Below are 57,089 nucleotides of genomic sequence, written 5' to 3' on the forward strand. Positions count from 1 at the left end.
ATCCATAATAATTAACTTCGGTCTATGAGCGATTGCACAAGCGATATTCAGCCTTCTTTTCATCCCGCCAGAAAAGTTTTTCGGATAGCTTTTATGTTTATCACTAAGCCCCACAAATTGAAGTGCTTCCTCTACTCTCGCTTTTAGTTCAGCTCCTCTTAGTCCGTACAATCCGGCAAAGAATTTCACATTTTCATAGGCGGTTAGCTCTTCATATATTGCTATATCTTGTGGAACGATACCGATGTTCATTTTCGCAAATCGATTATTTTTCTTTATATTTTTTCCTAGTATGCTAATTTCACCTTCATTACTTCTTAACAAGCCAGCAATCATATTTATCGTTGTACTCTTACCAGCACCATTCGATCCTAAAAATCCAAATATTTCTCCTTCTTTAATAGATAAAGACATATTATCTACCGCGATGAAATCACCAAATTTTTTCGTTAAATTTTTAATTTCCAATGTATTCATCATTTCACCCCTATTTCGGTTTCTCTGCTTTTAGTATAAACAAAAAGAATGAACCTGCTCAGTGCAGAAGTTCATTCTTTTCACATGAGATTATTCACTTTTTTCATATGAGATGATTCATCCTCGTCCTATTCCCTTATATCGGCAACAACATTGTTACTGAAAAACCACTTGTCCCATCTACAATAATTTTACCGTTTACAGACGCTGTTCGCTCCTCCATCCCCATAATACCAAGGCCTTTTTTAACAAGAGTTGCCCCCTTACCATTATCCTTCACTTGTACTTTAACCACCTTGTTAAGTACATGAATATCTATTGAAATGACTGTCGCGTCAGCATATTTCATCGTATTTGTTAATGCCTCCGTAACATTTTCACCGATAATCTTCCACTGAATTGGAGAAATCATATCTAAGTTTCCTTTATATACGAAAGGAATGTTTACATCATGCTTACCGGCAAATTCCTCTATGAATAATTTCATACGATGAATTCCAATTTGTTCAATTGGCGGCTTCATATTTTTCAATGTAATCCGAATGCTTTCAATGCCGTCTTTCGAAATATGAATTGCATTTTGTAATAACTCAGCAGATTTCACTTTATCTATTTCCATTAATCTCTTCGCTGCTTCCATTTGAATGAGTGCACCCGTCATCGAGTGACCAATTTTATCATGAATTTCTTGAGATAATCGATTTCTCTCCTCTAACTTAAATGTGTATTCTGATTGCCTTATGTAATCTTTATTTTCATTTAAGTTTTTCGTAAGTCTTTGTATGTCTTTTCTCATTTTATCATTTTGCATTTCGAGTTTTAATAATCGTACTATATAGCGGTGGGCTATCGTTAAGGAAAAAAAACAAAATACACTAATAAGTCCATACGTCATTTGAATACCTTCACCTATAAAAATAATAGGAAGGATCATAATGAAAAAGATTAACCATTTCTTTTCTATACAATAATTTGCAATTTCATATAAGTTCAAAGGTAAAAACAAAATAAAAAACGGATGAACCCTCCACGTAAATAACATAACTACGCCAACTGATACGCAAATTAAAATCTTATTGTACGTATCTTTTTTCAATATGGAAATCATCACATTTATAGAAAGATATATAAGCAAAGTAAGTATAATCCACGGTAGGTTCGTAACATTTAAATGAATGTAGCTAAACACTATATATAAAAAGACAATAAGTTTACTTACAGTTAGCCAAAATTCCATATCATTAATCTACTTTCCCTGTTAAGTAATAAATCGCAATTTGTGTGCGATGTTCAAGTCCAGTTTTCCCTAAAACTGATGTAATATAATTCGCAATTGTTCCCTCAGATATAAAAAGTTGCTTCGAAATCTCTTTATTAGAGAAGCCTTTTGCAATTAATGCGATAATACTAAGCTCCCTTTCTGTAAAAAGGCTCTTATCTATTTTAGATTCCGCTTCTTTATTTTCTAGTAAATTACTCTTAATTTTATCAAGAACAACATCTTGCATAACAGTTTGTCCGTTATATACTCCTTTTATCGCATCACGAATACGCTCCGGATCGTTATTTTTTAATAAATAACCTTTCGCTCCGTTTTTCACTGCATCCAAAATATATTCATCATCATCAAACGTCGTTAAAATAAGCGGTTTCGTTTTTGTCTCTTCACAGATTAACTTCGTCGCCTCTACCCCGTTCATATTTGGCATACGAACATCTAAAAGTGCAATATCCACTTCATGTTTTTTACAATACGCTACAGCTTCTTTTCCATCATTTACAGTTTCTAATACTTCGAATTCTTCGTATGTATTTAAAATAATTTTCATGCCTTCTCTAATAAAAGAATTATCATCTGCTATTAATATTTTAATTTTCATGTTTGTTAGTATGGACCTTCCCCTACTAACATTCACATCCTTTCTCCGTGTAACATTTCCCACTTGCTCATTATATACTTCGCCTTACCATTTTTTCACACCTTTTTCATATAGCCCTCCTGCTAAAAATATATTATTCTTTTTTTACAACATGTGTAGGGTGACTTATCATTCTTTACGTCTATATAATAGAATGCGTCAAAAAGGAGGGAGAGACCGATTGAGGAAAAACAATTAATTGAAAAAGCACAGCAAGGAAGCGAGCATGCTTTTCGTATCCTTGTACAAACATATCGTCATTATATTTTTCAAGTTATCTTTTCTATTTTAAGACATGAAGAAGATGCTAAAGATGTTACACAAGAAGTATTCGTAAAAATTCACACCTCTCTCCCAAATTATCAATTTCGCGGATTAAAAACGTGGATGGCACGTATTGCCACCAATCACGCTATTGATTATAAGAGAAAGAAAGCTAGAGAAAACGAAGAACTCTCCTTATGTAAAGAAACAGAGGAAAATATAAAATCCTCTCATAACATTGAAGCTTTACTATTGACGAAAGAGCAAAAATTACTCATTGCTCAAAAACTAAGAGAACTTCCCGACAATTACCGTGACGTCGTTCTCGCGCATTACTTAGAGGAAAAAAGTTATCAAGAAATTGCTTTCCAAGAAAACATCGAAGTGAAAACGGTCGAAATGAAACTGTATCGGGCAAGAAAATGGATTAAAAAACATTGGAAGGAGGAAGAGTTTCTATGATGCATTATTCAAAAGAAGATTGGCACAAGTATACATTAGATGTTATAGCAAGCAATGAACGTGAATCTATGGAAGAGCACCTTTATGAATGTGATCATTGTTTAGCACTTTATATGGAAAATATTGATGAACAACATGAAAACCTTCCAATGATAAATGATTATTCATTTACGAACGAAGTTATATCGCAAATTAATTTCGAAACGTTACAGCCTAATGAAAATATGAAATCAAACCAGCTAAAGCGTACGATTATTCACTACATAATTGCGACGGCGGCTACAATTATTTTTATGGTAAGTGGTTTATTCCATTATATTTTCACAGCGACATCAAATTTCGAAAAATCTTCGAAACACAATGAGACTTCTATCTCACAGCAAATTGTAAACAAATCGGTAGACACACCAAAAAAGAACGGAGGTTCAAAGCATGAATAAAAATCCCTTTTTAGCACTTGTATTAGGGCTAATTCCTGGGCTTGGACATTTATATTTAAAGAAATTTGGACGTTTTATTCTATATAGCGGAGGAGCTTTATTTCTATTTATCGCTACAGCAGGTATTACAGTTCTCTACGGAGATCATAGAATTATTTTTCTCCTTCTATTTTTATTTACAGCTTTATGGACAATCAATTTAATTGACTTAGTCATTACTCTTATAAATCAATCACGAAAGCAAGATGCAGAACAAAATCCAGAAACCACTAAAGAAAGCGAACGATTTTACATCATTCTTTTATCAATTATTCCTGGACTTGGACATTTTCAATTAGGACTTATGCAGCGTGGTCTTACATTTTTAGTTGCATGCACAGGCTTAGGTAGCATGATTGTATTTGTTACATTACTAACTCATCAAGGAAGTTTCCTTATCTTTCTTATTACGCTACCTGTTTTATGGATTTATAATTTCTTCGATGTCGTTCAGCAACTACAGAAAAAAGAACGTGGCGAGCAACTAGATGATCGCACTATTTTCGAAGATTTTGAAGAACATCGAGAACAAGGAAAGAAAAGTAAAACATTTGCTTCTATTTTAGCAATGTTCCCTGGAGCAGGACATATGTATTTAGGTTTACAACGTCGTGGTCTTCAGCTTATGGCAGCCTTTTTACTATCTATTTATTTACTCGATTTATTACGACTCTCTGCATTTTTATTTTTAGTACCAATCATTTGGTTCTATAGCTTTTTTGATGCGTTACAGCAAACAGCAAAATACGGAAAAGAACGAGTACAAGACGAACCAATTATCGATTATTTTATAAATCATCAAAGATGGATTGGTATCGGATTAATCGCATTAGGTGTTTATTATTTATTAGATCAAACAGTCCTTCCTATTTTGAATGATTATTTTGTAACTATATTTAATATTCATCTTAGTGAACTATATTATCGCTATTTCCAAACATCTATCGTTGCGCTCCTTTTAATTGGCGGCGGCTTTAAATTGTTACTTGGAAATAAAGAAAACAAAGGTGGGACAAGCGAATGAGGACTTGGCGTGTTGGAACATTCTCAATGGGGCTTTCTATTATATCGTTAGGATGCTTTTTACTATTTTCAGTCGTAAAAGGAATTCAAGTATTAGATACACTAACTGCATGGTGGCCAGTTTTACTTATCATACTTGGAGCTGAAGTTTTACTATACCTTTTATTTTCTAAGAAGGAACAATCATTTATTAAATATGATATTTTTAGCATTTTCTTTATCGGCGTTTTAGGAAGCGTCGGAATTGCTTTTTACTGTTTATTATCAACTGGAGTACTAGAAGAAGTTCGTCACTCTATTAACACAACGAGACAAACGAGTAATATTCCAGACGGACAATTTGATATACCTGAATCTATCAAAAAAATCGTAGTAGATGCAGGACATCAACCTCTAACGATAGAGGGAAATAATACAAATCAAATTCATCTTTTGGGAACTTATGAAATAACGACGAAAGCAAATGAAAAACTCAATTTAAAACGAGATGATTTCCTTTCAGTTCAAACGGCTGGAGAAACGATGTATATCACTTTAAAATCATTACCTGTTCAGCATACGTTATTTAATTCAGCACCACAGGTGAAACCAACGCTTGTTCTTCCGCAAAATAAAAATGTGGAAATCCGTGCTTCAAATAACGAACTATCTCTTTATCCAGGTCAATTACAAAATAATTGGTTTGTACAGGAAAGCTCAAGAGTGTCTATCCATCTTGCAAAAGAGAGTGATGTATCTTTAACAGCAGTAACGAATCAAAAAGAAACACATGGAAGTACACCTTGGGAACAAGTAGAAGATTTAACGAAAAAAGAAAATAATTCTTCAGAAGAACATCCAGAATTAAACAACCAAGAACATTGGTATAAAAATTCAATTAAAACTGGAAATGGCACGTACAAGTTAAATATTGAGAAAGCTTATAATTTAAATATGAGCGTTATTGAAAAATAAGAAAAACCTTCCGCAATTGCGGAAGGTTTTTCTCATATAATCGCTTTAATTCCTTCTAACACTAATCCAATCATAAATCCGCAAACCGCCCCGTTCACTCGGATCCACTGCAAATCTTTACCGACATTATTTTCAATCATTTCGATTAATGTTTTATCATCTAACTTATCAAGGTTTTCTTGCACAAGCTTTCCAATTTTCGAATGATTTTTTTCAACAATATTAACCACTTGTTTTTGTAACCAATCTTCTATTTTTTGAACAGTCAGTTCATCTTCTTTTATTTTATTCATTTGTGTTTGTAAGAATGGAACAACATATTTATCGGCAAATTCTTCATTTTTCACAAAGGTAACTGCCCTACTCTGTACTTGCTCTAGCATCTCTTTTATTTTGTCAGTAGCATCCCAATTTGCAATCCATTTTTCTTTCCAATTCTCTAATTCCTGCAGTAAAGATTCATTTTCTTTTACATTTATAATTTCTTGACGAATTTTCGCTAATATAAGTTGTCTTGTGCTATTATCCGCATCTTGTAAGCTGTTAATATTGCTAATAATAAACTTCTGCAAAATGCCGCCAATTTTATCTTCATCTACAATATTCATAAACGATTTCAAAGTAAACTGTAAGAATCCATCTACTTTTATGTTTTCCATCGCCTTCATGCCTAAGCTTCCGAGCTGGTAACGCGCTTCATCTTGCGCCGTCCAATCTTTCACTTTTACTAATATGTAATCAAGTGTCTTTTCATCATATTCTTGCACAACTAATTGATCCACAAGAACTTGTAATATGTTACTTGTGTTAATTGTATGCAAATATGTTTTTAATTCTTTTTCAATAATAACTGCTAATTTTTCCGTATCTATTTGAAGAATCGCTTTCTCAGCAATTGTTACAATCCCTTTTTTCACAGCATCAGACTGTAACTCTTTCTCAGCAATTTGCAGTACCATTTGCGCTAGCTGCATTTCTTTTACTTTACTTGTAATACTTTCTTTCGTCAGCCATTCATTTTCTAACGTAGAAACGAGTCCCTTTGTTACCCGCTTCCGATTTTTAGGTAATAATGCTGTATGTGGAATTGGAATTCCCAACGGATGACGGAATAAAGCTGTAACCGCAAACCAATCCGCAAGTCCACCAACTAACCCAGCTTCAAATCCACCTTGAATAATCTCCCCAGCTATCGTTCCTTGAAAAGGGATAGAAGCCGCAAAGCCTACTCCCATAACCCCAAGCGAAATACCCGCTATATATTTTGTCTGTAATGACATCGTATACACACATCCTCTTATTATGTAAAATAAAGCTCTTTTGTTATATTTATTCGATATTAGTTATCCTTTATATCTATACTATAAAGAACTAATGTGAAAATAACAAAGATTTTTATGTACATGAAAAAATGAGGCTTTAGATCGCCTCATTTTTCGTTACTCTGCTATTGTTAATTCCGAACCTTTCTTATAATACCCATTCATCACATCTTTCGGAACCATGCTCCCACCAGTTCCCCACACAATATGAGTACCTTTCTTCACCTTCTCTGTTAACTGTTGCTTTTGTAAATACTCATTTTCAGCTTTACATACATTCAACGGACCTACCATACCCGCTAATGCAGAAGGTTCTAAATAAACGTTTTCCGTATCAGCCAGTTCTTTTAATAATCTATATAACTCTTCGTCACTTACTGTATAATTTCCACTTAAAAATGGTTCCATCGTTTTCCCAACAAATCCAGACGGTCTTCCTACTGCCAGTCCGTCCGCGTCTGTTACATTATCAATTCCGATATCTTGAACAGCAATTTTATCATGAAGTCCTGTCATTAACCCGAGTAACATACATGGAGAATGTGTCGGCTCTGCAAAGAAACAATGGACGTTGTCTTTATACAACAACTTTAAACCAAATGCTACTCCGCCCGGTCCGCCGCCGACACCACAAGGTAAGTAAACGAATAAAGGATGTTCTTCGTCTACTACAATCTTTAACTCTTCTAATTGATTTTGTAAACGTGATGCCGCTACTGCGTATCCTAAAAATAAATCATGTGAGTTTTCATCATCTACAAAATAACAGCTAGGGTCAGCATCAGCTTGTCTTCGTCCTTCTTCTACTGCTTTACTATAATCAGCCTCATATTCAATAACGTTCACACCTTTACTTCTTAATAAATCTTTTTTCCATTGTTTCGCGTCTGCTGACATATGAACAGTCACATTAAAACCTAGTTTCGCACTCATAATCCCGATGCTTAGTCCTAAGTTCCCTGTCGAACCTACCGCAATAGAATATGTTGCAAAAAACTCTCTACATGTATCGCTATCTAAAATGGAGTAATCGTCTTCCTCCGTTAACATTCCATGCTGAAGTGCCAATTGTTCAGCATGTTTCAACACTTCATAAATGCCTCCCCTAGCTTTTATTGAACCTGATATCGGAAGTTGACTATCACACTTTAATAATAGTTCTCCCAATATTGGCTGCCCGTAATTTTTCTCTAAAGACTGTTTCATAGAAGGTATTTTCACTAAAGGTGATTCTATAATGCCGCCCGTTTCTTGTGTTTCCGGAAAAACTTTCGCAATATATGGTGCGAAGCGCTTTAATCTCTCTTCCGCATCTTTTACATTTTCTTCATTAAGCGGCGAACCTTTTATTGCCGTTTCATACTTTTCTGTATTCGGATTTATCCAAAATACTTCTTCCGTTGCAATAAGGTTATTTAATAGTGGGTATCGCTCTTTTAATGCCTCTATCCCCTTCATTTCTCTTCCTCCTCATATTCTTGTAGCTAGCCATATAATAAATTATAATTAAATTAATTTTAATACAGTTTAACATACATTTTAGTTTAAGTTAATTATAATTTAATTTATTTAAATATAATTTAATAATCATTAAGGAGAATGCTCTATGGAAAATATAGATATTGGTAAAAAAATTGAAAAACAAAGAAAAGAAAAGGGTTTAACTAGTAAAGAACTAGCAAAGATGGCTGAAATTACACCATCTATGTTAAGTCAAATTGAACGTGGTTCTGCTAACCCTTCCATTCAAACATTAAAAGTACTCGCAAAAGCACTTGATGTTCCAACGTTTAGCTTTTTACTTGAAGAAACTAATACAGATGATTTAATCGTACGCTCTCATAAACGTAAGAAAATGATTATCGATAATTTATCATATGAAATGCTATCACCTGATTTCACAGGAAATTTAGCAACAGCAATTATGACCGTTCCGCCGAATACTGCTTCATCAGAAAATGTGCTAGAACATAAAGGTGAAGAATTAGCATTTGTATTAGACGGGAAGATTACATTATATTTAAACGAAGAAGATTACATATTAGAAACTGGCGATAGCGTAAAAATACCCGCTTATTTAAAACATAAATGGGTGAATCAATTCGAGAAAAATGCGATTGTTTTATTTTCTGTTACTCCGCCGATTTTTTAATTCATATGATGATACAAAAATATCCATGCATGGATGCTCTCCGCACATGGATATTTTTTATTTTTTTGGTACGAACAAAATCCCTAAACTAATAACACAAAAACTGAGTATTTGCTGTATTGAAAGACCAAATAGAACTAAATTTTGTTCACTAATAAGTGAAATAATGATATGAGCAATTCCCTCACAAATTAGAAAAAAGCTTATATTTTTTCCATTCCCTAATCTTTCATTTTTAATCCATAACGAGCAAATTATACCGAGTGCTAGTATAATCTCATACATGAAAATAGGATGATACAAAAATTTAGATTCATATACTTTCATCCCCCACGGCAGTGTCGTTTGTCCACCTATTTCTTGATGGAATAGAAAATAAAAGATAATACTCACGCACAATCCAAAAGGTAATGTATCAAGTAAAATCCGAAGGGAAAATTGCTCTTTTTTACTTTTCCAAACAATATATATACTCGCAATTACGCATCCTACTATAATATGTTTCATACTTCCTACAGCTAATAATGCTTGCAACGGCGATCCAAAAGCCCATACTGGATTTAATATTGCCGGTGCAAATTTCCATATGAATACAATGATGAGAAAGCCATTCGTTACTGCATCCATCATTTTTTCATATTGAATATTTTGCTTTTTCATCCTTAGTTTCATTAGAGTAAATCCAAATAGACTTCCTATTATAAGAGAAACGGGTTGTAACCTCACCATCCACTCCATCACTATGAAATCCCCTCTTAATTCTCAATTATTTTCTTAAACTTCTCTTCTAATTGATCTGGAGGTAATACACCTCGTGCATGATCTACAATAATTCCATCTTTATTAACGAAAAATGTCGTTGGTAAAGAAAATACTTTATAATCTATTCCAGCTACTCCATCCATATCTAATAGAACAGGAAATTTAAATCCATGGCGATCTGCAAATGCACTCGCTTCTTGTACTGGATCCCCGATTGTTGCATTTACCGCAAAGATTTCAACATCCCTTTTATATTTATCATACAAACGAACTAAGTCAGGAGCCTCTATTTCACATGGTCCACACCATGATGCCCAAAAATTAATAACATATGGTTTTCCCTTTGCATCATTTAACGAATACAGCTTCCCATCTAATCCTTTTAATGTTATGTTTGGGGCTTTGAACCCTACTTGTGGTAATACTTCTTTCTCTTGTAACTCCGCTTGTTTCGCTTTTCTTTCTTTTTCTTCTTTCTTTGTATTATAAAAGTTAACCCCTGCCCAAATTAGTGCCCCGGCCAGTATAATAGCAATTAGTTTCTTCACTTTTTTTCCTCCTCATTTCTAAAATCCGGTAAATCCACCAAATATACGAATAAAAAATGCTGTAATTTTCGTCATTTGATTTGTATATAATAAAACTCCTGTTACAATCATAATTCCACCGCCCATTTTCATCATGACATTGGCATATGTAACAATCCATTTTACCTTTCCAATAAAAAATGCCATCACGAAAAACGGAACCGCAAATCCAAGGGTGTAAGCTGTAATATACAGAAGCGCACTTTCAGGATTGGTCGCACCGAGCATAAGCACTGCAGAAAATATTGGTCCAACACACGGTGTCCATCCTGCTGCGTATGTCATGCCGACCAAAACTGAGCGAATATAGCCTGTCGATTTTCTTCTATATTGTACTTTTTTCTCTGCCATAAGCCACTTAGGCTGAATCAATCCAATCATAAATAGCCCCATCAAAATAATAAATATCCCACCAATTTGCTGAATCAACCTTTGATTAGATGAAAAAGTGATCCCAATCCAGCTTACCGATAAACCTAACGCATAAAAAATAACCGAGAAACCGATCATAAAAAATACTGTATGTATAATCGCTGACTTTTGCATAATTCCACGATTTTCTTTTAAATCTTGAATAGAAACACCTGTAATATATGATAAATAAGATGGATATAGCGGTAAAGAACATGGTGATATAAATGAAAGTATCCCCGCCCCTACTACTAGCCAAATTGTTAAATCCGCCGCATTCATTTTATCCCTCCTAAACGCACTACAATATGTAGTGTTAATTATTAAAAAAAGAGGCTATATGCACTCTCCGACAATAAGTACAATCGACATACAAAATAGCCCTAACGTTACATATACTGAATTTGTATGTAATGGCATATTCAGCTTAACAACTTTCTCATTCAACACTTGCTCAATTCGTAAATTAATTGCGGTTTTCGCAAACGACGCTGTAATACATTGATTTTCTATCGTCTTTATTTTAATTAACTTTAATAATGCACTACCTAGCTCAAATGAAGATTTCATTTTTTGCATCGCATATTTATCTGCTGATAGCTCTTGATATACATGATAACGCTGCAGCATCCCTTTTAATATAGGAATATACATCATCCCCTCAGCTAACAAGGTAAAGAAAAATAACTTTAATGGATCTCGACTTTTTTGATGATATTCCTCATGTAATACAATCGCATCAATTTCTTCCTCAGAAAATGCCTGAAACATTCCTTTTGAAATGACAATTTTCGGTCGAAATAATCCAATTGTAAATGCCGTAATCTGTAACGTTGATAATACGTACACTTGCTTTCCTTTTCTAGTAATAGATACGAGATTTCTTTTCAATCTTTTACTATAAAAAAATTGCTTCCAAATTCTTTTACTCATAATGATTACAGTAAATAACAGTAATCCGGCTATCATTATACGAAGTATTGATAGCTCCCTCATATGTTTTTGTAATTCAAATAAACAAAGTTGCGACAGGAAAAATGCTTTATTTTGAAAAAGAAATGGGTATGTAACGTAGTATACTAACATGCTTAAAAAAAGCACACTAATAGTCACTGCTAACAAAACGATTTTACGCATTTGCCACTTCATTTTATCAGTCCTCTTTTTTTAGCTGACTTAATTTCTCTTCTAATTTTTTTATTAAAGATGGATCAGCTTGTTCTAACTCATCTATCATGTGGTTCACAACAAGATCTCCAAATTCACCCATTAATTCCTGTGTCATTTTCTTCGTTTGATTAGATAAAAATTCTTCCTTCGTTTGTGTAGTACGATACATACCACTTCTTTTCACAATATGCTTTTCTAAATGTGCTTTCTCTACTAATCTGTTCATAACTGTCATTACAGTATTAAAATTCACTGGGGATTCTTCACTTAATTTCTGTTGCACATCTTTAATGGTAATACCTTGAGTAGCCCAAACAATTTCCATTATTTTCGCTTCAAGCGGTCCGAAAAAGTGATTTAACCCTTGCTCATTTAACTTGTAGTTTTGAGTAAACATCGTATGGCCCCTTTCACACTACAGATTGTAGTATAAAATATATAGAAGGTCAAACATAAATGATATTAACTGATACTTAAATGAATCCTAATCTCCACTAATTAGTTAGCTGTACCACGTTCGATTCATTGTAAACCTAACTTCTCTCCAAATGTATCATAGAGATAATATTCTAATATTTGAACACTAAATTTCTCATTACGCCCGAGTGCAAATAATTCCCGATCTTTAGCTACGATAGTATCTAATGGAATCGCCACATTATCCACTATTTTTGTAATTTCAATTATATTACTTTCTACGTTTACTTCTGTTTTAAATTCAATATTTTCTAATACTATATGTGAACGTCGTCCTGATGCAAAAAAAGTAAAGTGAGGATTTTTAAAAATTCCAATTTCACTCTCTAACGGATATAAATATTTATAAATTATATCTCTGTGTCCCTCTTTTATTATTTTTTCATTTTTTTCATCATCTAAATATTCTTTCACCTTCGCTGCGAACTCAAATCGAAAATCCACTCTTTCACGCTCCCTCTTTTCAGTCTACGCTAATAAATATATCAATATAATTTTACCATATTATAAAATAAGTTCCTATAAAAGTAAAAAACACTTTTGTAAAACTTCTGGTATTCCCCGTACTTTTTAAATATAAATACCCTTTCAATATTCATTAGTACGTCGTTATATTCATTTAAACATATTGTTTCCATACTTTAAAACAATATTATCCAGTATTATATATCAATAAAGTGAAACTTTAATCAGTGGGGGGTTTTGTTCATCCCCCACTGATTATTAGCCCTCACCAATCAGGCGTTTACGGGCAGTTGATTTCCCACCTAACTGCTTTGCTCCAGCCGAATTTTGAGGTGGGAATCTTACTTCCTGCAAATAGCGGGATAAACTGCTTCTAATTCCTTTCTATCTACAGCTATCGATACCTCATGTTATTTCAATATATTGTTTACTTTATTTCCCCTTATTCATTAAATCACAGAAGGAATGTAACTCCCCACTATCGAATTTTTACATAACAAATATTATTAGGTGGTGCTTTACTATGAAATTAGCTGTCATTGGTGGCGGTGATTTACAAGATTCAAATCACTTGCATATTAATGAACGACTTATAGAATTAACAAATAAACAATACCCAAAAGTATTATTCATTCCAACAGCTAGTCGTGATGATGAAGGATATATAAAGTTATTTTTAGAAACATTTGAAAAGCAATTACATTGTGAGGTTCAAATTTTACGCATTTCAACCGAAACACCTACTAAATATGAAATAGATGAGATGATCCATTCTGCCGATTTAATTTATCTTGGCGGTGGAAATTACGTTCACATGCTTGAACAATGGAAAGAACATAAACTAGATGAAAAGTTACTGTTTGCTTTACAGCGCGGGACGCTTATTGCGGGATGTAGTGCCGGCGCTATGTGCTGGTTCACATCTAGCATACGTTCAGATTATGAAGGTTCTGGTTATATAGAAAGTAGTGGCTGGAGTATTGTTAACAAAAGATTTTGCCCTCATTACAATCAATTAAATAGAATGAATGCCTTCCATACGTTTCTACAAACTCACCAAGGTAATATAGAGGGCATTGCATTAGAAGATAATTGCGCTTTATATATTACAGAAGGTTCATTTGAAATTATAGGTGCGCCAGATACAGCTTGGGAGTTTTATATGAATAATGGAAAACTCATTAGACAACATTTTGACATAACTTTAAAAAGTTATTTATAAGCATTCATCAAAAAAATGTCCCTAAGTATAATGACCTAGGGACATTTTCACATTTTCACCTTTTAACTCACTAATCGTGTAATTCGTTTCTTCTGCCATGAAAGCTTATAATACGCATACTGTAATATTAAGCTGACGATGAATGCAGCTGGATACCCAATCCATATCCCTTCTATACCAAGGCTCGTATGGTAAGAAAGATAATACGCCACAGGTACTTCAACAAGCCAAATTGATACAACACTGATTACAGTTGGCCATAGTACTGTACCACTTGCTCGCATTGTCGCACTAATAATTTGTGCATGACCGAAAATTAAGTAACTCCATAATGTAATCATGATTAGGCTATGAGCAATTTCAATTGTATTTTGACTTGTTAAAAATAGCGCTAGAATATCTCTTGAGAACAAGTAAATAAGAGATATCAATACACCGCCAATGATGTAATTCATAATAATTCCAGCCCTAACAACTTTCTGCAATCGATCAAATTGGTTCGCACCAATTGATTGTGCTGCAAAAATTGATACTGTAATACCAAGGCTAACCGCTGGCATTTGTACATAACTTGCAACTTGGTTCACAACGCCATACGCCGCTGTTGCATCTGAACCGTACCGATTTACAAATGCGATTACCGCGATTTCTGATAATGAAACTAATATCATATTAATACTCGCTGGAATACCGAGGCGTAACAATAACTTTAATAACTCCCAGTCCATGCGAAGATATTTTCTTACTGTCCCATCTAATTGTAGTGGATGGTTTTTCTTCTTTAAATACACTAGCATGACAATAAACGTAATAACTGTAGATATAACTGAAGCATAGGCTGCTCCGTAAACATCTAATTTCGGAGCTCCTAACCAACCAAAAATAAGAATTGGTAATAAGATCATATTTAGCACTGTACTTACGATTAAAAAGTAAAATGGCGTTTTAGAATCTCCTGTACCTCTCATAAATGTTGTGTATGCAAAATATAAAAATAATACTGGCATAGATATAAATAAAATTCTTGCGTAATGCACACTCATTCCAATAATGTTTTCTGGCGTTCCCATAAGGCGCATAATATCCATCGCAAAAATACTACCTATTATCGCCAACACGACTCCGATAATAAAAGTAAACGTAAGCGTCGTACCAACGATAGCTTTTAAACGTTCTTCATTTTTAGCACCAAATGCCTGACCAATTAAAATTGAACTACCAGAACCAATTCCAATTACAAATGAAACGAGTAGGAAAAATAACGGGAAGAATGCCGATATAGCTGCTAGATCATTTACGCCAAGCCATCTTCCTACTACTACCATTCCAAATAACTGTCCAACTGATTGTAATACATTACTTAAAAGTAACGGTACTAAAAACATGGACATCGATTTCCATATCGGTTTATGTTCCGTTTCTGACTTCTGTGACTCTACACCTTCTTTATTGTTATCTGTAGGTGGTTTCAAATTTCATTTCTCCTTTTATTAAAAGTTTGCACGGTTACACCCGTGTGCTCCGTACTGTTGCATTTTTTTCAATTCTACTTTCGATATTGAAATGCCCATTCCCTTTCTTTTTGAGACCTCTCATGCTTCAAGCTCATCATACTTTCAACATACATTTTTTTGTCTTTATAATGTGCTACATATTTCAATCCCTATCTCTTTGTATAGTTGTTTTTATGATGTGCTTCTATTCACTTTCTTTGCTTTGCTTCATTCTTATAATTTCACCCAATATTGGCTTCCATCGGCTGTTCTATCTAAAAAACCATACTCGATTAAATATCTTCTTAAAGTTACAAAATCCGGATATACATTTTCTAAAACTGCGTTTACTTCTTTTTCAGTATACTTTTTATTACTATCGAATTTCTTCACTAAATGACGTAATATAATTAATTTACGCTTTTGCTTTTTCGGAAATTTAGAAAGCGGCCCATCCAAACCTTCTGTAAAATGCGCTGTTAAAACTTCAGTATTTTCTTCTTCTGTAATATTGTATCGATCATCCACCATCGTAGCTGTTCTATGAATCGGTACAAATTTAGTTGGAGTTTTTGATTTTTCTTCTGACAATTCCATTAACGCTAAAAATACCTTCGCTTGCTTCATTTTCTCTCGCAATGTAAATCGATGATTGCGAATCGTCGATGTGCTTCCCCCATCCATCTCTTTCACAATCTCTTTATCATTCAGTCCCATATAAAAAAACTGAACCATTTTCTTTTGCAAATCCGTTAAGCCCGTTAACTTCTTATCAAGATTTAATAAATATTCAAACATAGACGTATGCTCATTTTGAATATGCAACTGTATATACTTCTCTGCTTCATACAAAACTTGATTTTCTTGATAAATAACCCCTTTAATAAACGTTTCTCCGCAAGCTAAACAAATATACTCCTCTGCTACCTCATCGAATACATATCCTTTCTTCAATTCATCTATTGACGCATCCCAAAACTTCTCTGAAATATCACTCACACTAAACACTCCTTTAAAAGGTTTATTTAAAAACAAACAAATTACAATAACGTTTATTATCACTACATCATCTTAACATATAAAAAACAAACATTTCAATGTTTCGTTTACCTATTTTATAAACTTTAATTAAAACATCTATTAATAAATCTTAAAAAGTATTTAAAACAACGAAAAGCGAATGTATTTATATAAATTAATTACTATAGGATGTGAAATTGAAAGAAGTAAAATATGCTATTCAATATTTAAGTGATAACAACCTCGTTCAACATGGAACCGGCATTCACTCATTCCAAAACTTCAGCATTCAATTTTAACTACAAAAAAGGTGTTTCCACATATAGAAACACCTTTTTACCTTTTATGTATTTTATAAACAACTTCCACTAAAACTTTACTCGCTTGTACAAATACATGTTTTCGCTTTCCATCCTCAACGAATCTATTTGAGCAGCCACTCATAATCATCATACAACTAATTATGACTAGCACTACATTTCTATTCTTGTTAGTCACTTTATGCCACTCCACTACTAAAAACTTCATTTAAATTTATCCTATCAAAAAATTTTACACGAATAATAAACCGAAAGAATATGCAATTCTGCATATTCTCACGTTTTATTACGATGTTGTGATTTAATTTATTTAAAGAACACGTATACCGAGGTGACTAACTTGAAATTTAAAGCGAAAAAAAATCCATTTCACGTCATTTTCATTACATTATTTATAATTATTTTTTTCATTTCACTATTCTTGCAAAATGAGAATTCTATTTTTTTCACTCTCATGATGCTGTTAAATATCGTGAATCTCTCTTCATTCTATTTCTCTCACTACAACATAACGGAATCTTCTCTTATTGTAAAACACGGTTTCATATTACGTACTGAAATTCCATTTGAAGATATTCGTCACATTAAATACTCTGGCAAAACACTCCGTTCAGAAAAATGGACTAGGCAGCAATTAGAAATTGATTATAATTTATTTGACTCAGTGACAACTTTCGTACCACAAGAAGAAGAAAAATTCATTTCACTCTTAAAAGAGAACTGCCCACATATGAAAGTAATGAATACGTCTGCTAACAAATAATATCTTTTGGAGCTTGCAGTAGTACAAGTGAAGGAGACATAAAAAGAAATTAAAGGTGAATATCAAAAAAGCCAAGATTCTATACTAAGAACCTTGGCTTCCTCTATTACTCTTTCGGAGCAATCATTTTTTTCGGATCTACAATTTCATCAAATTGCTCTTCTGTTAGTAATCCAGATTGCAGCGCTGCCTCTTTTAAAGTTAACCCATCTTTATGAGCATGCTTCGCAATTTTCGCTGCGTTTTCATATCCAATATGCGGGTTTAATGCTGTTACAAGCATTAATGAACGATTCACATTTTCATTAATTACTTCTTCATCTGCTTCAATACCAACTGCACAATTATCATTAAATGAAACAATTGCATCCGCTAATAAGTGAGCTGATTGTAAGAAGTTATAGGCAATAACAGGTTTAAATACGTTTAACTCAAAATTCCCTTGGCTCGCAGCAAATCCGATTGTTGCATCATTCCCCATAACTTGTGCTACAACCATTGTTAGCGCTTCGCTTTGCGTTGGATTTACTTTCCCTGGCATAATAGAGCTTCCTGGTTCATTTGCAGGAATAATAATTTCCCCAAGACCACTACGTGGACCACTTGCAAGCCAACGCACATCGTTAGCAATCTTCATTAAATCAGCAGCTAATGCTTTTAATGCTCCGTGTGTAAATACAACTTCATCATGGCTCGTTAACGCATGGAATTTATTTGGTGCAGAAACAAATTGTTTACCTGTAAACAGACTAATTTCTTCTGCTACCATCTCACCAAATTTAGGGTGGGCATTAATTCCAGTTCCAACCGCAGTACCACCAATTGCTAATTCTTTCATATATGTATTGCTATCTGCAATCATACGCTCTGTTTTTTCAAGCATACGGTGCCATCCGCTAATTTCTTGTCCTAACGTTAAAGGTGTTGCATCTTGTAAATGCGTACGACCGATTTTAATAATATGTTCAAATGCAGTTACTTTTTCTGCTAATGTTTCTTTTAATTTCGTAATAGCTGGCAATACATGATTTTCTACCGCAATTACACACGCTACATGAAGTGCTGTTGGGAACGTATCATTTGAACTTTGAGACATGTTCACATCATCATTCGGATGAATATGTACCTCAGATCCCTTTTCTTTCAAAATTTGATTACCGCGGTTTGCAATTACTTCATTTACATTCATATTCGATTGTGTACCACTACCTGTTTGCCACACGACAAGCGGAAAATGTTCATTCCATTTTTCTGCGATAACTTCATCAGCAGCTTCCACAATTGCTTGTGCTTTTTCTTCTGATAACTTTCCTAATTTCTGATTGCTAATCGCTGCACTCTTCTTTAGAATCGCAAATGCTTTTACAATTTCAAGCGGCATATGCTCTGTTCCAATCGGAAAGTTTTCCTTACTACGCTGTGTTTGTGCTGCCCATAATTTATCAGCTGGAACTTTTATTTCTCCTAATGTATCTCTTTCAATTCTGTACTCCATTTTTTCATCCCCTTGAAAATAAAATACCTACATTTTTCATTTTAACAGACTTCCATCCAAATGATAAGAATTCTCACTCTTATATATAAAAAAAAATACCTTCCGCCATCGCAGAAGGTATTTTTTTATGATGCTTGCTTTCCTTTTTCAGCGTCATCTACATACCAAATGAATTTGCCTGTATATCCGTAAATAACTGCCAAAATTAATGAAACAAAGCTTAACCACATAAACGGAACGTATGAGAACGTTGCTACACCTAAAATACCAGCCATAAAAATACCATTATCCGACCACGGAACCATACCAGATGTTAACGTTCCACCTACTTCTGAGTTACGCGCTAATACACGGCGGTCTATTTTTAATTTATCATAGCTATCTTCCATAATTTTCGGTGTTAAAATAAGTGAAACATACATAGCACAACCAAATATATTAGCTAAGAATGCCACGATTAATGTAGACAATGTTACATTACCTGCAGAATTTAATTTCTTCTCAAATTTTGATACGATTACTTTTAAAACACCTAGCTTTTCAAGTAGTCCACCAAAACCTAACCCGAAAATAATAACGGCTACTGAACCAAGCATACCGTTAATTCCACCACGGTTTAATAACTTATCGACAAACTCGACACCAGATTGAATTGAGAATCCGTTATACGCTGTTCCAATCGCCTCTCCTAAGTTCATTCCTTGGAAAAGAGTTGCCCAAATTGCACCAATTAAAGCTCCCATTGCAATTGTTGGCATAGAAGGTTTCTTCATCGCTAATAGTGCGATAACAATGACCGCCGGAACAAGCATCCATATTTTAATATCAAATTCCTTTAATAAAGCTTCTTTTAAAAACTCTACTCGATTCAAATCTACATTATCGCCGCCATACATCCAACCAGCTACAGTAAACATAATGCTAGTAATAATGTAAGCCGGAACATCTAATACGAGCATAGCTCGAACGTGAGCAATAACATCTACTTTCGCCATAGAAGCTGCAAGAACTGTACTATCAGAAAGTGGTGATAATTTGTCGCCGAAATAAGCTCCTGAAAGAACTGCACCAGCAACAAGTGGAAGTGGTAAGCCAAGTCCTTCACCAATCGCCATCATAGCAATACCTGCTGTTCCTACTGTTCCCCATGATGTTCCTGTCGCGATAGAAGTTATCGAACAAATAATTAATGTTGCTAATAAGAATATGCTAGGGTGAATAAACTCTAATCCATAATAGATTAATGTTGGTACAACGCCACCAGCAATCCAAGTTCCAATTAAAGCACCTACTGCAACTAAAATCAGTATTGCTTCTAATCCGTTAGAAATCCCTTTCGTAATTGCATCTTGCAATTCTTGATAACGAAATCCTAATCTTAATCCAAGCGCAATTACTAAAAACCATGAAATAAATAGCGCTAATTGAATTGGGAGATCAAAAATCGTTTGGAAGGAAAAGACAACAGCAAGAAATAGTAATAAAAGAACTATGATTTCTAGCATCGATGGTAATCTTACACTTTTCATTTTTTTCTCTCCTTACAAGTCGATAACATGACGTATGTTGTCTTACATGTATGTAATATACAATTAGCGAAGACAAAACAAAATTTTCATATTATTTCGATTTATTTTTCCAGTATAATATATTGGACACCTTTTCTATTGTAAAAGTAGATGTTACTTTTCGCAATGGAAAATATAAAAAATGTTACATTTTTATTTAGATAGAACAATTCAAGAATAACTTTTTTAATATTTGCCACAATAAGATTTTTTACTATTATCCTCACCTTTCAAGGACTACCATTTTTCTCCACAAAAAAAGCACACATCATTAAAATGATGCATGCTCCACTTTTATTTATACATATTTTGTATTTCGTCTTTATTTTTAAGTATTTCAGCAAACTTATCGCTACAACCTTTCGGAAATAACACTCCGAGTCCATATGAATGCTCAAACTGAAAATGAGGGTGCTTCGCTTTAACTTCTTCCCAAAATTTATACACGCCGAAGTCTCGAGTTTTAACTTCAATATCATGAAATAAAACAATACCGTTATCCGCAAGTTTCGGTAACCATGTTTTATAATCATGAGAAACTGCTTCGTACGTATGATAGCCATCAATATGCAACAAATTTATCATTCCATCTTGAAATCGATCCACAGCCTCGTCAAAAGTAGAGCGAATTAAATTACCTATATTAGGATAACTCATATTTACTACTTTACTTACTATTTGAAAAACACCTTCCCCATATGGACCTGTATGCTCATCTCCTGTCCAAGTATCTACAGCAAAACATTTTGTATCTAATCCTTCATCTTTTGCCCCTTGACAAAAACTGAAAAAGGAAGCCCCTAAATGTGTACCTAACTCAACTAATACTTCTGGCTTTTCAAACCTTACTAAATCATATGCGAAATCTAAATGCCCAACCCACGCCGTATTCGCCCGAATAAAATGACTATAATTATCAAATTCAAATGTTGGTTTATGGGTAACCCAGCTCATCACATATCTCCTTCTACATATATTTTTAGCAAATCAAATTACTCTTATCTTTATTTTTTTATCCTCTTGATTATGATTTAATTTTATAATTTTACCTTGCTTTATTTAACGTACTTCCTTGTATTGTAGACCTAACTACACCTCATACAATTTCCACTTAAGAAAATCAGAAATTTCAATTTATACTCCCCCATTCTGTGATATATTGCATATTGTATCCAATATATACTTTGGGGAGGAGGACTATATACCTTATGGATCCAAATCGATTAAAAGGAATTATAATGGTCATAATCGGCGCTTGTTTATGGGGGTTGTCAGGAACAGCAGCACAACAACTTTTTCAATCCGAAAACGTTTCTGCTGAATGGTTAGTTACCATTCGTCTGCTTATATCCGGAGTCATCTTGCTCATTATTTCATCATTCGGAACGAGTAGAAAAGAGATATTCGGCATCTGGAAACAAAAATCTGATGCTAATAAAATGATTTTGTTTGGCCTATTCGGTATGCTTGCTGTACAGTACACGTATTTTGCTTCTATTAAAGAAGGAAATGCCGCCGTTGCAACATTATTGCAATATTTAGCTCCTATATTTATTACTGTATACTTACTTTTCAAATGGAGCGTTCGTCCATCAAAAATTGATTTTATTTCAATTACACTTTCATTAGTAGGGACTTTTCTATTACTAACAAACGGGTCTGTTCATAATTTGGCTGTTTCTACACCAGCTATCGTTTGGGGCATTTTATCTGGATTATCTCTCGCATTTTATAGCTTATATTCAAAGGAATTGTTAGAAAGATGGTCTTCATCCGTTATCGTTGGATGGGGCATGATTATTGGGGGTATTGGTGTAACGATTCTACACTTTATTTCTACAAACGAATTCATTTTATTATCGACTATGAAATATGTAAAACTAAGTACCCTACCGCTCATCACATTTGTCGTCATTTTCGGGACACTCATTGCATTTTATTTATACTTAGACAGCATACGATACCTTACTCCGAAAGAAACGACATTATTCGGTTGTACTGAACCACTCGCAGCTATTATTTCTTCTGTACTTATATTGCACGTACCGTTTCAATCTTTTCAGCTATTAGGGGCTTTTTGTGTCATTGTAATGGTGCTCATATTAAGCCCAAAACCGGATGAAGGGAAACCGAAATTAAAGCTTGTGAATGCGAAAAAGAAAAATATACAGTGAAAGGATTGAATTCACTATGCCTGTCCCTCAAAATTATAAAAAACCAGGAAGAGTTTCAGCAAAATCAATCGTTTTAAATCAACTACAAGATTGGATTATTGAAGGTGTACTGCAACCTGATGAAAAAATAAATGATGGGGAATTGGCGGAAGCACTAGGGGTTAGCAGAACACCTGTTAGAGAAGCTTTGCAAATATTAGAGCTTTCTGGGTTAGTCGAAATGATTCCCGGTCAAAAAACGAAAATTACTCCTATTAAATTTGAAGATGTATCTATCATTTATGAGACGATGGCTGGTCTTCACTCACTTATAGGAAAACAAGCACTACAAAAAATTACTGACGCTGATATTACACTACTTTCCGGGATAAATGATGCTTTTCAAAAATCTATCAATGAAAAAGATTCAAAACAAGCTTTAGATCTAGATATTCAATTTCACAATACCATCACCTTTATTGCTAAAAATCGATATATTGAACCTTTTCTAGAAAATATGCAGCTGCACGTTTTACGCCTTGAATATTTATTTTTCCAAAACTTTGTTCCTGCGAGTCAGTCTATTGCAGAACATCACTCCATAATTCAAGCCCTACAAAAGCAAGATGAAAAACAAATGGAACAAATGATGTCTCAAAACTGGCTCCGTCCAATGAAAGAAATACAAAAAATGATTTCTATGAAATAATAATAGAGCTGGTTACACAAAAACGTAACCAGCTCATCTTTTATTAATCTATATAGCTATGCCTGAATATCTGCATAATCTTCCATGTCTTCGTACTCTTTTTCCAGTTCCTCTAAAGACAGCTCGTATAATTGTCGGTCACGAATCTTAAACACACCTGCTCCAATTAACTCATCAATTAAATGCCTCTTACGATTTTCAACAGCAAAACGGAGTTGACTACTCATCTTTTAAAAAACTCCTTTCTACGATCATTGAAAATGATAATCTTTATCAATTACCACTTTTGATTATAAAAGATGACTCTTTATAAGTAAAGTAATTTCATGAAATATTTACCTTACAAAGTATTTGTGGCCACATTATATATATGTATGTCGTGCGAAAAATGTTATGACACTTTTTCTTATCCTTTTTCTTTCATACTTTGCAAGTTGTCTCACTATGATTAAATTCACCATCAATTTCTACTTGAATGGTGACATGTTCTACATGAAACTTCTCTTTTAATACATCCGTAGCCTCTTTTAATACACTTTGCGTTTCACTACCTTTAATAATCAAGTGGCAAGTTAATACTTGAAAATCCGATGTAACAGACCATATGCGCAAATCATGAACTTCTTTTACAATCGTAATATTTAATAAAGTACTTTTTACCTCTTCAACATTTATGTGTTGTGGTGCACCTTCCATTAATATATGAACCGTATCACGTGTTACACGCCATCCACTAATAATGACTAAAATAGACACAAGAATACTAGCAATCGCATCTGCAGCAGTCCATCCGAAAAATTTAATAAATAGCGCAGCAATAATCGCTCCGACCGATCCTAATAGATCGCCTAATACGTGTAAGAAAGCACTTCTTAAATTCAAATTCCCCTTCACATCTCCGCCTCTCATTAATATCCAGGCTGATAAAATATTAATAAGTAGACCAAGTACTGCAATAATAAGCATCCCATTACTAGCAATCTCAACTGGTTCTTTAAAACGGCGAATTGCTTCAATAAAGATGTATACTGAAATAACAATAAGAACGACACCGTTACATAATGCCGCTAACATTTCGACTCGCTTATACCCGTATGTTTTTGCCGTTGTTGCTGTTTTTTCTCCAAGCTTGAACGCAAGTAAACTTAACGCTAAGGATACTGCATCACTTAACATATGTCCCGCGTCAGATAATAGCGCTAAACTATTTGTTACAAATCCGCCAATAACTTCAGCAATCATAAAGCTTGTCGTTAATAGGAAGGCAATTAATAACGCTTTTTTATTTTTTGAATGACCGTGATCATGTGAATGTCCCATACTTATACTCCTCTAAGTGCAATATCTGTATGTTAGTATGAAACAAACTCCCCATCTTTATCCCGAATTAACGGGCAGTAAGACTCCCACTTCAAAATTCTGTTAGAACAAAGAAGTTAGGTGGGAGCCCTGCTGCCCGTAAACGCCCGATTGGTGAAGGCTAATAATCAGTGGGGAAGAACAATACCCCCACCGATTAAAGTTTCACTTTATCCCGCTTCCTCTGTATACACACTTCGCTACTTTTCAAACAAGTCCTTTTTCTCAACAAAAAATAAGACTACTTCTTTTTCAGCTTCATATTGTTTACTAATGAAAGAAATTTGAAGGAGGTTATTGAATTGAAACGACTATTCCTCTGTATGGAGCGTGAACTTGTTGTAGTGAAAAAACAAAATGGTAACTATGAAACCACATATCACTTACAAGATATGCAACCTACTTGTATTACAGTTGATCCATTTCAAAAGAATCGTGTATATTGCGGAACATTCGGACGAGGTTTATGGTTAAGCGATGATGGCGGGGATTCTTGGAGGCCAATTGGGGACTCTTATCGTTACTTTGATTTTCCGAAAGAAGATGGTATTTTACATTCTTCGATCACTTCCATTACAATAAGCCCGAATGAACAAGTTAACGGATATGGCGTCGTTTATGTAGGTACAGAACCTAGTGCTTTATTCCGTTCTGAAAATGGCGGTGAAACGTGGTTTGAACTTAAAAATATGAAATCATTATTATCTTCCTATACGTGGGCTTTCCCGCCTAGACCTTTTACCCATCACGTACGCTGGATTACAGTTGATCCAAACAATCCAAATACAATCCACGTTTCAATCGAAGCTGGTGCTGTTATTCAAAGTAATGATAGGGGGCATACTTGGATTGATAAAAAATTCGGTGCTCCTATCGATGCTCATCAATTACTGATGCACCCTGAAGCCCCCGATCGCCTTTATGCATCATGTGGTGACGGATTTATGGGCGGACCTGACCGTGCATATCTCGAAAGTTATAACAGTGGAAACAGCTGGGTTTCATGTAGCGAAGGACTAGAGCATCATTATTTATACAGCATGGCTATCGATCCGGCTGATTGCAATACACTTCTCGTTTCTGCCGCACCGAGTGCTGATCTCGCTCATCACCGTATTCCTTATGAATCTTATATATATCGAAAAACGAAAGATACTCCGTTCCAGCAAGTACAACAAGGTCTACCTTCTGCAATCGGTACAGTCATTTCGATGCTTGCTACAAATCCCTTTGAGCCTCATACGTTTTACACATTAAATAATGATGGCGTGTTTCAATCCGTTGATAGCGGAGAAACATGGGAACAATTAACCATTCCATGGAAAGAGGAATATAAAACACAGCATCCCCATGCGTTACTCGTTACTAGTTCTTAACGAAAAGAGACTGCCTAGTTATTTCAGGCAGTCTCACTTTTTATTTCTTTAAGTCAATCACAATATCATCTAACACTATATCTTTACTCTTCGCTTCTTTTTTCGGCACTTCAATTTTTTTCTCTTTCCCATTAACATACTCCACCCCACCATGATTTTCAGGTGTATGAACTTGCAAGTGCACGTGAGGTGTAATGATAAGCTTTGTGGCATTTTCGTTTAACTTTTGGAATGTAGCACTCCATCGAATATTGTAAGGATCTTTGCCACTTCCCCCATTTCCTTCACCCGAATAATCATTCCCTAAATCATCCTTAACCGTCAATTCAACATCTACACTATCCCATTCTTTCCTCGCCCCCTTAGAAACTTCTTGATTGTAATAAAGAATAAATGAAACCGGCGACATTGCGACCTTTTCCATATTTGCTTTTATACCTTCTTTTTCCGAACTTCCACCAATTGTTCTCTCTTTACTATCCACTGATTTTACAGTTAACACGAAATTCCAATTTCCTTGTATTGATTTTTTCTTATCTGGCATCTCTATTCTCTCTATATTCCATCTAAAGTTTACTTTGTCCTTTTTATTACTATCATGGTGCGTCGTTGTTACCATACCTACATACTTTTTTTCAGTAACTTTAGTCATTTTTCCACTTCCTGAACTCCCATGAGCGTCCATTATATCCAATCCGCCTAATATGATAGGATCATCCCCTAAGTCTTGCTCACTTTCCAGTGAATACGTTATAGATACTGTTCTGCCCTCAGAAATTACATCATTAATTGTAACCTTAACCCCATTACTCTCCCTCGTCATATTCAACTCAGTCGAAAACTCTTTATAATTTTCATATAACCCTGTTCTACCATCATCTAAAAATCGGAATATGTCACCTACAATTGGCAATCCTCCAGCATATGTAGGAAATCCGATACCGAGTGTTGCAACTGATAATCCTACTAAAATAGATGCAGCAGCAACACCCTTCTTCCAACTTTTCATCTTTTTCTTCGTACGTATCGATTGTTTTAAATTACGCTTCACTTTTTCTTTTTCAATTTCAGAAGCCTCAATTTCCTCAAGTTCTTTTTCATCTATATCAATATCATTTAATAGTTCATAAATGTCTTTCATATTGCACTACCTCCAAAACTAATATTCGTAGCATTTTGTTGTAGTTTCTTTTTCCCCCGGTACACACGATTATCTATTGCCGCCCTGGTTAATCCTAATTTCTCTCCGATTTCTTCTGTCTTCATACCGAGTAGATATTTCATAATGAACACTTTTTGATCTAACGGTTCTAATTGATTAATAAGCTTCAATAATTCTTCCCTATCTTCCATAACGATTAATTCGTCTTCTGCCGATTTTTCCGTAGTTATATGAAACTCATCTGAAATGATTTCTACTTTTTTAGTCGCTTTCCGGTAATAATCAATTGCCTTAAACTTTGCAATCGCTGCAATCCATTTTTTAAAATCACTCGGCTCTCCATGAAACTTATTTGCGTTATTCCAAATGGAAAGAAATATATCATTTACACATTCCTCTATCAATCCATCATTTTGAACTGGAAGAAGTACTTTGTGCGTTATCCCCTTTATGAGCGGTAAGTATGTATCGACAACAAATTCTAGCGCATCTTCTTTTTGCCGCTGTAATCTTTTTATAAAATTTTTCTCATTTGATTTCATGTAGCGATTCCCCTTATTTTTTTGTAAAAGCTTTTACACCCTATATAACGTTTTGGAAATTTTTTTCTCTCATCTTTTTTTATTTTTTGTATGTAATGGGATACTTTTCCTTAGCCATTGTCTCATATAAATATAAGCTTGAAGAAAATTTTCTCAAGTCTGTAATTCAATTAGTGTAGTACACTATTTATGCAGACACTCTTTAACCTGGTGTACATTTCATTTAATTAATCTACTTTTATAATTTTAAATTAGGAGATGAGATATGTATGTGTGGAATTACAGGTTGGGTAGATTGGAAAAAGGATCTTTCAAATCAACATGTTATTTTAGAAAAGATGGCAAATAGTATTCAGCATCGTGGTCCTGATGCTGAAGGATTTTGGTTTTCTCCTCGTGCGGCCTTTGCACACCGACGTTTAATTGTTATTGACCCAGAAGGCGGGACGCAGCCGAAGACATTTCGTGCTGGTGATTATACGTATGCTCTTACTTATAATGGAGAAATTTATAATTTTCGTGAGCTGAGAGAACAGCTTCGAAAATGTGGTCATGCATTTGAAACGCATTCAGATACAGAAGTATTACTACATGCTTATTTAGAATGGAAAGAAGACTGCGTACAACATTTAAACGGAATTTTCGCTTTCGCCTTATGGGATGATCAGAAGCAACAACTGTTTTTAGCACGTGATCATTTAGGCGTAAAGCCACTCTTTTATACAGAAAGAAATGACAGTATTATTTTCGGATCTGAAATAAAAGCATTATTAGCTCATCCATCTGTTCCTGCTGAAATTGATGCGGACGGCATAAATGAAATATTTGGATTAGGCTTATTTCGAACTCCAGGATGTGGCGTCTTTAAACATATTCAAGAAGTGCGTGCTGGACATTCTATAACGTTTACACGTGATAAAAAAGTAGTTACGAAGTATTGGAATTTAGAAAGTAAGGTCCATACAGATTCAATAGAAGATACATCATCGCATATTTTATCTATTTTACAAGATACAGTAAAAAGACAATTAATTGCCGATGTTCCTCTCGTTTGCATGTTATCTGGAGGATTAGATTCTAGCGGTATTACTGCATTAGCGGGGAAAGAATTTGCAGTGGAAAATAAAACACTTCATACGTATTCCGTTGACTTTGTAAATAGCGCAAAAGATTTCGAGCTGACATTTGCTCGCACTGGCTTAGACGCTCCTTGGGTAAAACGTGTTTCTGAACATGTAGGGACATCGCATCATGATATTATTGTGAATGCTGAAGAATTAGCAAATCACTTATTCGTTCCCCTTCGTGCAAAAGATTTACCGAGTGCCGGTGAAATGGAAACTTCACTATATTTACTATTTTGCGAAATGAAAAAAGATGCAACCGTGGCTTTATCTGGGGAGTCGGCCGATGAAGTATTCGGGGGATATCCTTGGTTTCATCAAGAAGAACTATTATATGTAGATAAGTTTCCGTGGTTAACAAACTGGAAAAACACATCTTCTCTATTATTAAGCGACGTAACAACTCAATGTAATCCTGAGCATTATATTAATAAAAGATTCCATGAAGCTGTTCTTGAAGTCCCTACTCTTGAAGGTGAAAATAAAAAAGCAGCGAAACAACGTCAAATGTTTTATTTATTTTTAACCCGATTCCTTCCGTTCTTACTCGACCGTAAAGACCGCATGAGTATGGCTGTAGGATTTGAAGTTCGTGTACCGTTTTGCGATTATAGATTAGTTGAATATTTATGGAACGTTCCTTTCAACATAAAAAGCATTGATAATATTGAAAAAGGCATTTTACGTAGAGCACTGAAACCTGCTTTACCTGACGATGTACGCAATAGAAGAAAAAGTGCTTATCCAACTTCACAAGACCCACATTATTTACAAACGATCCGTAATTTATCACTCGACATGTGCAGTAATAAAAACAATCCTATTTTCTCACTTATTAATCATTCCACATTACTTGCCATTGCAGATCAAAGTAATAAAGAAATTAACAATTTTGAAGCAAGAAGTGCTATGGAATACATGCTTCAAGTAAATGAATGGTTAAAAACGTATCACATCCATATCGCGTAACAAAAAGGAGTTCAAGGATAAAAACCTTGAACTCCTTTTATATTAATTAGCGCATTGTTTATTTTCAGTGTCAATGGACCATCCAATAATTGTGGCACAATCTCTACCTTTCCACTGCAGTACATTTGTTAATACCGGTTCAATCTGCAAGCTATTTCCGTCGTGCAATATTTCTACTAAAGATTGATCATCATCAAACCTTCGTTTATCACACTCTAAAATACCGTCCGTTGCCATTACAATGTGATTCATTCCTTTTTCTAATCCCCTTACACCTGACGTAAAGCAAGGTGTATTCGCTGCAAAAATATTTTTCCTACCAATATATTCATAATTCTTCCGTTTATTTAATCGCCCTTTTCCATTCTTCGTTTTCTCAGAATGGAATAAATATGCGAAACAATCACCAACTGATAGCCAATATAAAAATTCGCCTTTTCGTAAACAAATTAAGCATGCAAGTTCCTCATCATCTTGATCACATTTTTCAATAAACAGCTTATCTGTAAATAACGCTAACAAGTACATATGCGTATGATGAAAAGCTAAATGTATAGGATATGAAAACAACTCTTTTAGTTTTTCTTTTCTTTCTGAAATCGCTTCTATTATATAATGTATATTTTTCGTTTTGTGATGTGTATCAAAAATCATAACAAATTCAAATTGTAATTCAGGATCCCACCAAGCAAGCACTGCATCTCCTCGTTCATATGCATCACTCTCTTGATTTCCCCCATATACGCCAACTGAAAGAGGACCACATTTTTCAACATGTATTTCATCTACATACATCTGTTCATGACTCATCCATTTGAATGTATTCACAGCTATCATCCTCTCTCTTGCTAAATGTATACCTTTACACATAGATTACCTTATATTTCAATAAAAATAAACTTTTGCAACATTTTTTATCCAAATAAAAGGATTTTATTTCTATATTCACGAATATATCTTACTATACGATATAAAAATAGGGGGATTTATCATTATGAAAGACATCAATCAATACTGGGAGAGCATTTATTATCACTTACGATATGAATATGAAGACAACCTTTCCCACCAAGCTATTCGTATTTTACAAATCGTTTCTCGTGAGAAAGATATAACAATTGGAAAAATTGCTTCTGAACTTGGTTTATCTCATAACACAGCGTCCGAACATGTAAAACGCCTTATTCAAAAAGGATTTATCATTAAAGAAAGAAACAAACAAGATGAAAGAGTTGTGAACCTTACATTAACGAAAGAAGGCATTGAAATATTAGAAAAGCATACTTTACTAGATAAAGAAAAGATAAAAATATTAGAACCACAGTTATCGAAAGAAGAACAACAATTAATTGAAAAAGCTTTTTCGTTATTAGCGCAGGAGGCAAAATATGCATTTCCTCGTTAAAGTAATCGTTTCGGCACTTATTATCGGCGTTATTACTGAAGTCGCTAAACATTATAGTACGATAGGCGGCTTTATTGCTGCCCTTCCTCTCGTAAGTTTACTGAGCCTATTTTGGATTTCTTTCGAAGGCGGGAATAAACAAGAATTGAGTCAATTTGCTTTAGGTGTATTATATGGATTTCCCGCATCCGCACTACTATTATTTATTGTTTATATCGGTTTAAAGAACTCCTTTTCACTTAGTACATCTATACTCTTCGGCATATGTGCCTGGTGTATCGTCTTTACTTGCCAAAAAGTATTTCAAGCTTAGGGGGAATTACTATTAATAGATCAGTAGAGATATTTGGACAAACTGTAGAAGTATATATGAAAGGTAGCAGTAAACAAACTGTAGTCATTCAAACAGGAATGGGATGCTCATTTTATGATTGGCTTCCTATTATAGAAAAGCTTTCACAAAAATTTACAGTCATTTCATATCATCGCCCAGGTTACGGAAAAAGTGAGCTAGGAACTAATCCACGTACAACAATGCAAGTCGTAAAAGAACTACATATGTTACTACATAAACTAGATATTTATGAGCCAATCATTTTAATCGGTCATTCCTATGGAGGTTTATGCGCACAACATTTTGCAATGTTACATGAAGATAGGCTGCAAGCACTTCTTTTAGTTGATTCTACTTCCATGAACTTACACCGATTAGATGAACTGCATTTACCGGTTTCTGATCAAACTGATTCTGATGATATGTGGCTACAAAAATATCATACCTACTCCAACATGGATGCAGAAGCACTTTATAATGAACTAAAATCTATGCTCGTCAATACAACAAAACAGCATATCAAATTTTCTACATCTCCTTCATTATATAAAGCGATAGCTTCTGAACTGTCCGAGTGGAAAAATTGTGCTCGCTCAATAAAAAAACAAAATAAAACATTAGAAATACCATTAATCGTTATCGGTAGAGATCCTCAATATTCTATTGCACAATTGATTGAGGGCGGTATGCCAAAAGAAGAAGCTACACAACTTGAAGATATGTGGCAAGAACTTATTCGTGAACAATTAAATCTCTCAATAAACAGCCAGTACATTTTGGCTGAAGATGCTGGTCACGGTATAGAAAATGATCGCCCAGATACTATCATTGAAGCCATTCACTCATTGTAAATAAAAAAAGGAAGCAACTAAAGCTGCTTCCTTACTTATCTATTCATAATCTTCTTCGTCATCATCAACTTCTTCATAATACGAACTCCCATTGCTTACATATATAGGACCATTCGCAACATCAATACGTAGTACCCATGCCCATGGCACAGCTAAACGTTTATGTATTGCTCTCCAAAAATTCATTGATTTTCTTTCGTACTCCTGGAACTCCTGAAGTAACTCTTTATAGGAGGAACCGTCTAACTGAATATTTGCTTCTAATAAACGAGAATGGGCATAGTACTGTAACTCTAGTTCAGCAGCAATCTCCATTTCTTCTTCCGTTGCCATACCTATAATTGCTCCATCTGCTGGTGCGATTTCATATACGTTGTGAACTTCAATAAGCCCTTCTTTCTCTTTCTCAAACATGTAAACAGCCTCCTTTAACCAATATTTTTTATGTTACAAAGTCATACTTCTACAATACTTTCTCTCTTTCCTCTTTTTTTGATAAACTTTTACAAAATGTTTATCCCGCATTAACGGACAGTAAGACTCTCACCTCAAACTTCGGCGAATACGAGGAAGTTAGGTGGGAGATCAACTGCCCGTAAAAGCCCGATTGGTTCAACTAATAATCAGTGGGGGATGAACCTCCCCACTGATTAAAGTTTCACTTTATCCGATGACCTGTTTTCTCCATTCTTTCAGCAGAAATGAAACGATTATTATCAAAAGTTAATTTATACACATCAGGCATATGAAGTGTTTTCCAAAACTGAAAATCATATTTCAAATCAAAATAATTCATTAGTAATACCATAATATTCCCATGAGTACCTATTACAATATTCTTACCTTTATATTTTCTTAATATACTTTGCATACATATTACAGCACGCCTTTGCGCTATATTACTTGATTCCCCGCCTTCGTATGAAAAAGTCCAGTCTTCCCACACTTTCTGAATAGCATCGTTAAAATCTGTTACTGGCTCTTTACTTAATAACCTCTCTCTTAAATCTTCTTCCAGTTGTATTGATAAATTATATGTATTCGCTATCCCTTGCACGGTTTGAATCGCCCTTTTGTACGGGCTAGAGATTACAATATCAATATGTTTATCTTTTAATAAACGTGTTACATTCTCTGCATCACAATACCCTTTATCAGATAAAGGCCGTTCCCGTTCTTCTTTTGTATATGTAGAGTGGGCATGGCGAACGAAATATATTGTCGTCATTTTTCAACTTCCTTTCTTATTTTCAATTTATATTCAATGAGGTAAATAAGAAATCCTGTATCATAAAAAGAAAAGGACACTTTCTAAAAAGCGCCCTTGTTTACATAATAAAATTATTTCATTATAATTTCCTTCTAAACTCTTCATTTGTTACAGCGTCTTGTATAAAATAATCTATATTATTTCTCAATTTTTGGTATGCAACTTGATCTTCTATATCGTTAAACATAATTACAACTTCTACCTTATTCCCCTTCTTATCTGTAGTATACAGACTTTTTGTCAATACGAATGCGGTAGAGCCACCTTTTTGCCCAGCAAATTCTAACTTACTATTATTAACTGTTCCTTTGAAAATATTCTCGATTTCTTCTTGCATTGATTTTGGAAAATAATTTCTACTATTTATCTTGTCCATTATACTCATATAATCTTTAGCGTTTGCACCCACTAATCGATCTGACCAAATCCGCTGAAATTCCATATCTACCTTTAATGGGATATCCCGTTTTTTCCATTCTTCTTCATCTTTCATCCATTCATGAATTTGTAACACATGTTTATTATATTCATCCTTTGACATGTTACGTATCATTTCTAACGATTGATTTTCTGGCTCATGAAGCTCTTTTTCTACATACCCTCTCATATATAGTGAAGCAGTATACGAAGAGAACTTGTCATGACTAGTAAGCTCTAACTCTTTTATACTTTCATTTACTCTTTCTATTCCAAGCTTATCTAACAAATATGTTGTATTTGCATTAGAACTATAATGAATCATCCCTTTAGCGACTTCTTCTAAAGCGATCTGTCCATTTTTCACTAATTCTCTCGCTTTGGCATCTTCTAACCAGTCTGGATGCGCTCCGCCATCAGTGTTTTTAACGTAATATTTTTCTAGCTCATGCAATGAAATTTGTTCATCTCGACTTATTTTTCCTTCTGACACTTGTTTAGCAAATTCAACAGCTATTACGATCTTTGCCGTACTCGCTAATGGCAATTTTACATTTTCATTTATAGATGTTAATACTTCCCCATTTTTTCTAATTAGTAATGAACATGTTTTATCATCTTTATGTTCTTTTATGTACTTTAATACATAATCAGGATCTTCTTTTGACAAATAGTACTTCATAATAACAAAGAAAGCTATAACGGCTACTATAATGACTCCTGCAACAATTCCTATAATCTTTAATATGTTCACAATATGCCCCCTCTAGAAATTCCCTTCTATATAATAATTATAGCGAATTGAATTACAAAATTAAACAAAACAGAGTAACTCTTCCTAAAATAGAAAGAGTTACTCTATTTCACATGATGTTATTTGTTCGTTTAACGTAACGATTATATTTGAGTCGTGACTTTCTTTAACGCTATTTAGTCGATTTGAATTAGGAGGATCAATTACAACTGACTCCTTAATTGGTCCTCCTAATTTTTCTGCACTTACACTGTATCGTATGAAAAACATGTATGTGCCTAATCATTCACATAACAAAAAAACATGCCTTCATGATGAGAGCATGTTTTGTGATATCCTTCACATTGTTTCGTTAAAAAATAAACGTTTACTTACCATGATGTAACATTAAATCACTTAATTCTTCTTCAATGTGATTTAATTTCGCAACGCATTCTTTCCATTTATGAATATAACGTGAAACCCCAACGAAAAATAAAACGATAATTGTAGAAAGAATAATACCATACACGATTGCTACAGTACTCATAGTTACACTTCCTTATAATTAGTAATGTTGTTATTAGTTATATTTTTATTATAAACCTTTTTCTTTTAAAATACTTCGATTTCAACTTTTTGTAACAAAATTGATTTTTCTAATATTTCGTTCATAAAAATGGCATATTTTTCACAAATTATACAAAACTTCACCATATGTACTATTACCATATGAGTTATATTGTTAAATAGGATAAAGTGAAATTTTAGTCAGTAAGGGGTATCTATCCCACACTGATTATTAGCCCGCACCAACCAGGCTTTTACGGACCGTTACTGTGGGATAAAGGGGATGAAATACTATGACAACTTGGTTTATTGTAATGTTAGTTGTATTTGGGGCATTTAAAATTATCGTTTCTAGCCTTCCTAACTCTGTTATTGAATCCATTATTAGCAAGTACGAAACACATCCACAACTTGAAGAAGAGAATGTGACTGTTACAATCAATGGAAATAACTTAGAAGGCGAAAAGAAATCCAAAATTATTCATGATTTTAACGAAGGTTTATTTTTAGACCGCTATTATGCACCACCACACAATGAGGGCACTCCTTTAATTATCAATGCAAAACGTGGCAAAAAAGATTTTATCTTTTATATTTATAGTCATGAAGAACATGTCGACGTTGTAAAGCAATATAAAAAGAAGGTAGTTGCTTATAGTTTACGCTCTAAAAACCTTCAAAATACTGATATATTCGTATCAGCTGATTTAGCTTAATACTCATATATTAGAAAAAGGAATCCATATGTCTACGGATTCCTTTTTTCCTATACATGTTAAGTCAATTCTACACATTCCATTGTAAGTGAATATACATTTTTATATCCTGCTATGCTAAGCTTTTTCTGTAATCGATCCGTATCCTCTTTCAAGGCGTGTACTAGCACCGTATGTTCTGGTAATAATTTATTTAACATCGCCTTAACATCACTTATACTTTGATGAACCTTATACGGAACTCGTCCCACTCTACATCCTATACCTACCTGCTCTTTCATAACCTTTTCTGCAAAACTCCCTTTAGCAGTATGTCCCGTAAAGATAATAGAATTTCGTTCTTCCTGCCGAAGTTGTTCATAATATAACTGCGCTCGTTTCGTTTGCATATTCGCATCACTCATTACAACTATTCCGCAACTATTTTGCATACAAATGTCATTATCCATAACTATTATGTTTTCTTTTAAACTTTCCATAATCCACTCAAGTTCTTCATTATTTTTTATCCAACCTTTGTATATGAACATCTCTTCAAATCCAACCAATATTTCTTTATCTACTATAATTGGAAGTTCTTTATATCTTTCATATAAATACAATACGATATCTTGCGCCCTACCTAGTGGGGGCAATGGTAGTAATGCTATCCCTTTATTTTGTGCAACTCGTTCAATTTCCGCACATAGTTCGTCTATCCGTTCATTTTGCGAAACATCATCAGTGTGATAAGCAGCATCTACGATTGCAATTTTTATATCGCGATACAATTTCTCAGGTAAATTAGCTCGTAGTATATTAGACTCTGCTGAATAATCACCAGAATAAAATACGTACGTATCACACATATCTACTAAAAACCAAACAGCTCCTAATACATGCCCACTATACCCCCATTGAAACCGCAATGTAGGAGTAACCTGTATCCATTCATTTGGATTACTCATCTCATCAATACATACATAATTTAAATCTTTAATATTTTGATCGTTATACGGTAAATTCCGCCCTTGTGTCAGATTGTAGTCTCTCCATTTCCCATAATAAGTTGGAAGTTGCTCCTTCGTATAACGAGTCGTCCAAATTTTTTTCTTATATCCATACTTCGCTAATAAAGGTAAACCCATCGTATGATCTTCATGAATATGTGATAAAAATACCGCATCTAAAAATGGAACAATTTCTCTCTCTATTTTTGGATAACTATCCACATATGATCGATTAATACCACAATCAAATAATATTTTTGTCTCCTTATTTTTTATAAAATAACAAGAGCGGCCGTATTCTCCTGCTCCTCCCCATACTTCCATCCTCATCATGCTACCCCTTTTCGTTTTTGCTCCATATGTTGCAGAAGTAATAAGCATATTGTTGTAAGTCCAACAGAAACAACGGCCATCGCCATTCCTATAGATACTTCCCCTTGTTCAAATTGAGCAAAAATAAACGTTGCTGACGTTTCTACTGATGGAGGTAGTACGAGAAGCGACGCTACTAAGAGCCTGTTTATAGTCTTATAAATATGTTAGGATGTATGCAAAAACAGGAGATGAGTGTATGTCTTATCCAAGTGATATCAGCCGTGAAAAATTCGAGATCATTCGTGAGGAACTAGAAACGTTTAGCAAACGCACAAGTCCGCGAAAGTATGACCTTTATGATGTGTTCAATGCACTACTCTATGTTCTGAGTACAGGCTGCCAGTGGCGTGCTTTACCAAAAGATTATCCCAAATGGCAAAATGTTTACCGCTACTATGCAAAATGGAGTAAATCCAATGCCGAAGGTAGTAGTCTATTAGAGACCTTATTAAAAAAATTGTTGGGCAAATAAGGGAAGCAGTGAATCGCCCCAAAAGCTCTAGCTTTAATATTGTCGATGCCCAAAGTGTTAAGAATGCAGATACGGCTGAACAAAAAGGTTATGATGGTGGTAAGAAAGTTTCTGGTATTAAACGACATATCAGTGTAGATATTCTTGGATTTCCCCATGCAATCCATGTTACCACTGCCAATGTCACAGATCGAAAAGGCGCACTCGAAATGTACGAGCAATATCCTGAATTGAAAGAAACCATAGAAGCCATCCTCACGGATGGTGGGTACACAGGAGAAAAGTTTCAAAAAGAAATTCAAAAGCTATTGAATGCTGAAGTACAAGTTGCCAAGCGGTCCGAATTGCATCAATTTCAAGTGATCCCTAAAAGATGGATCGTAGAGCGCTCATTTGCTTGGTTAGAAAAATACAGACGATTGTTCAAAAATGTAGAGAGAAAACTAGAAACAAGTAAACAAATGGTTGTCCTAGGATTTCTCGCTATTTTAATAAAAAGATAAGACTATAAACAGGCTCTAACTCTCTTATCGAAATCGTAAATGTCATCGCCCACCCAGCAAGAATTCCTGGAATAATAAGAGGCAATATTATTTTTCTAAAAATATAAATATAATTCCCAGAAAAAATGCTTCCCGCCTGTATAAGAGAATCATCAATTTGTCCGAGCGAAGCTTTTACATACTGCACCGTATAAGGTAGAAAAAGAACCACATACGTTACGATAACCATGACAGGTGTATTGTAAATTGATATAGGCATATATGGTGAATTCCAAAATAAAATAAGCCCTACAACCATCACTATTCCTGGTACCATATTCGGTAACATACCGCACATATCAAGCCCTTTTTCAGAGGGATTTTTCCCCTTTCGAATCATAAGTGCTAAAAAGACTCCAATAATTACAGCAACAATCGCTGTTACGAGTGAAAACAGAAAACTGTTCCATAAAGCTTCTAGTCCTGGAGACCCAATTGTAAACAATGCCTCATAATGGCTTATTGTAAAGTTATTTACATGTAAGCCACCGCCTCTTAATTTTGATAACGACGCAATCAGTATAGAAAAGTATGGGATTCCAATTGATACTATTAATAAACCAATTACATAAACCCACGCTACAACACGTGTAACTATAGACAAAGTATACCTTTTAGATTTCACACCTTTTCCACTAACCATTGCATATGAATATTTTCGATTTAATACATTTTGCATATACCAAATGAGCATACACGCACTAAGTAATAAAGAAGACAATGCTGTTGCACTACTAAAATCAATCGGCCAACTCGAAATAAATTTATGAATTTCTGATGTTAGCACATGGAACCCTATTCTCCGCCCAAATGTAGCCGGCGTTCCAAATTCAGCAATCGTCTTTACGAAAATGAGTAAAGCACCCATTACATAACTTGATACTAATAACGGCAATATGATTTTTCTTAAACGATAGAAGAAGCTTCCGCCATGAACTGCTGCTGCTTCTTCTTTACTACTCCCAATCTGAAGTAACGTATTTTTCAACATGAAATAAAGGAATGGGAATAAATGCAGACTCATAATTAAAACCATACCTCCTAAACTAAAAAACGAAGATGAAATCGTCTTTAGCATCGGAAAAAACTGTTCGAAATAGCCGTTCGGTTGCATGAACAAAATCCAGCCCATTGACCCAATATACGGCGGCGTCATAAATGGAATCATAAAAACAATATCCAACTTACTATACTTTCCTACATCTGTTTTGCTCATAATGAACGCTAATGGAAATGCAAATATGGTAGCTCCTATTACTACAAGTACCCCGAGAAGCATCGAGTTTAGAAAAATCCCAGCTAATCCACCACTCTGCATCACTTCAAAAGGCTTTGAAAAATTCCAACTACTATTTTCATATACACTAGAAAGTAAAATGAGAAAAAGCGGAATGACGATTAACATCGCCACAAGTAACAACGCTACCGTCATTCCAACTTGTCTTACTGATACGAATCGATTTACCATGTAATCACCATCTTATTGAAATACTTTCTTAAACTGTTTTCCTATTTCATCCTGTTCTTTCTCAACTGTTTTCCAATCAATATTTAATACTGGAATCTCTTCCACATTTGGTCTATTTTCAGCTTTTATATCTGTTCTACCTGGCAATAAGTACGCTTTAGAAACTTGTTTTTGCACATCATCTGATAATAAATAATCAATAAACTCTTTTGCACCTGCTACATTTTTACTATCCTTCATAATGCCTGCCGCACGTGGACTAATGACTGTTCCGCTTTTTGGATATACGATATCCACAGGTTCACCCTTTGCTTTTGCACTGTACGTCATATAATCAACACCCGCAATTACCATATCTTTCGCACCTGTTACAACTGGATCTAACGCTTCTTGGTTTGCCCCCGCTACTGTAACTTCATTTTTCTTAAGCTGTTCAAATAACTTCCATCCATCTTGTCCATTCTTTTTCACGTATCCTGTTACAAAGTCTAAAGCCGAACCTGAAAGTGCTGGATCTGGAAGATTCACTTTGCCTTTCCATTCTCCTTTCGTTATATCGCTCCAATCTTCAGGCGCTGTCTTCACATTTTTTGTGTTGTACACAATTCCTAATGCTGAAGCACTATACCCGAAATAATGTCCTTTATCATCCGACCATTCTGGACGAAGCTTATCAGCTTGTTTCGCTTCTTTATAAGCTAACGTTTGACCATCTTTCTTTAATCCTTCCATCGCTGGTAAAGAAGCGAGTACGACAACGTCAACGACTGGATTTTTCTTTTCAGCTTCCATTCTCGCTAAAATCTTACCAGTTGTTCCTTGAAACATTTCCACCTTTATACCGCTTTTCTTTTCAAAGTCCTTTTGAATTTTTTCTGCTAACCCTTTTGGCCCTGCACTATATACAACAATTTTCTTTTCATTAGTATTTTTATTTTTTGCATCTACATTACCTGTCTTTGAGCTACAACCTACTACTACAGCAGAAAATAGTAAAGTGCATACAAATAAAGACTTAAGCGAACTGAATTTCTTCATACGATTCTCCCCCTATATGATGAATACATTTTTTGGGTACATGTAACGATACCGGTTTACCGACGCTTAGCTTACTGTTGTGATAAGCTGTCCATACACCTAATGTCCCCATATTTACTTTTACTTCATAACGTTCTCCTACATAAGTAACGTGCTGAATTTCACCTGTATACGTATCGCACACTTCATTTTTTGTCCAGTTCACGTGCTCTGGACGAATCATTTGTTTATTCTCTACAAGCCAATTTGCCTTACCAACAAATTTTGCAACAAATTCATGAGACGGTTTCACATAAATATCTTCTGGTGTTCCTTTTTGTAATACTTCTCCTTGCTTCATAACAATAATTTGATCTGACATTGACATAGCTTCTGTTTGATCGTGAGTTACATACAATGCCGTTAAACCAATGGAATGAACGATATCCATAAGTTCTAATCGCATTTCTTCTCGCAAAATTGCATCAAGTGCACTAAGCGGTTCATCGAACAAAATAAAATGAGGTTTTGTTACAATTGCTCTAGCAAATGCGACACGTTGCTGCTGTCCACCTGAGAGTTCATGCGGATACCTTTTCTCCATACCTTGCAAACGAACTTGCTTTATCGCATCTTCTACCTTTTCTCTTAATTGATTCGTTTGCTTTGTAGCCCTTAAACCAAATGCAACATTTTCAAATACAGTCATATGCGGCCATAAAGCAAAATCTTGAAATACCATACCGATATTCCGTTCATGAGGAGATGTTTTTATTTTCTTTGTCGAGGAATACATGCACTTATCTCCAAAATATATTTCACCTTTATCTGGTTCTTCAAGCCCTGCAATCATTCTAAGTAAAGTCGTTTTCCCGCATCCTGAAGGTCCTAAAAGTGTAGTGAATTCGCCTTTTTTCATTACAATCTGTAACGGCTTTAAAGCCTGCGTTTTTCCAAATGCCTTTTCTAATCCATGAATTTTAATATCCATCGTTTCACCTCTCTCCCCTCATTCTTAACCTGCTTTCATTCTATCTGGAAGATTTATACTGAATGTTAATGTACTGTAAAGATTAAATTAAAAAATCTCTAATAAACTATTTATTTCTATAGATTTTTTCTATAGTTAGAAGAAAAAGGGGTCAACTTATCATGAATCTCTTAAAATTAGAAATTGTAGTGCTTATTAAGAAATACAAAAAGCTTACGATTGTTGCAGAAAAACTTGGTGTTAAACAACCTACTATTACCTTTCATATAAAAAGCTTAGAAGAGGAACTCGGTGTGTCTTTATTTGAATTACGTTCTGGAAGATATTTCTTAACAGAGGCTGGAGAGGCATTGCATCATTATGCTTGTAAAATAGATGCACTTATGAAAGAAGCTAGGCGGGTCACACAAGAGTTTAAAGATTTTAATAAAGGCGCTATAACAATTGGTGCTAGTTATGTACCAGCGACTTATCTTTTACCAGAAGTTGTACACCAATTTCAATGCGAATTTCCCAATATAAAAATAACACTCATGGTAAAAACAGCTCCTGAAATTCGAACGATGCTACAAAATCATGAAATTGATCTCGGGATAATTTCTGCTGCACCATTTGATGAACCACTTTTAAAACAAACGAATATAATACCTGATACACTTGTCCTTGCTTTTTCCAAAGAACATCATTTTTCTAAAAAAGAAAATGTATCCTTACAAGATATCGAGAAGGAGCGTATACTATTGCATCGTAACCCATCTACAACCCGAGATTTACTTACACAATGGACGTTAGCACATAACATTACATTCCAATCTGAAATTGAATTAGATTCATTAGAAACGTTAAAACAAATTTTAAAATATGGTAATGGTGTCGCCTTTATTTCTAAACTTGCTATTGAACAAGAAGTACAGCGAAATGAGCTATGCTATATACCGATCCCTGATTTTGAATTTCAGCGTAATATTTATACCATTCATCATGAGGACAGGTGGGATTCTAAAATAATTTCTTTTTTACTACATAGCATTACTTCTTTTGCAGAAAAAAATTAAAAGGCTGTCGTTATACACGACAGCCTTTTAAACTATAACTCTATTTATTTTTCTTTTCCTCAATTTTTACTTGTGCCTCTTCAGCCTTATCTAATGCTTCTGAAACTTTCTTCTCTTTTTCTTTTACATCATCTATACTATCCACAGCTTTAATCAATTTATCGATTCCTTCTTCATCTATCTTTTTTCGTTTCGCTACTCTTTCATTTACTTTTTCTTCAACATCTTTTGCTTTTTGAAGCATATTTTCTGCATTTGATTTCACAGCTTTCTCAAGTGCATCGTCTTTTTTCTTTTGTAACACTTCATTTGCAATGTCTTTCGTTTCTAAATACTTACCGTCTTTTAATGCTGTCGCACCGTGATCCAATAACTGAGCGACTTCTTTATATGCCTTCGCTTCATTTCCTGATTTCTCTTTTTCTGCTTTTTCAAACCACATAATCGCATCACTATATTTTTCATTTTTCAATGATTGCATACCTGTTTCAATATACGTGTCATAATTGCTACATCCAGTCATTACGACTAACAGAAAAAGCATAACAAAACTTAATTTTTTCATGATGTTTTCTCCTTTTCTTTGCCTGCTCACTTTACTTTAACATACATGAAAAAGAGTTTCAAAAACTAAAATACTAATTTGGTCATTTTTATTTTATTAAAATTTTCTTTTAAGCTGACACATTTACTTTTCTTTTCGCCATATGCTGCTTTACTCCAACTAATACAACTAACAATAATCCTCCACCTATTGTCATCATAACAATGCTAGTAGGTAATATATCTAATAATAATCCATATACAATCATACCGAGCGGTGCGATTGCAGTAGCAATTGTTTCAAGTAGGCCGAACACACGCCCTAAATAGCTCGGATCTGTCGTCTTTTGCATATGTACTTGCATCGGAATATTTACAATCATAATTGATATACCAGTTAACATCATAAAAGCAATATAGTAAATAAAACTTGCTACTTTCGGAATGGTAACTAACAACGGGAAAACTGTACATAAACTCAAACCCGCAAATAAAAACAGTCCACTATAAATAGAACGAAACAGATTATTCACTTCTTTACGCACTGATAAAGCAATCGCACCCATTAACATCCCGACTGCTAACATTCCCTCTACAGTACCGAGTTGCTTTGAAGATAAATGCAATGTATGGACGATAATGTATGGAAGTGCAACTGTTAGCCCACACGCAAAAAAGTTTACCCACAATGCTATTTTCATTAAACCATATATTTCATGCTGTCGTTTTACATATGAAAAACCTTCTTTTATACTCGTCAAGAAATGCTCTTTACTCTCAGCCACTTCTTTTTTATATAAATCAAATACAATAAATAATTGCAAAATAACCGCTAAAAAGAACGTAATACTATTTAACAAAAAGAACGACTTAATTGAAAAGAAACCAAATACAACTCCACCAATAATCGGACCTAAAATATTTGATAAAGAAGCTGCCGTTTGATTTAAAGCACTCGCTTTTTGAATACGCCCCTCATCTACTAAACTCGGAATAGACGAAGTTAATGCAACAGAATAAAAACTTGCACAAATTGATAATAATGCTGCTGAAATATAAATAAAAAGAAGTGATGGTCCAAATATAGTAGCAAGAATAAACATAATAAGCATCGTTAAGCTACTTAATAAATCAGTGCCAATGACAAGCCATTTTCGATTAACACGGTCTGCTACAGCACCTGCAATCGGACCACAGATCATCCTTGGAAGTGATCCGCAAACGAGCGTAGTAGCGAACCCCATCCCTGAACCAGTTGTCTTTAATACGTATAACCCCATTGCGAACGTATAAATACCTGCCCCTAGCAAAGACGTCATCTTTCCAATCATCATTAAAATAATATTTCTCGTTGCAATCTTCATTTTTGAATCATTTGGAACTATACTTACATCCCCCATTATGACACTCTCCCCTCAAAAGTTAAATTGTGTTAAACTTATTATATAATTAACTTTCAAATTTTTACAACAAAAAGTTAAATTGTATTTAACTTTTTTAATTATAAAGGAGCAATAATATGGCAACTCTCGGAGAAAAAATTAAAGCATTACGAAAAGAAAAAAAACTTACACAAACAGCACTAGCAGGTTCCGAATTGACAAAAAGCATGCTTAGTCAAATTGAAAATGGAAAAGCTACACCTTCCATGAAAACATTACAATATATCGCTGAAAAACTTGGGTGCGAAACGAGTTTTTTACTAGAAGATGATGATGTAGAAATTGTAGAACTCATTCAACAAATGGATCAACTTATAAAGGCTAATAAATGTGATAAGGTGTATGAAACTTTACTTCCTATCGTTCAAAAGGAACTCCCTCCCACTTTAAATACTGCCCGATTATATAAACAATTTATTACTGGAGCAGCTATAATGAAAGATTACAGCATTGAGTCTTACGTTGAAAAAGCAACTTCTATTTTTGAAAAATATACTTTATACAGAGACAGTACTGAAACAAAATTAACATTTTCTTATACGTTATTCTCACGTAAAAAGTATGAGGAATGTTTGCAGCTTATTGCTCGTATTCGAGATGATTATGAAGCGAACCATTTAGAAATGGATCTTATTATACATATCAGATTGTGCTTAAAAGAAGCCATTATTTTACTCGCATGTGGCAAATATGAGGAATGTGAAAAAATCATATTAGAAGCATTAGCATTTTCAAAAAAACATCAAGTGTATTATAAAACAGATGAATTTTATCGCATATTATCTTATCAAAAAGTCATGACGGCTGATAAAGAACAGTATTTACATTACATTAAGAAATCTGAGCAATTCGCCATTTTTACAGAAGACACTTTATCCGTTGCGATCGTAGATATATTAAAAGCGTATTACTACAACACGATTACTAAAGAATATACAATTGCATTAGAACATGTAGAACAATTTCGAGAAAAACTAAAAGACGAACCGATTTTCCAAGAAGATGGGTTGTATTACCTCGAAACTGGAAAAGCTTTGTACGGATTAAAGAAATACGAGGAAGCTCTGGAAGCTTTTCAACGTGCTAAAATACCAGATTATATGATGCATCCACTTGATCAAGCATGGCTTACAACAGCAGGTGCATATCGTGCCCTTTGTTATGTAAAACTTAACGATAAGCAAAGAGCGCTTGAAGAAGCAATCGAAGCAGCTCAAAAAATACAACCTTATCCGGATTCCATCTTTTCATCATTTATTAAGGGAACATTACAAATAATACAAAAACTTTAAGAATGTCTCGAAATGGTATATTACCCCTCCTTTTTTGCAAAGATAATAATGATGGGAGGAATATAAATGAATATACAACGAGCAAAAGAGCTTTCTGAGTCCTCAGAAGAAGCTAATGTTAGTTTTCAAGGAATGCCTGTTATGATTCAACACGTTGATGAAAGCAACGAAACCGCCCGCATATATGATGCAACGAATCCAGAACGCGAATTAACAGTTCCAGTTAATAGCTTAGAGGAAATATAAGCAATGCCACTTCAATTTTCTGAGGTGGCATTTTTCTTCCTTTAGATTATTTACTATAAATTTCTTCTATCCTCTATTTTACATGGGATGAAAAAATAAGAATTTTCTACTTCTTTTCTTTTTGTGACCTGCTAAAATACAAACTATGGATTAATTATTCGCACTACACATTAAGGGGGAAAGACAATGAAATCTGATTTAGAAAAAAACAAACCTTATTATGCGGTTATATTCACTTCTAATTTATCAAATGATACAACAGATTATAGTACCGTTGCCGAAACAATGGAGGAACTTGCGAAACAGCAACCTGGATTTCTAGGTGTAGAAAGTGCACGAGATCATTCGGGACTCGGTATCACAATTTCTTATTGGGAATCACTTGAGGCAATTGAAAATTGGAAACAGAACGCCTTACATAAAGAAGCGAAAAAAAGAGGCCGTGAGCAATGGTATGAAAACTTCCACTTGCGCATATGCCTTGTTGAGAAAGAATTTAAGTTTCATAGAGGTAGATTGTAACGATGAAGAAAAAATTAGCTCTCATTGCTGTTCATGAAATATATGGTGTGAACGACCATATGCATCACGTCATTGATCACTTCACTTCATCTCATATAGATGTATTCTGTCCTAATCTTCTACAATTACAACAGCCATTTCATTATAATAATGAAGAAAAAGCATACCAATATTTTATGTATCACATTGGCTTTGATGGTGGAAAAAAGCAAATTGAGGGACTCATTCATAGCCTTTGCAATCGTTACACACATATTGGACTTATCGGCTTTAGCGTTGGAGCTACCATCTCATGGCTATGTAGTAACAATCCAAAACTAGATTTTATTATTGGATGTTACGGTTCTCGTATACGCGATTATGTTCACATGAAACCTGCATGTGCTACATTACTGATTTTTCCTGAAAAAGAAATTAGTTTTTCAGTATCCTCCTTAACGAAAACATTACAGCAACAAGATAATCCTTTATTAGAAATAAAACAAATACAAGGTGAGCATGGATTTTTAAATCCATACACTGAAAAATATAACGAACACTCTACAAAACAAGTATACAATTTAATAGACTCATTTCTTATGAAACCACTCTTATAAAGGAGGTTCAAATGCCCCTTACATTACTCTTACTTATTTTCATAATCATTGCCTTTATATCAGCGCTAACTCTCATTTTTATAACAGTTAAAAATGAGAAATTTTTAAAACGCCCCTATTCACAATCCATTATCGTTTGTATTTTATTTTTGACAAATTGGATACTATATGTAACAACTTTTTATTCGTTACTCCCCAAGAAAATGAGTGAGTTCATATTTTTACCCATTTGGTTTTTCCTTTGCATTTTAGGATTTATCGTCTTCTGGCGCGAATGGAGAAATAATCGTGTGTTCTCGATATGTATCGGTTTTCTTTCTTTTATTAGTTTTCTATTCGGGGCGTTGCTGTTAGTTCTTTCAGGAATGTAAAAGAAAAGGAAGAAAAGCACGATATCAACTTTTCTTCCTTCTATTTTTACCTTTAGATTTCACTGTCACTGATTCACAAGGTGTATAATAAATTTGAGGTGTCGCCTTATCAACAAACATCATAAACGTAATGAAGCCGATAATAAAGAAAATAAATAACGTTAACAAAATTGCTCCTATCGTTAAAAGTATCATAACACCACCCCTATATCTTTTTTGTTATTACACCTTTCGCTATTATGCGAGCCGAATCCTTTCTAGAAAAAGAAACGTAACAAAATAATCACAATCACTCCAGTTAATACGGTGCCTAATAGACTACGAGTATAGATTGCGACAAGAAATGTTGGAATTGCCGCGATAAGATAATCCCACTGCATCGTCTCATGCATAAATAATACTTGTGCTAAAAGTGCTGCTAATATCGCAATTGGTATGTAATTTAACCATTTTAAACCCCAGTCTGGAATTTGTAGTTTACTAAATACGAGAAGAGGCAAAATACGCGGCACTAGTGTGACAGCTCCTGCCGCTAGTAATAGTAATAATACATCTAATCTCATTTCCATTTTTCAATCAGCACTCCAATCGTCGCAGCTAGTAGTGTTGCAATAATAACCGCTATACTATCTGGCATAAATAAGTGTGAAACGTATGCGATAATAATCGCTACAATTGCTACACTTAAATGAATTGCTAGTTTCGGTTTACTACTTATTAGCTGAAGTACAAATAATCCGATGAACATCGCTGGTAATGCATAATCCATCCCGTACGTATGCGGATCTGGTATCCACTCACCAAACAGCCCGCCAATAATAGTAGCAAGAATCCAATTTAAATACGCTGTTACATTAAGCCCGATCATCCATCTTTCGCCTACATATCCTTTTTGCACTGCGTGCTGCACTGCAACGCCGAACGTTTCATCTGTAATTTGAGAACCGATCATTACATTTTTTAATAGAGGAAGTTTCGCAAAGTATGGTGCAAGGGCAGCACTCATTAAAAGGTGGCGTAAATTAACAAAAAAAACGGTGAAAATGATTGCTGAAGCAGGGGCACCGGCTGCATACATACCAGCTAATATAAATTGGGCAGAACCTGCATAAATTAAAGTGGACATAAACGCAATTTCAATGATGGAGAAACCTGCTGTTTTTGCAATTACACCAGCTGCTATACCGATGCTTAAATAACCAAATACAGTTGGTAAACAATCTTTTACTCCTTGCTGAAATGTATCATCGCTCTGCAAAGCTACATGTGCCTGAGCTTTACTCATCCTTATCATCCTCCATTCCTTCCATCGTTCGTTTTCCTGTTACGACATGAACTAAATCTATATTTTCACGCCATAACGTATCTAACTTATCAGCTCCAAATTCCTTCGTGATTTCTTCGACCATAATATCGTGCCGCACATACTCTGTAGCAACGAGAACTAAAGCTGGGTCATACGTTGTAACGGCCCATGAAGTGCTATCATTTGAGAAGTTGGCTATTAATACTTCCTCTCCATCACGAGCAATAACAGTTAAATGACCACCCATTCTCTTTTCAACAACGTGGGGCGTCATATAGTTATGGTGAAACGTCGCGCCTATTTTTGTATCCGGAGCACCAAATAAGATTGAAAATATATGTACACCTTCCTTTTCCTTTTGATGAATATATGGCTCAATTTCATGCACTTGTTCTTCCCATACAGAAATCCATAACTCTTCCTTTGCCCTATTAATTATATTGCATATTTCTTTTACAACACGATCATTTGAGCGAATATGCGAAATTACATCTATTTGTCGCTCTTGTTCTAAACAATTTAATTTCTCATCTAAAAATTCAAAGGACTTCTCAAAGTCTTTTCGCATTCGATTCATTAATTCGGTAGCTGGTACCGGTACATATTTCACTGGTTCTGACGGAACGATATGCACCGCTCCTTTATCCATCAATTTACCGAGCACTTCATAAATCATAGAACGAGGTACTCCTGTCTGTTTACTCACTTCATACCCAGTTACTGGAGAATGTTTTAATAGTCCAATATACGCTTTACATTCGTACTGGGAAAAACCTAACTTTTGTAATTCCTTTATAATTTCATCCATCAGTACCCCTCACAATCTATATAACTCTCATTTCAAAACGATGCATGTATGTTAGTAGTTATTAGTATACCTACTAATATAAAAAAACAGACCTATAAAGTCAATTGATAATTCTGAAATTTAATCCCAAAAATAAAAAGCCTTCTTATGAAAGGCTTTTTGTACGTAACACTCCTGTTATTTTAACTGCAATGTTTTTGAGGTATGTCCCTCTAAATGCTCCCGTAAAGTAGAACCTGTATACTCTTCCCTAAATACACCGGCCTTCACAAATAAAGGAATGACCCTACTTAAGAATAGATCCAATGACTTTGGAGGTCCTCCTGGAATAGCAATAAATCCATCTAACGCTCCTGCCTCAAACCTATCCATAATTTGCTGGAATACGTCTTGTGGTGTACCAATCGCAACCCAATGAGCGGAGCCAACAACTTCTGGTCGTTCTAGTATTTGTTCAAGGGTTGGTTCATTTTTAATGATGAAGTTCCGTAATAATTCGGCATGTGTTTTACTGCGAACGGTTTGATCCCGACTTGACAGCATCTCTTCCGTAATCTTATTTTCTAGCGGAATCCCTCTAGTGTCTAGTCCGAGTACCATTTCAAGTAAAGCAAATCTCTTCTCGATTGTGAGATGTTGATGAGCTTGCCTATGCATCTCTAGCGCTTCTTCATATGTATCACCTATAAAGAAATATAATCCAGGTAATACACGTATATCATCTTGCTTTCGCCCATGCTGCTTTGCTCTTCTTCTTAAATCTTGACGCAGTTCCATTCCTGACTCCACATCTGGCGTTGCAGCAAAAATTGCATCCGCAACAGAAGCAGCGAAATTCCGGCCAGACTCTGAAGCACCCGCTTGAAATAATGGCATTTCTCCAGAAATGTGCTGCGGTATATTAAGTGGACCTTTCACCTCAAAATGCTCACCACGATGCTCAATAGGCTTTACCATCTCTCTAATTACATCTGCGTTATCTTCTTTCAAAACCTCATAAGGATGACTCCTCCAAAGTTTTCTTACTAACTCTGTACATTCTGCCGCTTTCGCGTATCGTTCCTCAGATGGTGGCATCCCTGCCTCACCAAAGTTTTCAGCACCGTCAATTGATGTGACAATGTTCCATCCTACTCGGCCATTGCTAATCCAATTTAAAGATTGTAGTTGCCTCGCTAGTATGTATGGTGGATAAAATGATGTTGAAGCTGTCGTAACAACTCCAATTTTTTCTGTTGCATACGCAATAGCAGTAAATAATAATGTTGGATCTAAAATTACATTCCCCTTATTACGAGCAATTAAATCTGGATGCGCCACTAAATAGTCGGCTTTAAAAACAAAATCTAACTTCGATTTTTCTGCTTGTTTCGCTAACTCTACTTGTTCATCAATTCCCGAATTAAACTCACTCTCTTGCTCTTTCTTTCTAGAAATTAAACATAATCCAATGCAAAGTTGTTTTTTTGTAGACATATACACACCATCCCCTTGTTTTTAATTCACTTAGTTAAACAAATGTTGCTGTCATTATGAAATTCCATTCTTGTGAAAATAGATAAAATGATATTGATAATCATTATCATTTTATGATGTAACTGTAATAAAAGCAATAATAAAAAAGGACTTCCGTTAACGGAAGTCTCCTATTTCAATATTTCATTTGCTTCTTTTTCATAAATTTTATCAAATGAAGTCATAACACGCTGCGATGCTTGAATCATCTTTTGACTCGTCATAAGATTTGCCATCTCTTTCGTCATATCTACATTTGAATTTTCTAGCATATGATTTTTTACTGCCCCTGTTCCGTTCGGTAAATCAGCAATGTTTCCTTCTGCTAGTGTAAAGCTTTTATTCTCTCTTTGCATTAGACGTGCATTCGCTTCTGCATCTACTGTTTTTGTTTGCAACTGTGCAATTACTATTCTCTTAATATCTGGTTTTTGCAAAGTTCCATCGTTAACTTCTCTATAGATTTCTCCATTATTAGATACGAAGAAATCAACATTTTCAGGAATACGAATACGTTCATTATTTACATCCATAACATAAGCACCTGAAGATGTTTGTAAATAACGATCACTATTCACTGTAAAACTACCATCTCTCGTTAAAAACGTTTCATCGTTTTTAGATGTAACGAAAAATGATGTTGTACCGGCTGTACCGTCATCTAAAAAGAAATCTGTAGCACTATTTGTCATTTGTATATTTCCTTGTACTAAGTTCACATGCGTTGCGGCTGGTACTACAGCGTAATCGACCGAACCGATATTTGTCACAGCTCCATCACCACGGCGATATGTGTCTTGTACATCAAATACTTTAGAAGTCATATTTTCTGCTTTAAATCCTGTCGTTTGAGCATTTGCAACGTTATTCGAATGAACATTAATGCGCTGCATGTAATTCATCATACCCATAGAACCTATATAAAGACCGTTCATACTCGTTTGAATAAGGCAGTTGCCTTATCCTTCACCTCTTTTCTATGATGTTTGCAACATTTGTTTCGCTAAATGTTCAGCTGTAGCGATATGTATATGTTGCTTCACGTCTTGTCCGTCTGTCATTAATACAATTGGAGCTGATGATACTGCTGGAATTTTCAACAATTCACCACTACTTGCTGTTTCATCAAATTTCGTAAATACGATACCATCAATATGAATAGCTTTAAAGTTCGTAATGATTTCAATCATGTCTTTACTTTTCATCGAAGCTGATAACGTTAAGCAAATATAGTCTGGCTCTACTTGTCCCATCGTCTCAATCATTTCTTCAACCGTTTCTGACGTACGATAGTTTTTCCCAGCTGTATCCATTAATATATAATCGACGCGCGCTTCTTCTTTAAAATAAGTGAGCGCCCTTGTCATTGCGGATTCATCTCGCACAGCAATTACTTCTGATCCAGTTGTTTTTACGTAATCCTGTAATTGCTGCACTGTTCCAATGCGAGAGTGGTCCGTCGTAATAAAACCGACCGTTTTTTTCTTACCGTGAAACTGCCATGCCATTTTCGCAAGTGTAGTCGTCTTCCCAACGCCAGTTGGACCGATTAATGCAATTGTTTGCACTTCTTTTTCAAATACGTTTTCCGTATTGAAATGAGACCTCATATCTTCCAATATATATCCGATCACTTCTTCTTCTGTAATCATCGTCGCATTCTCAAACTTCACTTTTAACTTTTCAGCATATGCATGAATGAAGTATTGTTCTACATCGTTTTGCTCTAGCATGCGAATTACCTTTTGAATAATAAACGGTACAGATTCTTGCTTTTCTTTTTTTACAACCACTTCTTCTTTCTTGACGGGAACGACTTTTTTCACAACTTTTTGCTTTTTCGTTACTTTCGCTTCTTCCGTCTGTTTCACAACGACGATACCTTTTTCAAACAACTTTAATAGTTTCTCTTTCTTTCTTGCCCATTCTTCACTATTTCCTGTTTGCATCGCCGCGTATGACATAGAAGTTGTTACGTTTTCTAAATTGTGCAAGACCGATTGAATTCCATTTACCTTCACTATTTCTTCAGAAGATTCATTTACAACATCCATTAATTGGTCATGAAACTCGGCTATGCCTTTTTTACTTTCTTCCTTTTTATCTTCAGGAAAAGCGACTAGCATTTCATAATTCTTCTTCCAGAAAAACGGGATGTTTCGTTTTACACTTTCATCGACAACGTAATAATAATCTGTACCATATTGGTCAAATAACTTTCGATACAATTCATTTTTCGAAGCTGCTTTTATTCGCATTAACGCTTCTTTCTTTTCTGTACTTTCCATTACTTCACCTCCTACTATTCAATATAGGCAATTTGATCTACAACAATTTCCGGTGCTAATTCGCTAATACAAAGTACTTGCGCTTCTACTTGATAACGCTCAAGAAGTCTTACAATCGCAAATCTGAAATCTTTTCTACGCGTTAATAATACTGGTTCTCTTCCCATTAAACGAGCTTGTTTAAAGACACGCTGTACTTGTTCAACAACACGTGTTTCTAAATCTAAATCCCAGTTTAATAAGTAACCTTGGTATGAATTATTTACAACATCCGCATCTAACTCTATTGAATCTGAGAAGAGCGCCGCATAAATTTTACCGTCAGGATTTTTTGCATTTTCACAGATCACTTTTGAAATACATTCACGGACGAATGACGTTACACCGTCTACATGATTTTGATAAATTTCTTTTCCGTCAATAATACCTTCGATAATAGTTGGTAAATCACGAATAGAAATACCTTCTTTTAGCAGTTGTTTAATAACATTTTGAACGAGTGATAAGTCAATTTCCTTCTTCTTAATCTCTTCTAATAAAACGCCGTTATCATTTTCAAGCGAGTTAATTAAATCTTTTACATGTTGACGCTGAATTAACTCATGAAGATTACGTCTAACGACAACATCTAAATGCGTAATTAATATACTAAGCGGCTCTAATACTTGATAGCCTTTCATTTGTGCATCTTGTACCATATGCTCTAAAATCCAATATCCATCTTCACCGAAAATCGGATCTTTCGCTGGTTCTGCATCTAAATCGGCCATTACGTTCGGTGTTTTCAGTGCTAATAAATAACCTGATTTTAAAACACCTTCAGCTGCCTTCGCACCTTTAATACGAATAATGTAACGTCCACGTGGTCTAAAACTCGTATTATCTTTAAAGTTAATGCCAGGAACGTTAATACCAAGGTCAGTAATAATCGACTTCCTCATAAGAACAACTTTATCACGAGCTGTTTCCCCGTTAATTTTCTGCTTTACAAGTGCTGCTAAATCTAAACCGAGTTCTACAATAATTGGATATTTATCTGTAAATACTCCAAATGAATCTTCCACTTGTTGCAGTTGCTCATCCTCGCCTTGAATCATTTCTAATTCTTTTTGAAGCTCGTCTTCTTTTTCTTTCTTTATTCGGTTTTTATGGCGAATTCCTAAGAGCCTGTTTATAGTCTTATAAATATGTTAGGATGTATGCAAAAACAGGAGATGAGTGTATGTCTTATCCAAGTGATATCAGCCGTGAAAAATTCGAGATCATTCGTGAGGAACTAGAAACGTTTAGCAAACGCACAAGTCCGCGAAAGTATGACCTTTATGATGTGTTCAATGCACTACTCTATGTTCTGAGTACAGGCTGCCAGTGGCGTGCTTTACCAAAAGATTATCCCAAATGGCAAAATGTTTACCGCTACTATGCAAAATGGAGTAAATCCAATGCCGAAGGTAGTAGTCTATTAGAGACCTTATTAAAAAAATTGTTGGGCAAATAAGGGAAGCAGTGAATCGCCCCAAAAGCTCTAGCTTTAATATTGTCGATGCCCAAAGTGTTAAGAATGCAGATACGGCTGAACAAAAAGGTTATGATGGTGGTAAGAAAGTTTCTGGTATTAAACGACATATCAGTGTAGATATTCTTGGATTTCCCCATGCAATCCATGTTACCACTGCCAATGTCACAGATCGAAAAGGCGCACTCGAAATGTACGAGCAATATCCTGAATTGAAAGAAACCATAGAAGCCATCCTCACGGATGGTGGGTACACAGGAGAAAAGTTTCAAAAAGAAATTCAAAAGCTATTGAATGCTGAAGTACAAGTTGCCAAGCGGTCCGAATTGCATCAATTTCAAGTGGTCCCTAAAAGATGGATCGTAGAGCGCTCATTTGCTTGGTTAGAAAAATACAGACGATTGTTCAAAAATGTAGAGAGAAAACTAGAAACAAGTAAACAAATGGTTGTCCTAGGATTTCTCGCTATTTTAATAAAAAGATAAGACTATAAACAGGCTCTAAGAAGATAATTGTTCCACCAACGAGTGCGAATGGTAGAAATGGTAGCGGAGTAAAAATACCCATTGCTATAAATAAACCACCAAGCGCATATACAACGACTTCATGTGCTAATAACTCTTTAAAGATTCCTTCTGTTACTGTATCCGGTGAACCGTCAAATACACGTGTTACGATAATACCGGTTGAAATTGCAAGCATTAACGAACCAATTTGGTTTACGATTCCGTCACCGACAGTTAACTGTGTATAATGAATAGCTGCTTCAGCAAAACTCATTCCTTGCTGCATCATACCGACAATTAAACCGAAAATAATGTTTACGAATAAAATAACGATCCCGAAAATAACGTCCCCTTTAATGAACTTCCCTGCACCATCCATCGCCCCGTAAAACTCTGTTTCCATATTTAATTTTTTTCGTTTTGCTTGTGCATCTTTCTCAGTAATAATGCGCTGGTTTAAATCAGCATCGATAGACATTTGTTTCCCTGGTAAAGAATCCAGTGTAAAACGTGCTGCAACTTCAGCTGTACGAGATGCACCGTTTGCAACGATAAACTGGAATATGATTAATACTGTAAAAATAACGATACCAATTAATAAGTTCCCGCCAATTACGAACTGGCCGAACTCTTCAATAACATGACCGGCATTTCCGTCTGTCAAAATCGCTCGCGTCGTCGATACGTTAATCGATACGCGGAAAATTCCGATTAATAACAACATCGTTGGAAAT

The 57,089-nt window shown here is 34.7% G+C and carries 62 protein-coding genes and 6 pseudogenes (2 of these 68 running past the window's edge); 24 read left to right on the forward strand and 44 right to left on the reverse strand.

The window, feature by feature from the left end:
* The 3 genes from ACP6L7_RS03510 to ACP6L7_RS03520 all read right to left on the reverse strand — a co-directional run.
* Positions 1-477, reverse strand: partial view of an ABC transporter ATP-binding protein gene (locus tag ACP6L7_RS03510; RefSeq protein ID WP_097831562.1) — the 5' portion only. Its footprint begins 462 nt before the window's first position; 477 of the gene's 939 nt are visible here — the first part of the coding sequence; it begins with the start codon at positions 475-477; its stop codon lies beyond the left edge, outside the window.
* A gap of 136 nt (positions 478-613) precedes the next feature.
* A complete protein-coding gene (locus tag ACP6L7_RS03515; protein ID WP_097831563.1) occupies positions 614-1,714 on the reverse strand; it encodes a sensor histidine kinase in 1,101 nt (366 codons plus the stop codon).
* A gap of 4 nt (positions 1,715-1,718) precedes the next feature.
* A complete protein-coding gene (locus tag ACP6L7_RS03520) occupies positions 1,719-2,357 on the reverse strand; it encodes a response regulator transcription factor (protein WP_097831564.1) in 639 nt (212 codons plus the stop codon).
* A gap of 276 nt (positions 2,358-2,633) precedes the next feature.
* Between ACP6L7_RS03520 and ACP6L7_RS03525 the strand changes: the two genes are divergently transcribed.
* From ACP6L7_RS03525 to exsE, 4 genes are read left to right on the forward strand one after another with little or no spacing between them, the layout of a single operon-like run.
* A complete protein-coding gene (locus ACP6L7_RS03525) occupies positions 2,634-3,122 on the forward strand; it encodes an RNA polymerase sigma factor (RefSeq protein WP_080019169.1) in 489 nt (162 codons plus the stop codon).
* Complete coding sequence (locus tag ACP6L7_RS03530) at positions 3,119-3,562, forward strand: hypothetical protein (protein WP_097831566.1); 444 nt, start codon at positions 3,119-3,121, stop codon at positions 3,560-3,562. The genes ACP6L7_RS03525 and ACP6L7_RS03530 overlap by 4 nt, the downstream gene beginning before the upstream one ends.
* A complete protein-coding gene (locus tag ACP6L7_RS03535) occupies positions 3,555-4,625 on the forward strand; it encodes a hypothetical protein (protein WP_097831567.1) in 1,071 nt (356 codons plus the stop codon). The genes ACP6L7_RS03530 and ACP6L7_RS03535 overlap by 8 nt, the downstream gene beginning before the upstream one ends.
* Positions 4,622-5,578: an exosporium protein ExsE gene (gene exsE, locus ACP6L7_RS03540; protein ID WP_097831568.1), complete on the forward strand. Its 957-nt coding sequence runs from the start codon at positions 4,622-4,624 to the stop codon at positions 5,576-5,578. The genes ACP6L7_RS03535 and exsE overlap by 4 nt, the downstream gene beginning before the upstream one ends.
* Positions 5,579-5,610: 32 nt before the next feature.
* Here the strand turns inward: exsE and ACP6L7_RS03545 are convergent, their stop codons facing one another.
* Both ACP6L7_RS03545 and dsdA read right to left on the reverse strand, forming a co-directional pair.
* The gene (locus ACP6L7_RS03545; RefSeq protein ID WP_097831569.1) at positions 5,611-6,858 is read right to left on the reverse strand and encodes a DUF445 domain-containing protein; all 1,248 of its coding nucleotides are present in this window, start codon (positions 6,856-6,858) and stop codon (positions 5,611-5,613) included.
* A 159-nt stretch (positions 6,859-7,017) separates the two neighbouring features.
* The gene (dsdA, locus tag ACP6L7_RS03550; protein WP_097831570.1) at positions 7,018-8,358 is read right to left on the reverse strand and encodes a D-serine ammonia-lyase; all 1,341 of its coding nucleotides are present in this window, start codon (positions 8,356-8,358) and stop codon (positions 7,018-7,020) included.
* A 148-nt stretch (positions 8,359-8,506) separates the two neighbouring features.
* Here dsdA and ACP6L7_RS03555 point away from each other — a divergent pair, with 148 nt between their 5' ends.
* Entirely contained in the window at positions 8,507-9,052 is a 546-nt protein-coding gene (locus ACP6L7_RS03555) for a helix-turn-helix domain-containing protein (protein WP_098361800.1), read from the forward strand.
* 57 nt (positions 9,053-9,109) lie between these two features.
* Here the strand turns inward: ACP6L7_RS03555 and ACP6L7_RS03560 are convergent, their stop codons facing one another.
* The 6 genes from ACP6L7_RS03560 to ACP6L7_RS03585 all read right to left on the reverse strand — a co-directional run bounded on the left by ACP6L7_RS03560 (position 9,110) and on the right by ACP6L7_RS03585 (position 12,903).
* Positions 9,110-9,793, reverse strand: a complete 684-nt coding sequence (locus ACP6L7_RS03560) for a prolipoprotein diacylglyceryl transferase family protein (protein ID WP_141533456.1) — start codon at positions 9,791-9,793, stop codon at positions 9,110-9,112.
* Positions 9,794-9,807: 14 nt separating this feature from the next.
* Positions 9,808-10,362: a TlpA family protein disulfide reductase gene (locus tag ACP6L7_RS03565; protein ID WP_097831573.1), complete on the reverse strand. Its 555-nt coding sequence runs from the start codon at positions 10,360-10,362 to the stop codon at positions 9,808-9,810.
* Positions 10,363-10,380: 18 nt separating this feature from the next.
* The gene (ccdA, locus tag ACP6L7_RS03570; protein ID WP_097831574.1) at positions 10,381-11,094 is read right to left on the reverse strand and encodes a cytochrome c-type biogenesis protein CcdA; all 714 of its coding nucleotides are present in this window, start codon (positions 11,092-11,094) and stop codon (positions 10,381-10,383) included.
* A gap of 54 nt (positions 11,095-11,148) precedes the next feature.
* Positions 11,149-11,961, reverse strand: a complete 813-nt coding sequence (locus ACP6L7_RS03575) for a M56 family metallopeptidase (RefSeq protein WP_097831575.1) — start codon at positions 11,959-11,961, stop codon at positions 11,149-11,151.
* Positions 11,962-11,965: 4 nt separating this feature from the next.
* The gene (locus ACP6L7_RS03580) at positions 11,966-12,379 is read right to left on the reverse strand and encodes a BlaI/MecI/CopY family transcriptional regulator (RefSeq protein ID WP_097831576.1); all 414 of its coding nucleotides are present in this window, start codon (positions 12,377-12,379) and stop codon (positions 11,966-11,968) included.
* Between the two features lie 125 nt (positions 12,380-12,504).
* Positions 12,505-12,903, reverse strand: coding sequence for a DUF3942 family protein (locus ACP6L7_RS03585; protein WP_097831577.1), 399 nt, complete (start codon positions 12,901-12,903; stop codon positions 12,505-12,507).
* Between the two features lie 544 nt (positions 12,904-13,447).
* On the opposite strand from ACP6L7_RS03585, the gene ACP6L7_RS03590 reads away from it, so the two are divergent.
* Entirely contained in the window at positions 13,448-14,146 is a 699-nt protein-coding gene (locus tag ACP6L7_RS03590; RefSeq protein ID WP_097831578.1) for a peptidase E, read from the forward strand.
* A 62-nt stretch (positions 14,147-14,208) separates the two neighbouring features.
* Here ACP6L7_RS03590 and ACP6L7_RS03595 read toward each other — a convergent pair whose 3' ends face one another.
* A complete protein-coding gene (locus ACP6L7_RS03595) occupies positions 14,209-15,618 on the reverse strand; it encodes an MATE family efflux transporter (RefSeq protein WP_097831579.1) in 1,410 nt (469 codons plus the stop codon).
* A gap of 255 nt (positions 15,619-15,873) precedes the next feature.
* Positions 15,874-16,638, reverse strand: a complete 765-nt coding sequence (locus ACP6L7_RS03600) for a DUF2087 domain-containing protein (protein ID WP_097831580.1) — start codon at positions 16,636-16,638, stop codon at positions 15,874-15,876.
* A 218-nt stretch (positions 16,639-16,856) separates the two neighbouring features.
* Between ACP6L7_RS03600 and ACP6L7_RS03605 the strand changes: the two are divergent.
* Positions 16,857-16,958 (forward strand): annotated as a pseudogene (locus ACP6L7_RS03605) (MBL fold metallo-hydrolase); the annotation flags it as partial.
* A gap of 37 nt (positions 16,959-16,995) precedes the next feature.
* Here ACP6L7_RS03605 and ACP6L7_RS03610 read toward each other — a convergent pair.
* Positions 16,996-17,187: a hypothetical protein gene (locus tag ACP6L7_RS03610; protein ID WP_097831581.1), complete on the reverse strand. Its 192-nt coding sequence runs from the start codon at positions 17,185-17,187 to the stop codon at positions 16,996-16,998.
* A gap of 132 nt (positions 17,188-17,319) precedes the next feature.
* Between ACP6L7_RS03610 and ACP6L7_RS03615 the strand changes: the two genes are divergently transcribed.
* Positions 17,320-17,742 (forward strand): PH domain-containing protein, encoded by a 423-nt coding sequence (locus ACP6L7_RS03615; protein ID WP_097831582.1) that lies wholly within the window; start codon positions 17,320-17,322, stop codon positions 17,740-17,742.
* Between the two features lie 106 nt (positions 17,743-17,848).
* Here ACP6L7_RS03615 and fumC read toward each other — a convergent pair whose 3' ends face one another.
* The 3 genes from fumC to ACP6L7_RS03630 form a co-directional block, all read right to left on the reverse strand.
* Positions 17,849-19,237, reverse strand: coding sequence for a class II fumarate hydratase (gene fumC / locus ACP6L7_RS03620; protein ID WP_097831583.1), 1,389 nt, complete (start codon positions 19,235-19,237; stop codon positions 17,849-17,851).
* A 125-nt stretch (positions 19,238-19,362) separates the two neighbouring features.
* Positions 19,363-20,766 carry a Na+/H+ antiporter NhaC gene (nhaC, locus tag ACP6L7_RS03625; RefSeq protein ID WP_097831584.1) on the reverse strand — a complete coding sequence of 468 codons (1,404 nt, stop codon included), beginning with the start codon at positions 20,764-20,766 and terminating at the stop codon, positions 19,363-19,365.
* A gap of 333 nt (positions 20,767-21,099) precedes the next feature.
* Positions 21,100-21,759, reverse strand: a complete 660-nt coding sequence (locus ACP6L7_RS03630) for a class I SAM-dependent methyltransferase (protein ID WP_097831585.1) — start codon at positions 21,757-21,759, stop codon at positions 21,100-21,102.
* A 254-nt stretch (positions 21,760-22,013) separates the two neighbouring features.
* On the opposite strand from ACP6L7_RS03630, the gene ACP6L7_RS03635 reads away from it, so the two are divergent.
* On the forward strand, positions 22,014-22,979 hold the full coding sequence (locus ACP6L7_RS03635; RefSeq protein ID WP_097831586.1) for a DMT family transporter: 966 nt from the start codon (positions 22,014-22,016) through the stop codon (positions 22,977-22,979).
* 16 nt (positions 22,980-22,995) lie between these two features.
* On the forward strand, positions 22,996-23,667 hold the full coding sequence (locus ACP6L7_RS03640) for a GntR family transcriptional regulator (protein ID WP_097831846.1): 672 nt from the start codon (positions 22,996-22,998) through the stop codon (positions 23,665-23,667).
* A 56-nt stretch (positions 23,668-23,723) separates the two neighbouring features.
* On the opposite strand, the gene fbpA is transcribed toward ACP6L7_RS03640, so the two are convergent.
* Together fbpA and ACP6L7_RS03650 are read right to left on the reverse strand one after the other, a co-directional pair.
* Positions 23,724-23,894: a Fur-regulated basic protein FbpA gene (gene fbpA / locus ACP6L7_RS03645; protein WP_000098301.1), complete on the reverse strand. Its 171-nt coding sequence runs from the start codon at positions 23,892-23,894 to the stop codon at positions 23,724-23,726.
* 193 nt (positions 23,895-24,087) lie between these two features.
* Entirely contained in the window at positions 24,088-24,987 is a 900-nt protein-coding gene (locus ACP6L7_RS03650) for a cation diffusion facilitator family transporter (protein ID WP_097831587.1), read from the reverse strand.
* Positions 24,988-25,328: 341 nt separating this feature from the next.
* Here ACP6L7_RS03650 and ACP6L7_RS03655 point away from each other — a divergent pair, with 341 nt between their 5' ends.
* Positions 25,329-26,402 (forward strand): WD40/YVTN/BNR-like repeat-containing protein, encoded by a 1,074-nt coding sequence (locus tag ACP6L7_RS03655; RefSeq protein WP_097831588.1) that lies wholly within the window; start codon positions 25,329-25,331, stop codon positions 26,400-26,402.
* Positions 26,403-26,442: 40 nt separating this feature from the next.
* Here ACP6L7_RS03655 and ACP6L7_RS03660 read toward each other — a convergent pair whose 3' ends face one another.
* Complete coding sequence (locus ACP6L7_RS03660) at positions 26,443-27,543, reverse strand: DUF4179 domain-containing protein (protein WP_430528890.1); 1,101 nt, start codon at positions 27,541-27,543, stop codon at positions 26,443-26,445.
* Positions 27,540-28,106, reverse strand: a complete 567-nt coding sequence (locus ACP6L7_RS03665) for a sigma-70 family RNA polymerase sigma factor (protein ID WP_097831590.1) — start codon at positions 28,104-28,106, stop codon at positions 27,540-27,542. Before ACP6L7_RS03665 ends, ACP6L7_RS03660 begins: the two co-directional genes overlap by 4 nt.
* 269 nt (positions 28,107-28,375) lie before the next feature.
* On the opposite strand from ACP6L7_RS03665, the gene asnB reads away from it, so the two are divergent.
* A complete protein-coding gene (gene asnB / locus ACP6L7_RS03670) occupies positions 28,376-30,199 on the forward strand; it encodes an asparagine synthase (glutamine-hydrolyzing) (RefSeq protein ID WP_097831591.1) in 1,824 nt (607 codons plus the stop codon).
* A 42-nt stretch (positions 30,200-30,241) separates the two neighbouring features.
* Here the strand turns inward: asnB and ACP6L7_RS03675 are convergent, their stop codons facing one another.
* Positions 30,242-31,069: a PP2C family serine/threonine-protein phosphatase gene (locus tag ACP6L7_RS03675; protein WP_097831592.1), complete on the reverse strand. Its 828-nt coding sequence runs from the start codon at positions 31,067-31,069 to the stop codon at positions 30,242-30,244.
* A 124-nt stretch (positions 31,070-31,193) separates the two neighbouring features.
* Here ACP6L7_RS03675 and ACP6L7_RS03680 point away from each other — a divergent pair, with 124 nt between their 5' ends.
* From ACP6L7_RS03680 to ACP6L7_RS03690, 3 genes are read left to right on the forward strand one after another with little or no spacing between them, the layout of a single operon-like run.
* Positions 31,194-31,604: a MarR family winged helix-turn-helix transcriptional regulator gene (locus ACP6L7_RS03680; protein ID WP_097831593.1), complete on the forward strand. Its 411-nt coding sequence runs from the start codon at positions 31,194-31,196 to the stop codon at positions 31,602-31,604.
* Positions 31,588-31,917, forward strand: coding sequence for a DUF3147 family protein (locus tag ACP6L7_RS03685; RefSeq protein ID WP_097831594.1), 330 nt, complete (start codon positions 31,588-31,590; stop codon positions 31,915-31,917). Before ACP6L7_RS03680 ends, ACP6L7_RS03685 begins: the two co-directional genes overlap by 17 nt.
* Positions 31,869-32,789: an alpha/beta fold hydrolase gene (locus ACP6L7_RS03690; protein WP_141533458.1), complete on the forward strand. Its 921-nt coding sequence runs from the start codon at positions 31,869-31,871 to the stop codon at positions 32,787-32,789. Before ACP6L7_RS03685 ends, ACP6L7_RS03690 begins: the two co-directional genes overlap by 49 nt.
* A gap of 39 nt (positions 32,790-32,828) precedes the next feature.
* Here the strand turns inward: ACP6L7_RS03690 and ACP6L7_RS03695 are convergent, their stop codons facing one another.
* The 6 genes and pseudogenes from ACP6L7_RS03695 to ACP6L7_RS03720 form a co-directional block, all read right to left on the reverse strand.
* Positions 32,829-33,203 carry a hypothetical protein gene (locus ACP6L7_RS03695; RefSeq protein ID WP_000461761.1) on the reverse strand — a complete coding sequence of 125 codons (375 nt, stop codon included), beginning with the start codon at positions 33,201-33,203 and terminating at the stop codon, positions 32,829-32,831.
* Between the two features lie 244 nt (positions 33,204-33,447).
* Positions 33,448-34,017 (reverse strand): histidine phosphatase family protein, encoded by a 570-nt coding sequence (locus ACP6L7_RS03700; protein WP_097831595.1) that lies wholly within the window; start codon positions 34,015-34,017, stop codon positions 33,448-33,450.
* Positions 34,018-34,138: 121 nt separating this feature from the next.
* On the reverse strand, positions 34,139-35,230 hold the full coding sequence (locus ACP6L7_RS03705) for a serine hydrolase (RefSeq protein ID WP_098361695.1): 1,092 nt from the start codon (positions 35,228-35,230) through the stop codon (positions 34,139-34,141).
* 99 nt (positions 35,231-35,329) lie between these two features.
* Positions 35,330-35,488: pseudogene (locus ACP6L7_RS03710) on the reverse strand (cupin domain-containing protein); the annotation flags it as partial.
* Between the two features lie 109 nt (positions 35,489-35,597).
* Complete coding sequence (locus ACP6L7_RS03715) at positions 35,598-35,759, reverse strand: hypothetical protein (RefSeq protein ID WP_016088490.1); 162 nt, start codon at positions 35,757-35,759, stop codon at positions 35,598-35,600.
* Positions 35,760-35,824: 65 nt separating this feature from the next.
* Entirely contained in the window at positions 35,825-35,941 is a 117-nt protein-coding gene (locus tag ACP6L7_RS03720) for a hypothetical protein (RefSeq protein ID WP_002018064.1), read from the reverse strand.
* Positions 35,942-36,072: 131 nt separating this feature from the next.
* Between ACP6L7_RS03720 and ACP6L7_RS03725 the strand changes: the two genes are divergently transcribed.
* Positions 36,073-36,495 carry a YfmQ family protein gene (locus ACP6L7_RS03725; RefSeq protein ID WP_097831597.1) on the forward strand — a complete coding sequence of 141 codons (423 nt, stop codon included), beginning with the start codon at positions 36,073-36,075 and terminating at the stop codon, positions 36,493-36,495.
* 59 nt (positions 36,496-36,554) lie between these two features.
* Here ACP6L7_RS03725 and ACP6L7_RS03730 read toward each other — a convergent pair whose 3' ends face one another.
* Both ACP6L7_RS03730 and ACP6L7_RS03735 read right to left on the reverse strand, forming a co-directional pair.
* A complete protein-coding gene (locus ACP6L7_RS03730; RefSeq protein WP_141533351.1) occupies positions 36,555-37,817 on the reverse strand; it encodes an MBL fold metallo-hydrolase in 1,263 nt (420 codons plus the stop codon).
* Positions 37,814-38,002 (reverse strand): annotated as a pseudogene (locus ACP6L7_RS03735) (iron ABC transporter permease); the annotation flags it as partial. The pseudogene ACP6L7_RS03735 and the gene ACP6L7_RS03730, both read right to left, overlap by 4 nt.
* Positions 38,003-38,055: 53 nt before the next feature.
* Between ACP6L7_RS03735 and ACP6L7_RS03740 the strand changes: the two are divergent.
* Positions 38,056-38,834, forward strand: a protein-coding gene (locus tag ACP6L7_RS03740) for an IS5 family transposase (RefSeq protein WP_430528891.1) whose coding sequence is annotated in 2 segments (ribosomal slippage) — positions 38,056-38,317 and positions 38,317-38,834 — 780 coding nt in all. Because the reading frame shifts where the segments join, the coding sequence is not laid out codon by codon here.
* Here the strand turns inward: ACP6L7_RS03740 and ACP6L7_RS03745 are convergent.
* The 3 genes and pseudogenes from ACP6L7_RS03745 to ACP6L7_RS03755 all read right to left on the reverse strand — a co-directional run.
* Positions 38,824-40,341 (reverse strand): annotated as a pseudogene (locus tag ACP6L7_RS03745) (ABC transporter permease); the annotation flags it as partial. The gene ACP6L7_RS03740 and the pseudogene ACP6L7_RS03745 overlap by 11 nt on opposite strands.
* 12 nt (positions 40,342-40,353) lie before the next feature.
* Positions 40,354-41,379 carry an ABC transporter substrate-binding protein gene (locus tag ACP6L7_RS03750; protein ID WP_097831600.1) on the reverse strand — a complete coding sequence of 342 codons (1,026 nt, stop codon included), beginning with the start codon at positions 41,377-41,379 and terminating at the stop codon, positions 40,354-40,356.
* A complete protein-coding gene (locus ACP6L7_RS03755) occupies positions 41,357-42,349 on the reverse strand; it encodes an ABC transporter ATP-binding protein (protein ID WP_097831601.1) in 993 nt (330 codons plus the stop codon). Before ACP6L7_RS03755 ends, ACP6L7_RS03750 begins: the two co-directional genes overlap by 23 nt.
* A gap of 161 nt (positions 42,350-42,510) precedes the next feature.
* Here ACP6L7_RS03755 and ACP6L7_RS03760 point away from each other — a divergent pair, with 161 nt between their 5' ends.
* Positions 42,511-43,404, forward strand: a complete 894-nt coding sequence (locus tag ACP6L7_RS03760) for a LysR family transcriptional regulator (protein WP_097831602.1) — start codon at positions 42,511-42,513, stop codon at positions 43,402-43,404.
* Positions 43,405-43,444: 40 nt separating this feature from the next.
* Here ACP6L7_RS03760 and ACP6L7_RS03765 read toward each other — a convergent pair whose 3' ends face one another.
* Together ACP6L7_RS03765 and ACP6L7_RS03770 are read right to left on the reverse strand one after the other, a co-directional pair.
* Entirely contained in the window at positions 43,445-43,969 is a 525-nt protein-coding gene (locus tag ACP6L7_RS03765; RefSeq protein ID WP_097831603.1) for a COG3014 family protein, read from the reverse strand.
* A gap of 109 nt (positions 43,970-44,078) precedes the next feature.
* Positions 44,079-45,347, reverse strand: a complete 1,269-nt coding sequence (locus tag ACP6L7_RS03770) for an MFS transporter (RefSeq protein ID WP_097831604.1) — start codon at positions 45,345-45,347, stop codon at positions 44,079-44,081.
* A gap of 119 nt (positions 45,348-45,466) precedes the next feature.
* On the opposite strand from ACP6L7_RS03770, the gene ACP6L7_RS03775 reads away from it, so the two are divergent.
* The 5 genes from ACP6L7_RS03775 to ACP6L7_RS03795 all read left to right on the forward strand — a co-directional run bounded on the left by ACP6L7_RS03775 (position 45,467) and on the right by ACP6L7_RS03795 (position 48,416).
* Entirely contained in the window at positions 45,467-46,681 is a 1,215-nt protein-coding gene (locus ACP6L7_RS03775) for a helix-turn-helix domain-containing protein (RefSeq protein WP_097831605.1), read from the forward strand.
* Positions 46,682-46,747: 66 nt separating this feature from the next.
* The gene (locus ACP6L7_RS03780; RefSeq protein ID WP_097831606.1) at positions 46,748-46,927 is read left to right on the forward strand and encodes an H-type small acid-soluble spore protein; all 180 of its coding nucleotides are present in this window, start codon (positions 46,748-46,750) and stop codon (positions 46,925-46,927) included.
* 186 nt (positions 46,928-47,113) lie between these two features.
* On the forward strand, positions 47,114-47,449 hold the full coding sequence (locus ACP6L7_RS03785; RefSeq protein ID WP_097831607.1) for an antibiotic biosynthesis monooxygenase family protein: 336 nt from the start codon (positions 47,114-47,116) through the stop codon (positions 47,447-47,449).
* Positions 47,450-47,451: 2 nt separating this feature from the next.
* Positions 47,452-48,045 carry a dienelactone hydrolase family protein gene (locus tag ACP6L7_RS03790; RefSeq protein ID WP_097831608.1) on the forward strand — a complete coding sequence of 198 codons (594 nt, stop codon included), beginning with the start codon at positions 47,452-47,454 and terminating at the stop codon, positions 48,043-48,045.
* A gap of 11 nt (positions 48,046-48,056) precedes the next feature.
* Positions 48,057-48,416, forward strand: coding sequence for a hypothetical protein (locus ACP6L7_RS03795; RefSeq protein ID WP_097831609.1), 360 nt, complete (start codon positions 48,057-48,059; stop codon positions 48,414-48,416).
* Positions 48,417-48,440: 24 nt separating this feature from the next.
* On the opposite strand, the gene ACP6L7_RS03800 is transcribed toward ACP6L7_RS03795, so the two are convergent.
* The 8 genes and pseudogenes from ACP6L7_RS03800 to flhA (ACP6L7_RS03835) all read right to left on the reverse strand — a co-directional run.
* Positions 48,441-48,611 carry a DUF3951 domain-containing protein gene (locus tag ACP6L7_RS03800; protein WP_000602235.1) on the reverse strand — a complete coding sequence of 57 codons (171 nt, stop codon included), beginning with the start codon at positions 48,609-48,611 and terminating at the stop codon, positions 48,441-48,443.
* 62 nt (positions 48,612-48,673) lie between these two features.
* Positions 48,674-48,985: an AzlD domain-containing protein gene (locus ACP6L7_RS03805; RefSeq protein ID WP_000425942.1), complete on the reverse strand. Its 312-nt coding sequence runs from the start codon at positions 48,983-48,985 to the stop codon at positions 48,674-48,676.
* Positions 48,976-49,701 (reverse strand): AzlC family ABC transporter permease, encoded by a 726-nt coding sequence (locus ACP6L7_RS03810; protein WP_097831610.1) that lies wholly within the window; start codon positions 49,699-49,701, stop codon positions 48,976-48,978. Before ACP6L7_RS03810 ends, ACP6L7_RS03805 begins: the two co-directional genes overlap by 10 nt.
* Positions 49,694-50,530 (reverse strand): TrmB family transcriptional regulator, encoded by an 837-nt coding sequence (locus ACP6L7_RS03815; RefSeq protein ID WP_097831611.1) that lies wholly within the window; start codon positions 50,528-50,530, stop codon positions 49,694-49,696. Before ACP6L7_RS03815 ends, ACP6L7_RS03810 begins: the two co-directional genes overlap by 8 nt.
* Positions 50,531-50,707: 177 nt before the next feature.
* Positions 50,708-52,006, reverse strand: coding sequence for an NtaA/DmoA family FMN-dependent monooxygenase (locus ACP6L7_RS03820; protein ID WP_097831612.1), 1,299 nt, complete (start codon positions 52,004-52,006; stop codon positions 50,708-50,710).
* Positions 52,007-52,176: 170 nt separating this feature from the next.
* Positions 52,177-52,980: a flagellar basal-body rod protein FlgG gene (locus tag ACP6L7_RS03825; RefSeq protein WP_097831613.1), complete on the reverse strand. Its 804-nt coding sequence runs from the start codon at positions 52,978-52,980 to the stop codon at positions 52,177-52,179.
* Positions 52,981-53,022: 42 nt separating this feature from the next.
* A complete protein-coding gene (flhF, locus tag ACP6L7_RS03830) occupies positions 53,023-54,333 on the reverse strand; it encodes a flagellar biosynthesis GTPase FlhF (protein ID WP_097831614.1) in 1,311 nt (436 codons plus the stop codon).
* A 14-nt stretch (positions 54,334-54,347) separates the two neighbouring features.
* A pseudogene (gene flhA, locus ACP6L7_RS03835) lies at positions 54,348-55,496 on the reverse strand (flagellar biosynthesis protein FlhA); the annotation flags it as partial.
* A 59-nt stretch (positions 55,497-55,555) separates the two neighbouring features.
* Between flhA (ACP6L7_RS03835) and ACP6L7_RS03840 the strand changes: the two are divergent.
* Positions 55,556-56,334, forward strand: a protein-coding gene (locus ACP6L7_RS03840) for an IS5 family transposase (protein WP_430528892.1) whose coding sequence is annotated in 2 segments (ribosomal slippage) — positions 55,556-55,817 and positions 55,817-56,334 — 780 coding nt in all. Because the reading frame shifts where the segments join, the coding sequence is not laid out codon by codon here.
* Positions 56,335-56,350: 16 nt separating this feature from the next.
* On the opposite strand, the pseudogene flhA (ACP6L7_RS03845) reads toward ACP6L7_RS03840, so the two are convergent.
* A pseudogene (flhA, locus tag ACP6L7_RS03845) lies at positions 56,351-57,089 on the reverse strand (flagellar biosynthesis protein FlhA) (its annotated part continues 182 nt past the right edge of the window); the annotation flags it as partial.

The sequence above is a fragment of the Bacillus silvicola genome (assembly GCF_050524305.1).
In the GTDB taxonomy this organism is placed as follows: domain Bacteria; phylum Bacillota; class Bacilli; order Bacillales; family Bacillaceae_G; genus Bacillus_A; species Bacillus_A cereus_AT.

What these genes read in the sequence shown, in the direction of transcription:
- ACP6L7_RS03775 (WP_097831605.1), top strand. Translation starts at nt 45,467, where the DNA reads ATGGCAACTCTCGGAGAAAAAATTAAAGCATTACGAAAAGAAAAAAAA.
- ACP6L7_RS03825 (WP_097831613.1), bottom strand. Translation starts at nt 52,980, where the DNA reads ATGAACGGTCTTTATATAGGTTCTATGGGTATGATGAATTACATGCAG.
- ACP6L7_RS03820 (WP_097831612.1), bottom strand. Translation starts at nt 52,006, where the DNA reads ATGTCTACAAAAAAACAACTTTGCATTGGATTATGTTTAATTTCTAGA.
- ACP6L7_RS03690 (WP_141533458.1), top strand. Translation starts at nt 31,869, where the DNA reads ATGTGCCTGGTGTATCGTCTTTACTTGCCAAAAAGTATTTCAAGCTTA.
- ccdA (WP_097831574.1), bottom strand. Translation starts at nt 11,094, where the DNA reads ATGAATGCGGCGGATTTAACAATTTGGCTAGTAGTAGGGGCGGGGATA.
- ACP6L7_RS03675 (WP_097831592.1), bottom strand. Translation starts at nt 31,069, where the DNA reads ATGTGTAAAGGTATACATTTAGCAAGAGAGAGGATGATAGCTGTGAAT.
- ACP6L7_RS03530 (WP_097831566.1), top strand. Translation starts at nt 3,119, where the DNA reads ATGATGCATTATTCAAAAGAAGATTGGCACAAGTATACATTAGATGTT.
- ACP6L7_RS03715 (WP_016088490.1), bottom strand. Translation starts at nt 35,759, where the DNA reads ATGAGTACTGTAGCAATCGTGTATGGTATTATTCTTTCTACAATTATC.
- nhaC (WP_097831584.1), bottom strand. Translation starts at nt 20,766, where the DNA reads ATGAAAAGTGTAAGATTACCATCGATGCTAGAAATCATAGTTCTTTTA.
- ACP6L7_RS03770 (WP_097831604.1), bottom strand. Translation starts at nt 45,347, where the DNA reads ATGGGGGATGTAAGTATAGTTCCAAATGATTCAAAAATGAAGATTGCA.
- ACP6L7_RS03725 (WP_097831597.1), top strand. Translation starts at nt 36,073, where the DNA reads ATGACAACTTGGTTTATTGTAATGTTAGTTGTATTTGGGGCATTTAAA.
- exsE (WP_097831568.1), top strand. Translation starts at nt 4,622, where the DNA reads ATGAGGACTTGGCGTGTTGGAACATTCTCAATGGGGCTTTCTATTATA.
- ACP6L7_RS03815 (WP_097831611.1), bottom strand. Translation starts at nt 50,530, where the DNA reads ATGGATGAAATTATAAAGGAATTACAAAAGTTAGGTTTTTCCCAGTAC.
- ACP6L7_RS03520 (WP_097831564.1), bottom strand. Translation starts at nt 2,357, where the DNA reads ATGAAAATTAAAATATTAATAGCAGATGATAATTCTTTTATTAGAGAA.
- ACP6L7_RS03790 (WP_097831608.1), top strand. Translation starts at nt 47,452, where the DNA reads ATGAAGAAAAAATTAGCTCTCATTGCTGTTCATGAAATATATGGTGTG.
- ACP6L7_RS03760 (WP_097831602.1), top strand. Translation starts at nt 42,511, where the DNA reads ATGAATCTCTTAAAATTAGAAATTGTAGTGCTTATTAAGAAATACAAA.
- ACP6L7_RS03515 (WP_097831563.1), bottom strand. Translation starts at nt 1,714, where the DNA reads ATGGAATTTTGGCTAACTGTAAGTAAACTTATTGTCTTTTTATATATA.
- ACP6L7_RS03700 (WP_097831595.1), bottom strand. Translation starts at nt 34,017, where the DNA reads ATGACGACAATATATTTCGTTCGCCATGCCCACTCTACATATACAAAA.
- ACP6L7_RS03695 (WP_000461761.1), bottom strand. Translation starts at nt 33,203, where the DNA reads ATGTTTGAGAAAGAGAAAGAAGGGCTTATTGAAGTTCACAACGTATAT.
- ACP6L7_RS03580 (WP_097831576.1), bottom strand. Translation starts at nt 12,379, where the DNA reads ATGTTTACTCAAAACTACAAGTTAAATGAGCAAGGGTTAAATCACTTT.
- ACP6L7_RS03785 (WP_097831607.1), top strand. Translation starts at nt 47,114, where the DNA reads ATGAAATCTGATTTAGAAAAAAACAAACCTTATTATGCGGTTATATTC.
- ACP6L7_RS03575 (WP_097831575.1), bottom strand. Translation starts at nt 11,961, where the DNA reads ATGAAGTGGCAAATGCGTAAAATCGTTTTGTTAGCAGTGACTATTAGT.
- asnB (WP_097831591.1), top strand. Translation starts at nt 28,376, where the DNA reads ATGTGTGGAATTACAGGTTGGGTAGATTGGAAAAAGGATCTTTCAAAT.
- ACP6L7_RS03765 (WP_097831603.1), bottom strand. Translation starts at nt 43,969, where the DNA reads ATGAAAAAATTAAGTTTTGTTATGCTTTTTCTGTTAGTCGTAATGACT.
- ACP6L7_RS03795 (WP_097831609.1), top strand. Translation starts at nt 48,057, where the DNA reads ATGCCCCTTACATTACTCTTACTTATTTTCATAATCATTGCCTTTATA.
- ACP6L7_RS03730 (WP_141533351.1), bottom strand. Translation starts at nt 37,817, where the DNA reads ATGATGAGGATGGAAGTATGGGGAGGAGCAGGAGAATACGGCCGCTCT.
- flhF (WP_097831614.1), bottom strand. Translation starts at nt 54,333, where the DNA reads ATGGAAAGTACAGAAAAGAAAGAAGCGTTAATGCGAATAAAAGCAGCT.
- ACP6L7_RS03755 (WP_097831601.1), bottom strand. Translation starts at nt 42,349, where the DNA reads ATGGATATTAAAATTCATGGATTAGAAAAGGCATTTGGAAAAACGCAG.
- ACP6L7_RS03635 (WP_097831586.1), top strand. Translation starts at nt 22,014, where the DNA reads ATGGATCCAAATCGATTAAAAGGAATTATAATGGTCATAATCGGCGCT.
- ACP6L7_RS03680 (WP_097831593.1), top strand. Translation starts at nt 31,194, where the DNA reads ATGAAAGACATCAATCAATACTGGGAGAGCATTTATTATCACTTACGA.
- ACP6L7_RS03720 (WP_002018064.1), bottom strand. Translation starts at nt 35,941, where the DNA reads ATGGTAATAGTACATATGGTGAAGTTTTGTATAATTTGTGAAAAATAT.
- ACP6L7_RS03800 (WP_000602235.1), bottom strand. Translation starts at nt 48,611, where the DNA reads ATGATACTTTTAACGATAGGAGCAATTTTGTTAACGTTATTTATTTTC.
- ACP6L7_RS03650 (WP_097831587.1), bottom strand. Translation starts at nt 24,987, where the DNA reads ATGGGACATTCACATGATCACGGTCATTCAAAAAATAAAAAAGCGTTA.
- ACP6L7_RS03805 (WP_000425942.1), bottom strand. Translation starts at nt 48,985, where the DNA reads ATGGAAATGAGATTAGATGTATTATTACTATTACTAGCGGCAGGAGCT.
- ACP6L7_RS03590 (WP_097831578.1), top strand. Translation starts at nt 13,448, where the DNA reads ATGAAATTAGCTGTCATTGGTGGCGGTGATTTACAAGATTCAAATCAC.
- ACP6L7_RS03640 (WP_097831846.1), top strand. Translation starts at nt 22,996, where the DNA reads ATGCCTGTCCCTCAAAATTATAAAAAACCAGGAAGAGTTTCAGCAAAA.
- ACP6L7_RS03610 (WP_097831581.1), bottom strand. Translation starts at nt 17,187, where the DNA reads ATGAAGTTTTTAGTAGTGGAGTGGCATAAAGTGACTAACAAGAATAGA.
- ACP6L7_RS03545 (WP_097831569.1), bottom strand. Translation starts at nt 6,858, where the DNA reads ATGTCATTACAGACAAAATATATAGCGGGTATTTCGCTTGGGGTTATG.
- ACP6L7_RS03750 (WP_097831600.1), bottom strand. Translation starts at nt 41,379, where the DNA reads ATGAAGAAATTCAGTTCGCTTAAGTCTTTATTTGTATGCACTTTACTA.
- dsdA (WP_097831570.1), bottom strand. Translation starts at nt 8,358, where the DNA reads ATGAAGGGGATAGAGGCATTAAAAGAGCGATACCCACTATTAAATAAC.
- ACP6L7_RS03660 (WP_430528890.1), bottom strand. Translation starts at nt 27,543, where the DNA reads ATGAAAGACATTTATGAACTATTAAATGATATTGATATAGATGAAAAA.
- fbpA (WP_000098301.1), bottom strand. Translation starts at nt 23,894, where the DNA reads ATGAGTAGTCAACTCCGTTTTGCTGTTGAAAATCGTAAGAGGCATTTA.
- ACP6L7_RS03555 (WP_098361800.1), top strand. Translation starts at nt 8,507, where the DNA reads ATGGAAAATATAGATATTGGTAAAAAAATTGAAAAACAAAGAAAAGAA.
- ACP6L7_RS03535 (WP_097831567.1), top strand. Translation starts at nt 3,555, where the DNA reads ATGAATAAAAATCCCTTTTTAGCACTTGTATTAGGGCTAATTCCTGGG.
- ACP6L7_RS03630 (WP_097831585.1), bottom strand. Translation starts at nt 21,759, where the DNA reads ATGAGCTGGGTTACCCATAAACCAACATTTGAATTTGATAATTATAGT.
- ACP6L7_RS03810 (WP_097831610.1), bottom strand. Translation starts at nt 49,701, where the DNA reads ATGAGTAAAGCTCAGGCACATGTAGCTTTGCAGAGCGATGATACATTT.
- fumC (WP_097831583.1), bottom strand. Translation starts at nt 19,237, where the DNA reads ATGGAGTACAGAATTGAAAGAGATACATTAGGAGAAATAAAAGTTCCA.
- ACP6L7_RS03685 (WP_097831594.1), top strand. Translation starts at nt 31,588, where the DNA reads ATGCATTTCCTCGTTAAAGTAATCGTTTCGGCACTTATTATCGGCGTT.
- ACP6L7_RS03665 (WP_097831590.1), bottom strand. Translation starts at nt 28,106, where the DNA reads ATGAAATCAAATGAGAAAAATTTTATAAAAAGATTACAGCGGCAAAAA.
- ACP6L7_RS03780 (WP_097831606.1), top strand. Translation starts at nt 46,748, where the DNA reads ATGAATATACAACGAGCAAAAGAGCTTTCTGAGTCCTCAGAAGAAGCT.